This window comes from Pseudomonas sp. FW305-25 (assembly GCF_017351415.1).
GTDB classification, from domain to species: domain Bacteria; phylum Pseudomonadota; class Gammaproteobacteria; order Pseudomonadales; family Pseudomonadaceae; genus Aquipseudomonas; species Aquipseudomonas chlororaphis.
This window is the reverse complement of the sequence record NZ_JACNDE010000001.1, coordinates 399,689-452,407: the sequence shown is the minus strand read 5'-3', so window position 1 is coordinate 452,407 and position 52,719 is coordinate 399,689. Positions and strand designations below refer to the sequence as shown.

General features: G+C 57.0%; 69 protein-coding genes, 5 tRNA genes and 2 pseudogenes (1 of these 76 running past the window's edge). 30 read left to right on the top strand and 46 right to left on the bottom strand.

Features of this window, described 5'->3' with window-relative positions:
* The first annotated feature begins 66 nt into the window (after positions 1-66).
* Together J4E58_RS02195 and J4E58_RS02190 are read left to right on the top strand one after the other, a co-directional pair.
* A complete protein-coding gene (locus J4E58_RS02195) occupies positions 67-1,875 on the top strand; it encodes a calcium-binding protein (RefSeq protein ID WP_087088427.1) in 1,809 nt (602 codons plus the stop codon).
* A gap of 451 nt (positions 1,876-2,326) precedes the next feature.
* Complete coding sequence (locus J4E58_RS02190; protein WP_143481870.1) at positions 2,327-2,707, top strand: hypothetical protein; 381 nt, start codon at positions 2,327-2,329, stop codon at positions 2,705-2,707.
* 274 nt (positions 2,708-2,981) lie between these two features.
* On the opposite strand, the pseudogene J4E58_RS31880 reads toward J4E58_RS02190, so the two are convergent.
* A pseudogene (locus J4E58_RS31880) lies at positions 2,982-3,116 on the bottom strand (glycoside hydrolase family 19 protein); the annotation flags it as partial.
* Between the two features lie 73 nt (positions 3,117-3,189).
* On the opposite strand from J4E58_RS31880, the gene J4E58_RS02185 reads away from it, so the two are divergent.
* Entirely contained in the window at positions 3,190-3,525 is a 336-nt protein-coding gene (locus tag J4E58_RS02185; RefSeq protein WP_087088429.1) for a YceK/YidQ family lipoprotein, read from the top strand.
* A 276-nt stretch (positions 3,526-3,801) separates the two neighbouring features.
* On the opposite strand, the gene J4E58_RS02180 is transcribed toward J4E58_RS02185, so the two are convergent.
* Both J4E58_RS02180 and J4E58_RS02175 read right to left on the bottom strand, forming a co-directional pair.
* Positions 3,802-4,014: a hypothetical protein gene (locus J4E58_RS02180; protein WP_087088431.1), complete on the bottom strand. Its 213-nt coding sequence runs from the start codon at positions 4,012-4,014 to the stop codon at positions 3,802-3,804.
* A 499-nt stretch (positions 4,015-4,513) separates the two neighbouring features.
* Positions 4,514-4,726 (bottom strand): annotated as a pseudogene (locus J4E58_RS02175) (DNA polymerase V subunit UmuC); the annotation flags it as partial.
* A 126-nt stretch (positions 4,727-4,852) separates the two neighbouring features.
* On the opposite strand from J4E58_RS02175, the gene J4E58_RS02170 reads away from it, so the two are divergent.
* Positions 4,853-6,691, top strand: coding sequence for an acyltransferase family protein (locus tag J4E58_RS02170; protein ID WP_087088433.1), 1,839 nt, complete (start codon positions 4,853-4,855; stop codon positions 6,689-6,691).
* A 36-nt stretch (positions 6,692-6,727) separates the two neighbouring features.
* Here the strand turns inward: J4E58_RS02170 and J4E58_RS02165 are convergent, their stop codons facing one another.
* The 3 genes from J4E58_RS02165 to J4E58_RS02155 are packed head-to-tail and all read right to left on the bottom strand — an operon-like array spanning position 6,728 to position 8,090.
* Positions 6,728-7,249, bottom strand: coding sequence for a lysis system i-spanin subunit Rz (locus J4E58_RS02165; protein ID WP_087088435.1), 522 nt, complete (start codon positions 7,247-7,249; stop codon positions 6,728-6,730).
* Entirely contained in the window at positions 7,246-7,671 is a 426-nt protein-coding gene (locus J4E58_RS02160) for a structural protein (protein WP_087088437.1), read from the bottom strand. The genes J4E58_RS02165 and J4E58_RS02160 overlap by 4 nt, the downstream gene beginning before the upstream one ends.
* Positions 7,672-7,730: 59 nt before the next feature.
* Positions 7,731-8,090: a phage tail protein gene (locus J4E58_RS02155; protein WP_087089303.1), complete on the bottom strand. Its 360-nt coding sequence runs from the start codon at positions 8,088-8,090 to the stop codon at positions 7,731-7,733.
* Positions 8,091-8,402: 312 nt separating this feature from the next.
* On the opposite strand from J4E58_RS02155, the gene J4E58_RS02150 reads away from it, so the two are divergent.
* Positions 8,403-8,630 (top strand): hypothetical protein, encoded by a 228-nt coding sequence (locus J4E58_RS02150; RefSeq protein WP_087088439.1) that lies wholly within the window; start codon positions 8,403-8,405, stop codon positions 8,628-8,630.
* A 145-nt stretch (positions 8,631-8,775) separates the two neighbouring features.
* On the opposite strand, the gene J4E58_RS02145 is transcribed toward J4E58_RS02150, so the two are convergent.
* Positions 8,776-9,189, bottom strand: coding sequence for a hypothetical protein (locus J4E58_RS02145; RefSeq protein ID WP_087088441.1), 414 nt, complete (start codon positions 9,187-9,189; stop codon positions 8,776-8,778).
* Between the two features lie 516 nt (positions 9,190-9,705).
* Between J4E58_RS02145 and J4E58_RS02140 the strand changes: the two genes are divergently transcribed.
* From J4E58_RS02140 to J4E58_RS02105, 8 genes are all read left to right on the top strand, one after another.
* Positions 9,706-10,137: a hypothetical protein gene (locus J4E58_RS02140; RefSeq protein ID WP_087088443.1), complete on the top strand. Its 432-nt coding sequence runs from the start codon at positions 9,706-9,708 to the stop codon at positions 10,135-10,137.
* Positions 10,134-10,325, top strand: coding sequence for a hypothetical protein (locus J4E58_RS02135; protein WP_087088445.1), 192 nt, complete (start codon positions 10,134-10,136; stop codon positions 10,323-10,325). Before J4E58_RS02140 ends, J4E58_RS02135 begins: the two co-directional genes overlap by 4 nt.
* Entirely contained in the window at positions 10,322-10,522 is a 201-nt protein-coding gene (locus tag J4E58_RS02130; protein WP_087088447.1) for a hypothetical protein, read from the top strand. The genes J4E58_RS02135 and J4E58_RS02130 overlap by 4 nt, the downstream gene beginning before the upstream one ends.
* On the top strand, positions 10,519-10,692 hold the full coding sequence (locus J4E58_RS02125; protein ID WP_172962979.1) for a hypothetical protein: 174 nt from the start codon (positions 10,519-10,521) through the stop codon (positions 10,690-10,692). The genes J4E58_RS02130 and J4E58_RS02125 overlap by 4 nt, the downstream gene beginning before the upstream one ends.
* Positions 10,693-10,831: 139 nt before the next feature.
* The gene (locus J4E58_RS02120; RefSeq protein ID WP_087088449.1) at positions 10,832-11,581 is read left to right on the top strand and encodes a hypothetical protein; all 750 of its coding nucleotides are present in this window, start codon (positions 10,832-10,834) and stop codon (positions 11,579-11,581) included.
* Positions 11,578-12,141, top strand: a complete 564-nt coding sequence (locus J4E58_RS02115) for a siphovirus Gp157 family protein (RefSeq protein WP_087088451.1) — start codon at positions 11,578-11,580, stop codon at positions 12,139-12,141. The genes J4E58_RS02120 and J4E58_RS02115 overlap by 4 nt, the downstream gene beginning before the upstream one ends.
* Positions 12,142-12,148: 7 nt before the next feature.
* Positions 12,149-12,742: a hypothetical protein gene (locus J4E58_RS02110; protein ID WP_087088453.1), complete on the top strand. Its 594-nt coding sequence runs from the start codon at positions 12,149-12,151 to the stop codon at positions 12,740-12,742.
* Positions 12,743-12,811: 69 nt separating this feature from the next.
* Positions 12,812-13,126: a hypothetical protein gene (locus J4E58_RS02105; RefSeq protein WP_087088455.1), complete on the top strand. Its 315-nt coding sequence runs from the start codon at positions 12,812-12,814 to the stop codon at positions 13,124-13,126.
* A 36-nt stretch (positions 13,127-13,162) separates the two neighbouring features.
* On the opposite strand, the gene J4E58_RS02100 is transcribed toward J4E58_RS02105, so the two are convergent.
* Positions 13,163-13,372, bottom strand: coding sequence for a hypothetical protein (locus J4E58_RS02100; protein ID WP_087088457.1), 210 nt, complete (start codon positions 13,370-13,372; stop codon positions 13,163-13,165).
* Between the two features lie 247 nt (positions 13,373-13,619).
* Positions 13,620-14,123 (bottom strand): hypothetical protein, encoded by a 504-nt coding sequence (locus J4E58_RS02095; RefSeq protein WP_087088459.1) that lies wholly within the window; start codon positions 14,121-14,123, stop codon positions 13,620-13,622.
* Positions 14,124-14,218: 95 nt separating this feature from the next.
* On the opposite strand from J4E58_RS02095, the gene J4E58_RS02090 reads away from it, so the two are divergent.
* A complete protein-coding gene (locus tag J4E58_RS02090) occupies positions 14,219-14,584 on the top strand; it encodes a hypothetical protein (protein ID WP_087088461.1) in 366 nt (121 codons plus the stop codon).
* 32 nt (positions 14,585-14,616) lie between these two features.
* Here the strand turns inward: J4E58_RS02090 and J4E58_RS02085 are convergent, their stop codons facing one another.
* Together J4E58_RS02085 and J4E58_RS02080 are read right to left on the bottom strand one after the other, a co-directional pair.
* Positions 14,617-14,985, bottom strand: coding sequence for a hypothetical protein (locus J4E58_RS02085; protein ID WP_143481871.1), 369 nt, complete (start codon positions 14,983-14,985; stop codon positions 14,617-14,619).
* Between the two features lie 107 nt (positions 14,986-15,092).
* Entirely contained in the window at positions 15,093-15,770 is a 678-nt protein-coding gene (locus J4E58_RS02080; RefSeq protein ID WP_087088465.1) for a DUF2971 domain-containing protein, read from the bottom strand.
* A gap of 53 nt (positions 15,771-15,823) precedes the next feature.
* Here J4E58_RS02080 and J4E58_RS02075 point away from each other — a divergent pair, with 53 nt between their 5' ends.
* Positions 15,824-16,747 (top strand): DNA cytosine methyltransferase, encoded by a 924-nt coding sequence (locus J4E58_RS02075; protein WP_087088468.1) that lies wholly within the window; start codon positions 15,824-15,826, stop codon positions 16,745-16,747.
* Here the strand turns inward: J4E58_RS02075 and J4E58_RS02070 are convergent.
* A complete protein-coding gene (locus J4E58_RS02070; RefSeq protein WP_087088470.1) occupies positions 16,744-16,974 on the bottom strand; it encodes a hypothetical protein in 231 nt (76 codons plus the stop codon). The genes J4E58_RS02075 and J4E58_RS02070 overlap by 4 nt on opposite strands.
* 233 nt (positions 16,975-17,207) lie before the next feature.
* Between J4E58_RS02070 and J4E58_RS02065 the strand changes: the two genes are divergently transcribed.
* Positions 17,208-17,699, top strand: coding sequence for a hypothetical protein (locus J4E58_RS02065; protein ID WP_256583070.1), 492 nt, complete (start codon positions 17,208-17,210; stop codon positions 17,697-17,699).
* A gap of 259 nt (positions 17,700-17,958) precedes the next feature.
* Here J4E58_RS02065 and J4E58_RS02060 read toward each other — a convergent pair whose 3' ends face one another.
* Positions 17,959-18,372 (bottom strand): hypothetical protein, encoded by a 414-nt coding sequence (locus tag J4E58_RS02060; RefSeq protein ID WP_143481872.1) that lies wholly within the window; start codon positions 18,370-18,372, stop codon positions 17,959-17,961.
* 123 nt (positions 18,373-18,495) lie between these two features.
* Here J4E58_RS02060 and J4E58_RS02055 point away from each other — a divergent pair, with 123 nt between their 5' ends.
* The 5 genes from J4E58_RS02055 (at position 18,496) to J4E58_RS02035 (ending at position 21,207) form a co-directional block, all read left to right on the top strand.
* Entirely contained in the window at positions 18,496-18,945 is a 450-nt protein-coding gene (locus J4E58_RS02055) for a hypothetical protein (protein ID WP_087088472.1), read from the top strand.
* Between the two features lie 64 nt (positions 18,946-19,009).
* Positions 19,010-19,378, top strand: coding sequence for a phage protein NinX family protein (locus J4E58_RS02050; RefSeq protein ID WP_087088474.1), 369 nt, complete (start codon positions 19,010-19,012; stop codon positions 19,376-19,378).
* Positions 19,379-19,657: 279 nt separating this feature from the next.
* On the top strand, positions 19,658-19,861 hold the full coding sequence (locus J4E58_RS02045; protein ID WP_087088476.1) for a hypothetical protein: 204 nt from the start codon (positions 19,658-19,660) through the stop codon (positions 19,859-19,861).
* Between the two features lie 21 nt (positions 19,862-19,882).
* On the top strand, positions 19,883-20,095 hold the full coding sequence (locus J4E58_RS02040) for a hypothetical protein (protein WP_087088479.1): 213 nt from the start codon (positions 19,883-19,885) through the stop codon (positions 20,093-20,095).
* The gene (locus J4E58_RS02035; RefSeq protein WP_087088481.1) at positions 20,095-21,207 is read left to right on the top strand and encodes a phage integrase Arm DNA-binding domain-containing protein; all 1,113 of its coding nucleotides are present in this window, start codon (positions 20,095-20,097) and stop codon (positions 21,205-21,207) included. Before J4E58_RS02040 ends, J4E58_RS02035 begins: the two co-directional genes overlap by 1 nt.
* Positions 21,208-21,294: 87 nt before the next feature.
* Here the strand turns inward: J4E58_RS02035 and J4E58_RS02030 are convergent.
* The 9 genes from J4E58_RS02030 to thrS all read right to left on the bottom strand — a co-directional run bounded on the left by J4E58_RS02030 (position 21,295) and on the right by thrS (position 28,762).
* Positions 21,295-21,371 (bottom strand) — tRNA-Pro (locus J4E58_RS02030).
* A 91-nt stretch (positions 21,372-21,462) separates the two neighbouring features.
* A complete protein-coding gene (locus J4E58_RS02025) occupies positions 21,463-21,819 on the bottom strand; it encodes a MerR family transcriptional regulator (RefSeq protein ID WP_007920509.1) in 357 nt (118 codons plus the stop codon).
* Positions 21,800-22,102 (bottom strand): integration host factor subunit alpha, encoded by a 303-nt coding sequence (ihfA, locus tag J4E58_RS02020; RefSeq protein WP_002553164.1) that lies wholly within the window; start codon positions 22,100-22,102, stop codon positions 21,800-21,802. The genes J4E58_RS02025 and ihfA overlap by 20 nt, the downstream gene beginning before the upstream one ends.
* Before the next feature lie 3 nt (positions 22,103-22,105).
* Positions 22,106-24,484 (bottom strand): phenylalanine--tRNA ligase subunit beta, encoded by a 2,379-nt coding sequence (gene pheT / locus J4E58_RS02015; RefSeq protein WP_087088483.1) that lies wholly within the window; start codon positions 24,482-24,484, stop codon positions 22,106-22,108.
* Positions 24,485-24,520: 36 nt separating this feature from the next.
* Complete coding sequence (pheS, locus tag J4E58_RS02010) at positions 24,521-25,537, bottom strand: phenylalanine--tRNA ligase subunit alpha (RefSeq protein ID WP_087088485.1); 1,017 nt, start codon at positions 25,535-25,537, stop codon at positions 24,521-24,523.
* A gap of 109 nt (positions 25,538-25,646) precedes the next feature.
* The gene (gene rplT, locus J4E58_RS02005) at positions 25,647-26,003 is read right to left on the bottom strand and encodes a 50S ribosomal protein L20 (protein WP_007905879.1); all 357 of its coding nucleotides are present in this window, start codon (positions 26,001-26,003) and stop codon (positions 25,647-25,649) included.
* Between the two features lie 30 nt (positions 26,004-26,033).
* The gene (gene rpmI / locus J4E58_RS02000; protein ID WP_002553160.1) at positions 26,034-26,228 is read right to left on the bottom strand and encodes a 50S ribosomal protein L35; all 195 of its coding nucleotides are present in this window, start codon (positions 26,226-26,228) and stop codon (positions 26,034-26,036) included.
* 60 nt (positions 26,229-26,288) lie between these two features.
* Positions 26,289-26,840 carry a translation initiation factor IF-3 gene (infC, locus tag J4E58_RS01995; protein ID WP_169914426.1) on the bottom strand — a complete coding sequence of 184 codons (552 nt, stop codon included), beginning with the start codon at positions 26,838-26,840 and terminating at the stop codon, positions 26,289-26,291.
* Positions 26,840-28,762, bottom strand: a complete 1,923-nt coding sequence (gene thrS / locus J4E58_RS01990; RefSeq protein WP_009043059.1) for a threonine--tRNA ligase — start codon at positions 28,760-28,762, stop codon at positions 26,840-26,842. Before thrS ends, infC begins: the two co-directional genes overlap by 1 nt.
* 384 nt (positions 28,763-29,146) lie before the next feature.
* Between thrS and J4E58_RS01985 the strand changes: the two genes are divergently transcribed.
* Both J4E58_RS01985 and J4E58_RS01980 read left to right on the top strand, forming a co-directional pair.
* Positions 29,147-29,446, top strand: coding sequence for a hypothetical protein (locus J4E58_RS01985; RefSeq protein ID WP_009043058.1), 300 nt, complete (start codon positions 29,147-29,149; stop codon positions 29,444-29,446).
* 293 nt (positions 29,447-29,739) lie between these two features.
* Positions 29,740-29,952, top strand: a complete 213-nt coding sequence (locus J4E58_RS01980) for a cold-shock protein (protein WP_003179963.1) — start codon at positions 29,740-29,742, stop codon at positions 29,950-29,952.
* A 73-nt stretch (positions 29,953-30,025) separates the two neighbouring features.
* On the opposite strand, the gene J4E58_RS01975 is transcribed toward J4E58_RS01980, so the two are convergent.
* Together J4E58_RS01975 and J4E58_RS01970 are read right to left on the bottom strand one after the other, a co-directional pair.
* Positions 30,026-30,337 (bottom strand): I78 family peptidase inhibitor, encoded by a 312-nt coding sequence (locus J4E58_RS01975; protein ID WP_087088489.1) that lies wholly within the window; start codon positions 30,335-30,337, stop codon positions 30,026-30,028.
* A gap of 161 nt (positions 30,338-30,498) precedes the next feature.
* Positions 30,499-30,804, bottom strand: a complete 306-nt coding sequence (locus J4E58_RS01970; protein ID WP_087088491.1) for a hypothetical protein — start codon at positions 30,802-30,804, stop codon at positions 30,499-30,501.
* Positions 30,805-30,967: 163 nt separating this feature from the next.
* Between J4E58_RS01970 and J4E58_RS01965 the strand changes: the two genes are divergently transcribed.
* Positions 30,968-31,180: a hypothetical protein gene (locus tag J4E58_RS01965; protein WP_007920523.1), complete on the top strand. Its 213-nt coding sequence runs from the start codon at positions 30,968-30,970 to the stop codon at positions 31,178-31,180.
* Positions 31,181-31,214: 34 nt separating this feature from the next.
* On the opposite strand, the gene J4E58_RS01960 is transcribed toward J4E58_RS01965, so the two are convergent.
* From J4E58_RS01960 to J4E58_RS01925, 8 genes are all read right to left on the bottom strand, one after another.
* Entirely contained in the window at positions 31,215-32,243 is a 1,029-nt protein-coding gene (locus J4E58_RS01960; protein ID WP_007920524.1) for a nucleoside hydrolase, read from the bottom strand.
* 40 nt (positions 32,244-32,283) lie between these two features.
* Positions 32,284-32,688, bottom strand: coding sequence for a D-ribose pyranase (gene rbsD, locus J4E58_RS01955; RefSeq protein WP_009043056.1), 405 nt, complete (start codon positions 32,686-32,688; stop codon positions 32,284-32,286).
* Positions 32,685-33,602 carry a ribokinase gene (gene rbsK / locus J4E58_RS01950; protein WP_087088493.1) on the bottom strand — a complete coding sequence of 306 codons (918 nt, stop codon included), beginning with the start codon at positions 33,600-33,602 and terminating at the stop codon, positions 32,685-32,687. The genes rbsD and rbsK overlap by 4 nt, the downstream gene beginning before the upstream one ends.
* A 22-nt stretch (positions 33,603-33,624) precedes the next feature.
* Positions 33,625-34,644, bottom strand: a complete 1,020-nt coding sequence (locus J4E58_RS01945; protein ID WP_007920529.1) for a LacI family DNA-binding transcriptional regulator — start codon at positions 34,642-34,644, stop codon at positions 33,625-33,627.
* 3 nt (positions 34,645-34,647) lie between these two features.
* On the bottom strand, positions 34,648-35,625 hold the full coding sequence (locus J4E58_RS01940; RefSeq protein ID WP_053278214.1) for an ABC transporter permease: 978 nt from the start codon (positions 35,623-35,625) through the stop codon (positions 34,648-34,650).
* Positions 35,622-37,175 (bottom strand): sugar ABC transporter ATP-binding protein, encoded by a 1,554-nt coding sequence (locus J4E58_RS01935; RefSeq protein ID WP_087088495.1) that lies wholly within the window; start codon positions 37,173-37,175, stop codon positions 35,622-35,624. Before J4E58_RS01935 ends, J4E58_RS01940 begins: the two co-directional genes overlap by 4 nt.
* Before the next feature lie 57 nt (positions 37,176-37,232).
* The gene (locus J4E58_RS01930; protein WP_087088497.1) at positions 37,233-38,189 is read right to left on the bottom strand and encodes a sugar ABC transporter substrate-binding protein; all 957 of its coding nucleotides are present in this window, start codon (positions 38,187-38,189) and stop codon (positions 37,233-37,235) included.
* A gap of 227 nt (positions 38,190-38,416) precedes the next feature.
* Positions 38,417-38,878 carry a hypothetical protein gene (locus J4E58_RS01925; protein WP_087088499.1) on the bottom strand — a complete coding sequence of 154 codons (462 nt, stop codon included), beginning with the start codon at positions 38,876-38,878 and terminating at the stop codon, positions 38,417-38,419.
* Positions 38,879-39,201: 323 nt separating this feature from the next.
* Here J4E58_RS01925 and J4E58_RS01920 point away from each other — a divergent pair, with 323 nt between their 5' ends.
* The 3 genes from J4E58_RS01920 to J4E58_RS01910 all read left to right on the top strand — a co-directional run bounded on the left by J4E58_RS01920 (position 39,202) and on the right by J4E58_RS01910 (position 41,456).
* The gene (locus tag J4E58_RS01920; protein ID WP_007920539.1) at positions 39,202-40,290 is read left to right on the top strand and encodes an asparaginase; all 1,089 of its coding nucleotides are present in this window, start codon (positions 39,202-39,204) and stop codon (positions 40,288-40,290) included.
* Between the two features lie 235 nt (positions 40,291-40,525).
* Complete coding sequence (locus J4E58_RS01915; protein WP_087088501.1) at positions 40,526-40,762, top strand: DUF1654 domain-containing protein; 237 nt, start codon at positions 40,526-40,528, stop codon at positions 40,760-40,762.
* Between the two features lie 4 nt (positions 40,763-40,766).
* Positions 40,767-41,456, top strand: coding sequence for an endonuclease (locus J4E58_RS01910; protein WP_007920548.1), 690 nt, complete (start codon positions 40,767-40,769; stop codon positions 41,454-41,456).
* A gap of 102 nt (positions 41,457-41,558) precedes the next feature.
* Here J4E58_RS01910 and J4E58_RS01905 read toward each other — a convergent pair whose 3' ends face one another.
* Entirely contained in the window at positions 41,559-41,915 is a 357-nt protein-coding gene (locus J4E58_RS01905) for an SPOR domain-containing protein (RefSeq protein ID WP_087088504.1), read from the bottom strand.
* A gap of 270 nt (positions 41,916-42,185) precedes the next feature.
* On the opposite strand from J4E58_RS01905, the gene csrA reads away from it, so the two are divergent.
* Both csrA and J4E58_RS01895 read left to right on the top strand, forming a co-directional pair.
* Positions 42,186-42,380, top strand: a complete 195-nt coding sequence (csrA, locus tag J4E58_RS01900; RefSeq protein ID WP_007920550.1) for a carbon storage regulator CsrA — start codon at positions 42,186-42,188, stop codon at positions 42,378-42,380.
* A 349-nt stretch (positions 42,381-42,729) separates the two neighbouring features.
* Entirely contained in the window at positions 42,730-42,978 is a 249-nt protein-coding gene (locus J4E58_RS01895; protein ID WP_007920551.1) for a hypothetical protein, read from the top strand.
* Between the two features lie 64 nt (positions 42,979-43,042).
* Here J4E58_RS01895 and J4E58_RS01890 read toward each other — a convergent pair whose 3' ends face one another.
* The 7 genes from J4E58_RS01890 to J4E58_RS01860 all read right to left on the bottom strand — a co-directional run bounded on the left by J4E58_RS01890 (position 43,043) and on the right by J4E58_RS01860 (position 48,133).
* A complete protein-coding gene (locus tag J4E58_RS01890) occupies positions 43,043-43,504 on the bottom strand; it encodes a DUF2214 family protein (protein ID WP_087088506.1) in 462 nt (153 codons plus the stop codon).
* Positions 43,505-43,639: 135 nt separating this feature from the next.
* The gene (locus tag J4E58_RS01885; RefSeq protein ID WP_219734950.1) at positions 43,640-45,046 is read right to left on the bottom strand and encodes a carbohydrate-binding protein; all 1,407 of its coding nucleotides are present in this window, start codon (positions 45,044-45,046) and stop codon (positions 43,640-43,642) included.
* Between the two features lie 117 nt (positions 45,047-45,163).
* The gene (locus tag J4E58_RS01880; RefSeq protein WP_087088510.1) at positions 45,164-45,793 is read right to left on the bottom strand and encodes a lytic polysaccharide monooxygenase auxiliary activity family 9 protein; all 630 of its coding nucleotides are present in this window, start codon (positions 45,791-45,793) and stop codon (positions 45,164-45,166) included.
* Between the two features lie 322 nt (positions 45,794-46,115).
* On the bottom strand, positions 46,116-46,466 hold the full coding sequence (locus J4E58_RS01875; RefSeq protein WP_007920558.1) for a hypothetical protein: 351 nt from the start codon (positions 46,464-46,466) through the stop codon (positions 46,116-46,118).
* Positions 46,467-46,622: 156 nt separating this feature from the next.
* Positions 46,623-46,985, bottom strand: a complete 363-nt coding sequence (locus J4E58_RS01870) for an NUDIX hydrolase (RefSeq protein WP_087088512.1) — start codon at positions 46,983-46,985, stop codon at positions 46,623-46,625.
* A gap of 171 nt (positions 46,986-47,156) precedes the next feature.
* Positions 47,157-47,633 carry a DUF3757 domain-containing protein gene (locus tag J4E58_RS01865; protein ID WP_172962978.1) on the bottom strand — a complete coding sequence of 159 codons (477 nt, stop codon included), beginning with the start codon at positions 47,631-47,633 and terminating at the stop codon, positions 47,157-47,159.
* Between the two features lie 423 nt (positions 47,634-48,056).
* Positions 48,057-48,133, bottom strand: a tRNA-Val gene (locus J4E58_RS01860).
* Between the two features lie 183 nt (positions 48,134-48,316).
* Here J4E58_RS01860 and J4E58_RS01855 point away from each other — a divergent pair.
* Positions 48,317-49,600 (top strand): FAD-binding oxidoreductase, encoded by a 1,284-nt coding sequence (locus tag J4E58_RS01855; RefSeq protein WP_087088517.1) that lies wholly within the window; start codon positions 48,317-48,319, stop codon positions 49,598-49,600.
* 206 nt (positions 49,601-49,806) lie between these two features.
* Here the strand turns inward: J4E58_RS01855 and J4E58_RS01850 are convergent.
* The 6 genes from J4E58_RS01850 to purF all read right to left on the bottom strand — a co-directional run.
* Positions 49,807-49,883: transfer RNA gene (locus J4E58_RS01850), tRNA-Asp, on the bottom strand.
* A gap of 101 nt (positions 49,884-49,984) precedes the next feature.
* A tRNA-Asp gene (locus J4E58_RS01845) sits at positions 49,985-50,061 on the bottom strand.
* Between the two features lie 59 nt (positions 50,062-50,120).
* Positions 50,121-50,196, bottom strand: a tRNA-Val gene (locus J4E58_RS01840).
* 159 nt (positions 50,197-50,355) lie between these two features.
* Complete coding sequence (locus J4E58_RS01835) at positions 50,356-51,123, bottom strand: SDR family oxidoreductase (protein ID WP_219734949.1); 768 nt, start codon at positions 51,121-51,123, stop codon at positions 50,356-50,358.
* A gap of 5 nt (positions 51,124-51,128) precedes the next feature.
* On the bottom strand, positions 51,129-52,340 hold the full coding sequence (locus J4E58_RS01830; protein WP_007921971.1) for an O-succinylhomoserine sulfhydrylase: 1,212 nt from the start codon (positions 52,338-52,340) through the stop codon (positions 51,129-51,131).
* 34 nt (positions 52,341-52,374) lie between these two features.
* Positions 52,375-52,719, bottom strand: partial view of an amidophosphoribosyltransferase gene (purF, locus tag J4E58_RS01825; protein ID WP_007921973.1) — the final stretch only. It continues 1,161 nt past the right edge of the window; only the last 345 of its 1,506 coding nucleotides appear in the window; the start codon falls outside the window, past its right edge; it ends in the stop codon at positions 52,375-52,377.

Sequence of the window (52,719 nt, the reverse complement as noted above, 5' to 3'; positions counted from 1 at the left end):
AAGAACAAGAAGACTTCAGCTCTTGTTTTTGTTCATGACTTTTTAGTTTGTGAGGGAAAACGAACCATGGCGATATTCGACTACAAGGGCCAAGACGGCCGCGTGCTGATTTCAGATGCCTGGAACCTGGCCACCTACACCAGCGGCGTAGCGACAGTAGGCGCGCTCTACCACTTGCCCGGGGCGGTCCTGGGCGAAGGCAACACCTTTGTCCTGCCCAAGGGCTGGCGCGAGATCAGTGCCAGCGACCTGGGCATCGACGGCAGCCACCTCGACCTGACAGGCAGCTTCAAGGGCGAAAACGTATCCGGCTCCCAGGCCAAGGTATTCGGCCAATACGACGAGAGCGGCAAGCTGGTGAAAATGGGCTTTTCGATTGCCGGCACCAACTCGCCGATGGACTTGCTGGGCTATCCGGCAATGATCGACAACTCCTATATCCACGGCTACGACTACCTGCTCGACTCGATCAAGAACTACGCCACCAGCCATAACCTGACGGGCAAGGATGTGCTGGTCACCGGCTACAGCCAGGGCGGCTCCGTGACCAACAGCATGTACCTGGGCAGGGAAAACCTGGCCGACGGCTTTTTCAAGGATTCGGACTACTTCGGCATGGCGTCGCCAAAGGCCAGCAACAGCGACGGCATCTTCAACTTCGGCTTCGAAAACGACATCGTGCACCGGCTCATCGGCGAACAGACCGACCTGAGCGGCGCCATTCTCGCGGCCCTCAAAGGCAGTGACGCCAGCTACACCTCGACCACCGACAACATCGTGCTGTTCGACACGGTCTACGCTTTGCCCACCTGGCCCAACGGCCCCTTCTCCGTGATCAATCCCAACGGTTGGGTGGCGCACCTGGAAGGCGTTTTCATCAACCCCATCCAGCGCATCGGCCAGTCGACGTTCTACGACTACATCGAGCGTGACAGCACCATCGTCATCAGCAACCTCGACCCGGTCAGCCGCAGCTTTACCTGGGTCAGCGACAAATACTCCCCCACCTCCAACCACTTCGGCACACCGGCCTTTCTCCTCGGCACGGACAGCGCGGACAAGCTGCAGGACGGCAGGAACGACGACTTCCTCGACGGCTTCGCCGGCAACGACAGCTTCAGGGTCAGCACCGGCACCGATATCGTCGCGGGAGGGGTGGGCGACGACAAAGTCTTCCTGCAGGGTACGGTCACCAGTTACGAAGCCGTGCGCCTGAGCGATGGCAGCCTGTTTCTCAACGACACCAATGGGCGTTACGGCCTCAAGGAGCTGCACGACGTCGAGCATGTCGAGTTCGAGGGCCTTCTGGGCCAGGCCTTGACCCCGGCCTTTACCGTGACCGGCAGCAAGCTTGATTTCGAAGGCCTGTTCGGGTCGGACAAGAGCTACGCCAAGGCCACCGAAGGCACACAGTTGGCAGACCTGCTGAAGGGTACCGCCTCCCGCGACCTGATCTTCGGCCAGGGCGGCGACGACCTTATCGAAGGTGGCGCGGGCAATGACCTGCTGCACGGTGGAAACGGCAACGACACCCTGCTCGGCGGCAATGGCAACGACGCACTCTACGGCGGCGCGCACAACGACATCCTGGTGGGTGGCCTGGGCAACGACACCCTCAGCGGCGGTGTGGGCAGCGATCTGTTTGTCTTCGACGTGGGCGGCTTCGGCCATGACGTGATCAGCGACTTCAACGTTCACCAGAACGGCTTCGATCAGTTGGTGTTTTCCAAGTCCTTGTTCGCCTCCACGGCCGCCGTCCTCAGCGCCACCAGCCAGCAAGGCAGCGACAGCCTGATCGTGGCGGGAGACAGCAGCATCACCCTGGTAGGGTTCAACCCCGCGCAACTGAGCGCGGACATGATCAGCCTGGTCTGAGGTTCGATGGGCGCACTCTCCGTTCAGATGAGGGTGCTACCCGATCAGCCTTGGCCATTACAGAAACGAACAGGGCCCACCTTACGGTGGGCCCTTCTTTGATCGTCCGTTCTTTATTTAGGCCACTTGAGCCATCGGCAAGCGGCATCGCCACGCGAGAAAGTCCTACCGGCTGCGCCGTGGCGCATCACCCGGCCAGGTACCGTGACGAAGAGATACAGGTCAGACGACTCACCATAATGAAACGCTCAAACCAACTACTTATTTTGATTTTAGAATAAGTGTTATTCAGTTTAATAATTTATGCCCGCACCAGGGATATCTTTGCCGCCCGTCGCCTTGTCCAAAACTTAAAGATATCTATTTGACAGTCGACTTTTCAGACCTATATTAAATAAGCAAAAATGCAACTTGACCACAACATCTCAAAACACTTGAAAAGGAATTCAGCATGACTATTAATTTCGTTCCATCAAAAAGCGACCAAACTCATCTGACCGTCAACTGCTACACTGTAGTTACTTACAACTACAACAAGGACAATCCAACATTCTATGTTACATTCAATTATGGCCGCACTATCCTGTGGGCAGCTGTTCTGACACCTATCTCACCCGTACAGTCATTGGCATCCACAGTCACCTTAGGCCCTGTCACCCTATACATAGGCCTCAAAGTCAACCTGCAGAACCTGGGCAATAGTTATAACGTTCTGTTGACAGGCACCATTGGTGATATCAACGGCAATACCTATTTCAACTCCAGCAATATTGGTAGTTTCCAAACAGCTGCATTTGAGGAAGTGAAATATAACGAGGCTGTTCCTGCTTGATAGCTCTTGAGCAAGCACCATTCAAAACAACTTAGCACTACTCGAAACCCCGCCCCTCTATTGCTGTTTTCTTAGAGGGGGGGGGGAGGGCTGATCTGACAACCACTTAAATTTTTGTGACGGAACTGAACTAGCCAACTACAGCAGGTCTTAATAGCCTCCAACAACTCCCGCTCATGCCAACCCGTTGTCGATACTCAGATAACTAACTGGAGTGAATGCGAATTAATTTTCCCACCAAGCGCAGGAACTGGCCTGACTCATGTTCGACCTATGCCAGGAATGCACCTTGGCGAACACGGCTGTCGATCTTGAATCCGGTCATCGCCCGATTCAGCACTGGAACAAAAACGCCGACAACAGGGCCGGTATTCGGGAGGATCTGCAGCAGTTGCTGGCTCATCGGCATACGTTTCTCAAGGCAATAAAAACGCGATCTCGCGGCTTCGGTTAATCTTCAATTTTTGCCAAGAGCCAATCTGATGAGTCTCAAGTGCGCTCTAGTGATCATCACAGCCGTTTCAGCATCAGGGTGCGGAACAATCAATACCACTTTCCGGGACGATGCAGTCTCAAGCAACAAACTGGCCCGTTGGCACTCCCATTGCGATTCAGTACCAAGAACTTACAGCGGTGTCGTTCTTGACTACTGTGCACTCAACGCTCCCCCCCGCCAGACTACTGGTTTTGATGGACACCCTTCAGCAGCGTTGATTGCTCTAGATATGGGGATCTCCGGGATAGCAGATACCCTACTGCTGCCCTATACGGTTTACTTGCAGAACACTCTCGGGGATATCAAAAGGGCAAATTTTTAATAGGTCTAGGCAATAGAATCGATTGCCAATGATCGGCATGGGTTTCTCCTGCTTCCACTAACGGTGCTCGTGGCGGGCACGGGCTGTTGCAAACAATCGACCAGGCTGCGGATGACGAGAGAGCAGGTCCTGGTTTCCTAGTCGCTGGCCTCCCGAGGGGAGAGTCTGGAAGGTGCGCGGGAAGCGGTGCTGACCGTCGGCAGACGCGATGTCGCCCCATCAGTATCAGCCTGTCGATTCCAGTCCCGGGTCCGAACAGTGCCAGCATGAGCAACGTCAGGAACCGCTTTTCCCTGCTTCTGGATGCTCACTCGACACCGAGTTGTTTACATCTACGTCGATCATCTCTTCATCGACTGGCGCTTCATCGTTCGCAGGCAATGGAATCTTAGGTTCCTTACGCTTTGGGTCATGGCCTGCTTCGCTGTCCGAGGCTCGCTCTACGCCCTGCTGCGACCAGCTACCAGGTGCATTTTCGTCAATGTTCATGCTGGCTCTCCGTTCTAATGCTCGGGAAATCCGTACTTAAACATGAGAAACAACAGAGCCTTGCAAGTGCCGCGAAATGGATAAACGGTGATCAAAAAAACCGGCTCGATGGCTGGTTATTGCGGCGAGCCCACTACTTCGACGGCGGAATTGGATCAGCTCATTGTGGCGGCAAATAAGGTATCCGCACCCGACTCGCGCGCACCAACGCTGACGATTCTGAAAAGGAAGAAGGCATAAAGAAAAAGGCCAAGGTCACTCGAAAAGTCACTATGGCAGAAACAACAAAGCCGCTCGAAAGCGGCTAAGTCATTGAATTATATGGTCGGGACGGAATGATTCGAACACTCGACCCCTAGCACCCCATGCTGGGACCATAAAACACCTAACCTATTGTTTTTAAAAAGATATACCCACTATTTAGTCGAGCAAAACATCCGTACTTTTGTGCTTATACAAACGAGAAACCGTAGCCTCCAGCGGTGGTTTTGCGCACACCCAGCCGCTTGCCGAACATGCGGTTACAGCAAATCTCCTGCTTCGATGGATCGGGTCAGCTCCAGGCACGGGGTGCCTGCCAGTTCTCGGGCAGTCTTCTCGATCACCCCGCTGAACTTCTTGCGCAGCATCCACGATCGGCCTTGGCCAGGTCCTTGGCCAGGTCCATGGCCGTCTTAATACCCAGAGTGTCCAGGTACAGCTTCATCCTGCGAACAGTCATACACGATGACTTACCTTCCAAAGATCACAGATAGCAACCCTGATCAGGGGAGTGGTGTAATATCGCGCACCAAAATCCTAACCCTTTAAAAAACAAAACACCGACCCGAGAGGCGCAATGAGTAACGGCACACAATTAAGAAACGATATTCAAGGCCTGAGAGCCTTGGCTGTGCTCAGTGTTATTCTTTTCCACCTGAACAAAAACTGGTTACCCGGTGGTTTCATCGGTGTTGACATTTTTTTCGTTATTTCCGGATTCTTAATCACCAGCATCATTCTACGCAAAAAACACAACAAAAACTTCTCATTAAGTGGCTTCTACTTAAGCCGCATTCAACGTATTGCCCCCGCCTACTATGCACTACTGGCTATTACAGCCATTATCGCGTCCTTCTTCCTGATCCCTGTTGACTTTGGATCCTTTCTAAAAAGCGCGAAAGCGGCATTGCTATTCGAAAGCAACTCTTTCTTTGCCAGCCAGAATGACTACTTTGCACCAGCCGCCTACGAACAACCGCTACTTCACACTTGGTCCCTCGCCATTGAAATGCAGTTTTATCTACTGCTACCCGTACTTCTGCTGATTGTACCAAGGCGCTACATAGCAGCGACACTGTCTATTATTGCTATCACCTTGACAATTTACTCTGAAGTTCAGTTACACAAAGGATTCCGTCAATCCATCTATTTTTCTCTGGCCAACAGAGTCCCTGAATTTCTAATCGGCGCACTAATCGCCCTGATCCCCTCAGGTATTCTCAAAACAAGAAACAAATCAAATTACGCTGCATTCATCGGACTATTACTACTTTTCTCGAGCATGGCCTTCATTAATGAGCATAGGGGCTTCCCTGGGGCTTGGGCATTACCCGCCTGTATTGGCGTAGCCTTACTGATCCTTAGCAAAGACAGCTTTGTCAACCAAGCCTTGTCCATTAAACCACTGGTATTTGTAGGGGCGTTATCATATTCACTCTATCTGTGGCATTGGCCAACCCTCGCGCTAATTCGGTATCTGTCTGGGGCTTATGAGCTAGGTGTAAATTCGACATTGGCATTTGCAGCATCCACATTTATTATGGCTTATATATCTTACAAGGTTATCGAGACCCCTCTCAGGGGGGCAAACTCCAACAAAATGGCAATTACAAAATGCTTGGGTTTATTCTTCGCAACCATTGGCACCTTATTTCTTGCAAGTAGCTTAAATTCAAAGCTAGTAGCACCTCTGCCTGAGAACCTGACTCGTTACGCACCTGATGCTGAAATATGTCATTCAAAGATTGTAGGTGAATGCCTAAGAGGTGATATTTCTTCGAATAAAACACTCTTAATGGTTGGGGACAGCCATGCTGCTCAACTCAACTACTTTGCTGATGTCGTGGGGAATGCGACCCACACAAAAATTAGCGTCATTTCAGCGAGTAACTGTGTCACCATCCCAGGGTTTGACTCTCAGAGAATCGTTGATTGGGCTCGCGCGGCTTGTAACTCACAAATTGAAGAAGCTAAAAAATACACGCCTAGCGCAGCCGGAATAATCATCGCCGGGATGTGGCAATATCAATCAGCAAGCACTGAATTCATGCAGAAACTTGATGAGTTCATATCAGAAGCAGATAAAAGAAATCAAAAAGTTTTGGTGCTTGCTCAAGTCCCCATGATGACTCTAAACCCACAGAGAATCTATCGAGCCAACACGCTTGGTATGCACCTGCGCCCCTCAATGAATACCGAGTGGGTTAAGGCTAACGAAAAAGTTAGAAACCTGACCGCCACACATCCGAACGCCACTTTCCTTGATCTATCAAAAGACAGTTTCTTTAAAGATATCCCTCTACAAGACGACACACTCATTTACCTAGATAACCACCATTTGAACGAAGTCGGCTCTACCCGGTATGGCAAACTGGCAACCCCTGCGCTTGAACGCTTCATAAAAGATCTGGAGTGACGGTTGCATAGGGCTTGGGCGTTTTCAAACCCCATTTCAAAGCGTTGTGATTTTCTTCACATACGCTTGGCATGCCCGGAGCGCGATTAGTCCTTGGTCTCCGGCATCGGTGATGCTGACAATTCGTTGAGCATGCGCTGGGTCAAGTCGGGCGCGCGCGGCTCCATGAACCACGCCGCCGGTGGTGGGGGTGGCAGGCACGTTGCTACAACTGGCTGTATCCGCGGCGTCGACAAGGACTGACAGCCGCAGGTCAGCAGTAGCAAGGCGATCGTGCAGGCGAGCTTGGTCTTTCTGAGCATTGGTCAGCTCCTGGTGGTGGAATTGGTCGGCGGTGGCCAGACGCTGCTCGAGCGTCAGGCGCTTGGCTTGCTCGGCCTGCTGCTGGGCGCTCGCAGCATTGGTGATCGAACTCAGATCATCCTGGTGCCGCCGTGCAAGGTCTGCGAGCTGCTTGCCGTAGCGCCAGTCCTGCACCCTCCACGCTCTGCCCGCGCCGGCGGCGATCAGAAGACTGGCCAGCACCAGCACGCCGAACAGCTTCTGCACCGGCGTCATGTCAGAGCCCGCCGCACGCCTTCGGCCAGCACCGCATCCGGATAGGCATACCCTGCATTTTCGTGATGGATGATCGCCTTGACGAACCCGGCCATGACCGAGGCCTGGGCCAGGTCAATCTCCGCCCCAGGCCGAGTGCCGGTGTTTGCCTCTACGGCCCGCACGTAGGCAGCCGTGTCGTTCTCTACCGCCGGCGCCCAGCGACTGATAATCGCCTTCACCGTCTTGAGCCCGTGCTTGCGCTGGTAGGTCAGCAGCAGCTTGCCCAGGGCGCGGATTCCGTTCTCTGGCGCATCGAAACAGGCGAACCGCTTCTCAAGCGCTGGGTTTGGTGGGAGCTGGCCCTGCCACTTGTTGGCCGGGTTGTAGTCGATGTTCCCGGGGTTGCGGTTGCGCACCCCGCGGGTTTCGGTGGTCGGCATACTTTTCTCCAGGCAATAAAAAGCCCGCTCAGTGGCGGGCTGTTTTCGTTTGGTTTGGGTCAGGCTGTTTCGTCGGCTACAAGCATCGGATCGGCAACAATCTCTGGAATGGGCGGCTCCACTGGCCACGCTGGCGAGTCATACCAGCCTTCCTTGGTGGTGACCTTGCCCAGGGCGAACTTGTAGGTCTTCCAGGCTTTTAGGTGAATCAGCAGTGCGGCCTGTTCGTCCACATCCTCAGGCGTTGCTTCGCCAGATTCGATGCCATAGCCGAGCGTTTCTATGCGGTCGGTTATGCGATCGATCTGCGATGCCGCTGTTGAGTTGCGGGTCGCGAGCTCTACCTTGGCCAGGGCCAGGCGATCAGCAGCGGCCTGAGCTTCTTTGTCGGCTCGGGTGATTAGCTTCGTCCAGTCGATAACACCTTGGCGGGCGGGCCATGGCTCTTGCTCGACTTCTGGCTTGTCGCTGGGCAGCGGCTGAGGCAACACCACGGGGCCGTCGGGCACATTGAGAAGCGGCAAAGGGAAGGCCTGGGCTTGGAATAGCGGGCGGGCTTGCCTTCTCCATGGCCTGCTTGAGCTGCATCAGCACTGCGAGATTCTTCGGGTCCATGGCATTCGCCTTTGAGTTCGCACTTCCCGAGATTAGCAGCGGCAAAGCGCCACCACCAGAACCTGTAGACGACAGGCATTTGACACACCCCATACATCTAAATCGATGAGGTTTTTATGATTCGTACCAAACAAATTGGCTCTGTAAAAGTTACCGATCCAAGTGGCGGAAAGCACACCGTGCTGCAACTTCAGGATGAAGTGACAACAAATACGTTGTCCGGCCCTCGCACAACTCTCGGACTGAAGTCGTATCGTCTCGAAAACGGCAATCCAGTCAACTATGTGTCTGAGATAGAGTTTTACGATGTTTTTGGAGAGCGAAAACTTTCTGTAGTTGCCTGAAACTGACTCTGTAAACCCGGCCTGTCGCCAGTAGCGGGGCCGGGCACATTCGATTCAAGCCGATGACGGCCACCAGTAGCGGGTCACGGCGGAAAGCATCACTGAAGCCCGTTCACTGAGCGGGCTTTGGGATGTTTACCAGGTGCTACCGATTTTGCCGAGAGCTGATTAGCTGCTGGCATTTATCAGCCACCTCCGGGTGGGATATCGCCACATCGGACAGCACGCGATACATCTCGTGCTCATCCGGAAATGGGTACACATCAAGGTTGAGTGCGATCTGAATTTTACGAAGATTGGTACCTTCGACAAGCCAACGCTCAACGGTGCGAGTTATCGCCGAACCGTTGTCGTCTGTTTGCCAGGCCAGCAGGTTGAAGAGTTTGGCCACCAGTAAAAACGGGATCGACTCTGGGATATCAGCAAACAGCCGATCAGCCAAATTCAGCTCACCGAACTCAGTCACGACTGCCTGGGCAGCCCTGAAAGCCTCTGTGTATTCCGGCCTATCGCTTTCTAATGCGATCACGTCCAGCGCTCTAGCAACAACTTGGCGCATAGCAACTCCATGCTGTGAGGAGAGGTGCTGATGCTACCAGCCTCTGGCGTGACAGGCTGATAAACAAACCCCACGTCAGCCTGGCAAAAACCTCCCGATCCTCCCAATGCGAAGCTACCTATCTCTGTCCGAGACAGGGACTCCAATAATGATGTTCTTGCTGCCGCATTTGCACACGGGAATACGAGCCTCTGACCGCCCTCGAAAATACTCATAGTCACTTGCAGGGACGGTTTCGAAGCCCTGCCAGTGCTCTTCTGTTCTGCCCCGCTCATCCGAACTACTGGTGTAAACACCTTCGTGTCCACAGCTCCTGCAGATGGCTTTACGACTGCTGTCTGAGCAACTCATGTTGACCTCCTTTTCATGTATACCCGCCCTGAAATTTAGCAGGCCCTTTCCCTTTTACCCTTCCCCAACACAAGTACGAATGCACTCCCCTCCACGTCCAACGGCAACCAGTGGGGCAGTCGAGTGCATCCGAGTTTTGTTGGTCCAGCCCCCCTGGAGACGATTATGTCAGCACTACGCAAGGCACAGCTCGAGCACGACAACCGGATGCCACCACCAGTGAGCGAAGAAGACCTCGCTGAAACGGAATGGCTGGAAGCAAACGCCGAGCGTCTGTTGATGGGCTACCGGATCTCTTGGGGCTATCGCCCTTCAGAGCGTGGCGAGGTCACCCAGGCCGACTTTGCAAAGGCGGTTCAGGATCACCTGAACCAGCGCCAGATCAACGGTGAAGACCAGCAAGACGCCTTCGGGCAGTTGGTGATCAACGCCATGGGCTTTCGCAGTTCCGGCCTGCTGATGGACCTGGCGGTCTACCTGCTCGGTAAGAAAACAGCGCTGAAAGACATTGCGCTCGAGCTGCTGAAGTCACATGCCGAGAAGGCCGTCGCCCTTGACCAGGAGCAGGTGCGGGTTGAACAGGAGTGCGGATTTTGAGCCCGCACATTCTCATCGACCAAGCGTTGGAGGGAGTCAGTGATCCCGCCAGCCAGGCCGACATGAGCGTCCTGGTTCAACAGTTGATCACCCGCCTCTACACCGACGAGCTGATCACCACCGAAGAATTCAGCCACTACTGCAAACGCCTGCTGAACATCTGCCAGCAGCGAAAGGAGGCAGCATGACCACTTCCCCAGTCAAAACCTTGGTAGACGAGCAACTGGAAGACATCACCGCTCACAACCTGCGTGATGCATACAGCCTGGCCGAGCGCCGGGGCTTCTACGGGCCGCCGGTTGAGCAGTATGCGGAGCCAGGTTACCGCGGCCGTGTGCTGCAGGTTCTCCGCTATCGCGTGGCCCAGTTGGAGCAGCAGCAATGAGCGGCGCCGGCGCACACAAGCGCGGCCAGCAACTGGCGATCCGCTGCGCGAAACTCCGTCGCGAAGGTCTTTCCCTTTCCGAAGTCGCCCAGGCCACTGGCATCAAGAAGGAGCAGGCCAACGCCAAGATCGTCCTGGGTGAACGACTGCTGTCATTGGTCGAGTCGTGATCACCCTTCTTTACTGGCGTAGCTCCTTCCCTGCCCTTGCCCTCTGCACTGCCGCAATGCTGATCAGCGCCCTCGCCGATCACCTCACCCAATAACCCACATCTTTCAAAGCTGCGCACCTGCGCGACGGGAGATAGTCATGCCTGCACCCAACCTCGCTCTATGGGAAGAAGTCGAAAAGACCGATCCCAAGTTCACCAAGGAATACACCGGCCTTGGTGGATTCACCGGTACCGCGGTGAATGCTCAGTACCTGGCTAAGCGCGCGACCGAGCAGTTCGGCCCCTGCGGCACTGGCTGGGGTTACGACGTGATTGAGGAGCGCTTCGACGTCGGCGGCCCACTGCTCAATAAGGAAGGAAGTGTGCTGGCTCACGCCCAGGTGCACACCCTCAAAGTTGCCCTGTGGTACCTGGGCGGCGATGGTGAGCGCAAGACCATCACCCACTATGGGCACACGCCATTCATCACACAAAACAAATTCGGAAGCATCAGCACCGACTTCGATGCACCGAAGAAGTCTCTCACCGACGCTATCGGCAAATGCCTGAGTCAGCTCGGCTTTTCCGCGGACGTACGCCTGGGCCTCTATGACGACATTCACTACGTCAACGAGCGCCTTGGTGAAGCCGAGATCGAGCGCGCCGAGGACAAGATCGAAACGAAGGAGCGCCAGGCCGCCGAGTACCGCGAATGGCTGGCCGAAACACTCCATCTGATCGCTACCGCGCAGTCTCTCAACGAGCTGCAGCAGCTCTACAAATCGGCCATGCGAAAGCTGGATCTTCGCAAGAATGATCCGGAGTGTGACGGCCACAAACTCAAATTCACCCGCGCCAAAGATGCCCGCAAGGCTGACCTTGAAGATGCCCAGGAGAGTGCCGCATGACCCGACTCTATGCATTGACCGGCCAAATGGCCGAACTCGCCGCCATGGCGGATACCGACGACGAAGGGCTGCGCCAGGCCATCCAGGACACCATGGACGGTATCAAGGGGGAGTTCGAAGTGAAGGCTGACAGCATCGTCATGCTGCGCCGGAACATCGAAGGCGATATCGACGCCATCGACAAGGAAGTCGATCGCCTGAACGAGCTCAAGCGGGTCAAGAAGAACACCGTGGGCCAACTCGGCGACTTCCTGCGCCGGAACATGGAGGCTGCAGATATCAAGTCGATCAAGCGACCACTGTTTACCATCACCCTCGCCTTGTCACCCGAGAAAGTGATCGTCGACGATGAGAAGGCCGTCCCAGACGAATTCGTTTCGGTGGCTACCGTGATCGCGCCGGACAAGAAGAGCATCGCCGCGCGCCTCAAAGAGATTCGCGAGCATAACGCTGCCGTTCGCAAGCGCATGGAAGCCGGTGAAGACGCAAAGCATGAGCTTCTGCCAGAACCATCCTGGGCTCACCTGGAGCGCGGCGAGAGCTCAATCCGGATCAAGTGAGGTCATCATGATCAGCAACCACCTCAGCCTGGTCGAAGCTCTTCGGCCAGCATCCAATGAACTAGCCGCCCAGGTTGAGCAGTACCTGGCGGCCGGCGTGAAGATCGAAGAGGCCGAGCCTATCGGCTACAAGCCCAAGCCGATCACCTACCGCAACCAAATGCCGCCAGCGCCGAAACCGTTCGTGCGGAGACGGGTTGAGCCTGAGCCAAAGCTGCTCACCCCGGCGGACATTCGCCACCAGAAGCGAATGGCCCTGGTCGAAAAGATCAAAGACATGGCGCCCACGCACACCCAGTCTGAGATTGTGGAAACTCTGGGGATCGGCCGTCGGCAGCTCTACAGCACCGCTCAGGACTACGGCCTGACGTTCAAACGCCCAGTCTGCGGCGGCGCGAACGACGCCCATCGAACTGAGCAAATGAAGGCCAGGGACGCGAAGCTCGCCGAGCGTATCAAGGCGTTCAAGGAGCTGGGCATTACTCGGCGCCAGGTGTGCGGGAAGCTTGGTATCGCGAACACGACTCTTGAGCGAATCCTGACCGAACACGGGATCGACTATCCAAAAGCACAGCGCGGCTGCACTTCATGCGTCGCATAGCCCGCACCCAACAACGCAAACGACAGACCTGGCTGGCACTGCCGGCCAGCGGGATTGAAGAGGTAGGCCATGGCCAAGAGTGGAAAAGAACGATCGGCCAAAGCTGCGCTGAAGCGGATCGAGTACGACGAGAAGGAGTTGCGGCACCGGCTCAGGCTCGGCACGCGACAGAAGCTGGATGATTTGATGGCCTGGAACGACATCGAGGAAATCAGCGAGGCAGTGCAGAACTTGATCCGGAACGCTCATGCCCTCGGCCCAACGCTCTCCTATCAAGCGATTGAAAGTCCGCGCCACAAAATACAAGTTAGTGAAAACGTGGCGCGGATGATTCAGGCCGTCGGCCAGCGCCAGGCGGCACGACTCGACGCTGAAGAGTCATAAGACCCTTTCTCTCAGCCGCAAGAGCATGCTGATGATTCAGCTCACATATTTAGCGTTGGCTGAGCAAAAGTTGTACCAGTCATTGGACGCCTGGGTGGACTCAGCATTCAGCTTTTGATAATCCTCGATTGCGCCTGGCGCAGAAAGGCTTGGGTCTGCTTCCCGAAACTTCCTCGCCACTTCAAGGTGCTTGTTGAGTTTCGCCTCTAGCGCAACTGCCCGCCCCCAAAACTCGTCTCGCGTCACAAATGCCTCCTTGACCCGGCCCCATGCCGGTCACTCGTAATACCCCAACCCTAACCAAATTGCCACCATACAAATTGAAGAACAACCAGCAGACTAGTTATTTCTTCTCAGGCTCGGGCTTCAAAGGTTTGACCTTTGGGGTAGGTAGGATGTTATCCACAGGAGGTAGCTTATAACTCTCCGGACTATAAACCCACTCTTTGGGCCGTGGCCTTCCTGGTTTTTCAGTTTCTTTCGCCATAAGTTTTTACTCCCCATAAATCCCAGATAGATAGGTCACAGTTTCATTCTTAGCCTTTGCTAATAATCGTTCACTCTTAGGTAGTGAGACAGTAGAAAAGTTGCTCATAATCTTTGAGCTTCGCTTCCGCAGCGAAAACCTCTTATCATTAACCTCTCCACCTGAGAAGTCGCCATTACTTACCCTATACCATTCCTTTTCCGCCTCATCTGCCAACACTGACATTTCAATAGACGCACTACTCAGCGGCTTAATTCGAGACTTAAATGGCAAAAATTTGTAAGCAACCGACAATAGTTGCGTTAGCGCAATAAATACTGACCAAACAAAGGCGTGATCTTTCCAAATAGCCCATGCGGCTATACTGCTAGATGAAGCGACTGCCAGAGTAATGTTGATCCATCGTTCGAAGGACTCTGACTGTTCTTGATACAAAGCCAAATAATAGGCATGAGTCCTGATTGTCTGCAGTTCAGCCCAGTATTCATCCTGCACATTAGATACGCCCATTCTTGCCTCCTTGCCATGTGGACGACGGAGAATACACCAAATAGCCATCATGCCGCATACGGTCACGAAGGGCGGCGCCATCCTGAGGAAAACCCATGCAAGCAGTCATCTATGCGGGCCTGCGTAATGCCGCTCGCGACCAGCAGATCCACGACGCCCTAACCTACAAGCACGTTGCCGAGGTCGCCCAGGACTTCAAGCTCTCCCCGAATACGATCCGCGCGGCGTCGAAGCGCATCGCCAATGCAACGGTGTACGAGCTGAGTCTACTGGGGGGTAGCCCAATGCCGATTGGCCGGGTCGCTGCCGACTCGTTCAGGAAGGCAGCACTCGGCGCCTATCGCAGCTACCACGGAACCTTCCGAAACCTTGAGCTGCCTTGCTGGGTGATCACTGACGGTACACAGCGCATCGAGGTGATGGAGCTTCGGAAGGTCGATGCCGGTGAAGCATCCTTATAGGCGTCCTCATCTATTGCGCGAAATGGTTAAGATCAACCACCTGATGGCAATAGGTCGCCGAAACCCCATACCGCCGTGCCAAGCAACACGAGCCCCACCGACACCTTTAGGAAGAACGATATTTGGGGAAGGTACTTTGTTCGGGTGGAGCTGAACGAGATCCCAACATAGCCAGAAGGCTTGAACACGGCCGCCATATCGCGCGCCTTCATATCAGCAAGAAAAGAAAGCCCCGCCATTATTGCTCCGCCGCGACCGATCCAGGTACTTGGTTTCTCAAATCCATAACAGAGTGCAACTGCTGTAATCGGGGCCAAGATCGCAAGGATCGCATACAATACGAACCCCCTTCTTGCTCGAAGTACCGCCTGCTCGTAATGACATGGCTTGACGTTTTCCATATGTATCCAATTCAAATGTGATTGAACACCACAAATACCTCACTTCTACGATTCACGCCAGCCGGCGAGGATCCCGCTCGGTCAACAAAATTGCATTGGCCGGTAGTTCAGCGCCAAAGGCTGCCGTCCTTATTTCTTACTATTTTGTAGGACTGAAACGCAGTGCGAACCTTGAAGCACTCGACCGAGTCCTTGCGGGCACCCAACTGTTGGTTTAAATCCTGAGGACCAATGTCTGAGTTACAGCCAACAATTACTTGGCTCAATGTCCCAATACTATCGAAAGATCTAAAATACAAACCCTTTTCATGATCTGCATCAGACAACAGAAATATTCGACGAACCTCTCGTTCATATCGCCATTGGGAGTGTTTAATGCGAAGCTGCTTTTGCATCATCTCAGATCGTTCGCGCTTATCTAAATCTGCGTACTGAGCAACATCAAAGCCAATTCTTCCAAATTTATACTCAACAAAATGCATATTGTGCTTAGGCACATCAAATGCTAAACAGAGCCCCTTATGCTTATTGGCGTAATGAGCCCACTGAACAGGGCTTCGAAATGACTGACTAAAACATAGCAACCCAAATTTACTAGCAATTACTCTTTTAAAATCGTTTAGCTTTTTTCGAACGTCCTTATCGGGAGATGAGTAGCACACCATTTCGAATGGATCATTAAGATCCATAATAGTTGCGACCTTCAATCTGGACTTTTCAATGTTCTGCAAACCGTAAACTTCATCGCAGAAATGGTAAACCCGCATCATTCCCGAATCAGTCATCTTCCCTCACCTGACGAAAATTCAAACGGCCAATATACCGGCGAGGAAACCCCATGCCCACAGCAATCGACCTGTTCGCCGGCCTCGGCGGATGGAGCACCGGCGCGCGCGCCGCAGGCGTCCAGGTTCTCTGGGCGGCAAACCACTGGCCGGTTGCCGTTGAATGGCACAGCGCAAACCACCCTGACACCCAGCACGTTTGCCAGGACTTGCATCAGGCCCACTGGGATCAAGTACCAGCTCATGACCTGCTTCTAGCATCGCCATGTTGCCAGGGCCACAGCCCGGCGCGCGGGAAGGCCAATGGAAACCCACAGCATGACTCGTCAAGGTCTACGGCCTGGGCCGTTGTCTCTGCTCTGGAGTTTCACAGGCCGCAATTCAGCCTCGTTGAAAACGTACCCGAGTTTACGAACTGGGCTCTGTATCCGGCCTGGGTGCAGGCAGTCCAGGCCCTGGGCTATCAGGTCGCGCCGCATGTCGTTGATTGTGCTGATCTGGGTGTGCCGCAACACCGCGTCCGGCTGTTCCTGGTGCTGACGCGAAGCCAAGCGCCACTGATGCTCGAGTTGCATAAGCGACAGCATGTCCCTGCCGCCAACTTCCTCAACTTCGACACCGGGCGCTGGTCGCCGATCGAGAAGCCGGGACGGGCCCAGGCCACACTCGACAGAGTGCGCAATGGCCGGGCCCGCTTCGGTGACCGTTTCATCATGCCGTACTACGGCAAGGGCTCGGGCACCACCGGCCGCGACATCAACCGCCCGATTGGCACCATCACCACCTTGGACCGCTGGGCGCTGGTCGACGGAGACAACATGCGCATGCTCAGCGCCGACGAGGCCCTGGCCGCTCAGTCGTTCCCGGCTAACACCCTGCGCCCGGACAACCACCGACTGACCATGCATATGGCTGGAAACGCAGTGCCGCCTCTGGCGGGCCAGCGCGTTATAGAGGCCTTGTTGAAAGCGGCTTAACCGCGCTCCGCCAGCAACTTAGCCCCAAGCTCTCGGCCGGCGACCTGGGCCAGACCGCGGTCGGGAAAGGTGCGATCACCAGCGACAACCGGCACTACCACTTCCCCGCCCTGCTTCACCTCGACGTTGATCCGCCAGGTCTCCCGACCTTCCTCGTCTTTCTCGCACTCCATGTAGTTCCAGAGCTGAAATCCTTCCAGCTCGTCATGGATATCGTGCTTTGTCATGGGCCTTCCCAGTTCGGTGAAGGCCCATCGTATCACCCCATGCTTATTGCGTTCCGCGCCACAAGCTGATGATCAGGTTGATCAGCTCGAGTATCGCGATAAGTAGATCCAGCCAGTCCAGAACTTGTGCCATATACCGTCCTTCTCTTCAGGGATTAGCCCCTACCTCGAGATGGATAACAGGCACCTATAAGCCAATCAGTCGCCAGGGCATGGCCCGGCAAGGACTCCCCATGCCCACAGAAAACAAGCCGGCCGAGCCGTTGAAGGTTGAACGCTCGACAGTCACAAAGCTGGTAGTCCATGGCGCGCCCCGTCTCGACCCGATCACTGTGTTCCTGGAAGACTTCGGCAGACGCGCTTGCCCGACTGAGTCCAACCCGAACTATCAGACAGCCCAGGGCAAAATCACCATCAACTGCTGGGACAACAGCTGGAACGCATACTGGGGCGGCATGGGACCCTGCACTGTCGCTGAGTTCGTTGCCGACTGTGGCTGGGACTACGTCCTGAACTGTTTGGATCGCGGAATCAGTTCGACGGTTTTCAGCGGTAACGCCCTGCATGCTCTGGCTAAGAAGTGCATCGTCCAACGCCGCCGACAACAGACCGGGCGCCATGATTGGGAACTGGGCGAGCTGAGTAAGGGCGAGGCCCGCGAGCTTTGGCATGACATCGATGTTCTACGCGGCCAAATGAATGCTGGCACCACAGCACGCTGCTGACCGAGCTATTCGGCGAGGAGTGGCATTACCCCATCGACGGCAAGGCTGTCGAAGAAAGCCATAAGTTCACGTACCTGCGCCGGGTTGTCGAGGCGGTACAGCAGGCGCTGCGCCAGGAACATTAGCAGGAGGCAGCTCATCACCAGCAAATTGCGTAATGACTGGAGCTTTCTAGTCAACGGCGTGAAGGTGCCCTAGAGCACCTACTCCAGGACGGATAACTGATCTCTACTGATTTAGAAACTCAATACCGTCTAGATCAACCGCCCAATACAGACTTCGTGACAGCAGAAATAACGGCGGTTATAGCTGCTGGCACCCATGACTTTTGAAGTGCGTCAATTGTGGAACGAATAAGGCTTTTATCTGGACTGCCAGATTTGAGCTGCTGTGAAATCTGACTTAAGGCCTCAGCAAGCCCAGCCATCTGCTCGACCATTGCCGCATCGGCTTTTCCGGTGGCGATTTCTATAGTGCCACTACCCATATGAACACTGTTTCCGACAGTACTTGATCCCGGCCCACCACCAGTGACAGACACGCTCATGCCGATACCGCCATGCGAAACAACACTTTGCCCAATAACTCTAATTTGAATAGTAAATTGGTCGGGATTGGCCTTAATACTGTCGGCCAACGAATCAATAATCGTACTCGCTTGAATTGCATCCATATCAACCACTCCTGACCGAATAAGAGAACGCCCTGGATATCTGCGCGACCTTACGATAGTTCATCCGAACCTAATTACCACTCCCCCCTCAAAGTCAGCCGCTATAGCGGCAAGAACGAAGTCATGCCTGAAGAAATCAAAAAGACAGGTCCAGACCACTACCGCTACATCGACACAATTGGTCCGGATGGTCTTGAAGTGCATTGCATCACTTACACGGTGATCGGTGAAACAGCGCGGTGCTGGTACATCGCCGACAAATACACCGTCAACATGATTAACGGCTACCAGCACAGTTGGACGGCAGACGCCGTGAAGAAGCGCCGCAAGCGCGTGCTCAAGGAGAGCGACGCACATAGCAAGCGCTTTGCCTATCCAGACAAAGCCCACGCCCTTCGCTCCTACAAATTGCGCAAGTCGCGTCAGCTAGGACATGCCGAACTGACCCTGGAGCGCGCCCGCGCGGCACTGGGTTACTTCGGTGACTTGTTGGTGATGAGTGAGGCGCCCGACGCTGAAAAGTTGATCATCCCCAACGAGCACATCCAAAGCTTGGGCTGGGGGGATTACTGATGATCATCTTCCCAACCGCAGCGCCTCTCCTTATGGCCTGGTTGATCTACACGGGGCCGAAGCGATGAACGACATGATCGAAGTGAAGACTGCCGACCTGATCGGGCCGGCGCTGGACTGGGCTGTTGCGAAGGCTGAAGGAATGCGCCAGCACACCCCGGACGGCCTGAAGCATGCCTACTGGTACTCGGGGGATCGCTGCATTGGCACCCACTGGCAGCCATCAACCAGCTGGGGCCAGGGCGGCCCGCTGATCGAGAAGTACATGCCCGAATTTGAGGTAAATCATTTCAACAGCATGGTCTGGGCTTTCGTGCAAGGCAGCGATCTAAAAAGCCGCGGGGAATCTCACCTGATCGCCGCCTGCCGAGCCATCGTCGCCGCAAAACTGGGCAATACGGTCAGCGTTCCCGAGGAGCTGGCCAAGCAATAGGAGTCCGCCACAGCCCACCGGAAAGTCGACGGATAGCCAGGACAACGGGCCGGGCGAACGCTGAAACCATAGCCGCGCGCAACGCCGGCGACCATAAGATCCTTCCGAAAGCTCCGCATCAACAATCTGAACTGGCGCCCGTCCCGGCCAGCACATTCGCCCCTTTACGAACGCGCTGGGCCGGTCGAGCGGCGCAACTTTACAAACTGTCGCGACAACTGTCCCGCACACAATTCTGAATAAACCTGAAGGCCTGCCATGCGCGGGCGAGGATTCCCCATGTCTGCAAAAAAACTCTTCGAGATCCTGGTCGGCATGCTGGCCTACCTGCTGATCACCCTGCTCTGGTTCCTCTATGCCGTCCCCAGCATGTGGGAGAGCGGGACTGAAGCTGCCCTCATTGTCGGGGGCTTCGGCTCGATGCTGTGGATATGCGCCACCGCATGCATCGCTATCTACATCGTCCAGCGGGCCAGGCCCTGAGCCGCAAGGAGATCACCAATAATGAATCGAGAACTGATCAAGATCAGCGAGTTTCAGCGCCGACGCTGGGGGGTGAACGGAACGCCGCCCTGCCCCCAGGCGATCCGCAACTATATCCGCAATGGTCAGCTCCCAGGCGAGCAGATAGGCAAGCTCTGGTACGTTGACTGGACTGCATTCACCAAGTCAGCCGGCAACGACCTCGTCGCGATGGTATTGAAAGGAGCTGCATGATGGCACCAAGGCCGCGCAAAGCTGCGAACAAGAGCCTTCCGCAGAATCTGTACTTCGATGCGCGCCGCGGGACATATCGCTATCGACGGCCAACCGACGGGAAGTTCTTCCCGTTCGGCTCTGATCGCCTGAAAGCCATCGATGCGGCGAAGCAGTTGAACCTGGAGTTCCTGCGCGGCGCCGACTTGGTTGGCACCGTGATGGGGAACTCGATCGAATCATTCGCCGGCTTCCTCGATACCTATGAGCACGACGTTCTACCACCGCGCGAGCTAGCCAAGGGCACCCTGGGTCTGTACGCCGTTCACTTTCGCCGGTTCAGAAAGCAGTTTGAGGGAAAGGCCATCGACCAGATCACGATCCGCATGATCGCTGAGATGCTGGACGCCCTCACCCCACGCACTGCCAATCAGTGCCGGGCCTTGCTGATCGACATATTCAACCACGCGGCAGCCAAGGGGCTGTGCCCGGACAACCCGGCGGCCAGTACCATCAACCGGATCGAGAAGAAGCAGCGCAAGCGGCACACCATCGAAGGCCTGAAAGCCATTCGAGAGAAGTCGCCCGCCTGGCTGCAGAACGCGATCGACTTGGCACTGATCACCGCACAGCGCCGCACCGACATCCTAAATATGCGGTTCGACGGGGTTCGGGAGGGGTTTCTGTACGTAGTGCAGCAGAAGACGGCCAAGGCCAGTGACGCGGCATGGATCCGGTTCAAGGTGACCGATGAACTCCAGGCAGTGATCAGCCGGTGCCGGGATGATATCGCTTCCCCTTATTTGGTTCACCGCCGACCGGATCGCCTGAAACAGAAACAGGCGCAGACGAAAGAGCATTGGACGCAGGTGGAAGAGCGATATTTGACGCGAGCCTTCAAAGAGGCCCGGGAACTGGCAGGCTGCTACAAAGGCTGGAAAGAAGAGGAGATGCCAGGCTTCCACGAAGTGCGAGCGCTATCACTGCACCTGTATCAGAAAGCAGGAAAGGACGGGCAGAAAATCGCCGGTCACGCGAGCGAGGCAATGACCAAAAACTACCAGCGGGACCACGCCGAGATCATCTGGTCAGAGGCGATTCCCGACCTGAATATCAGCGAAATCACTGGCTAGTTTTGCGCGAGTATTGCGCAGGTTTTGCGCTGCCCCTAAACGAAAAAAGAGATCAGGCCGCTAAGTGCTTGATCTCTCTTAGGAATATGGTCGGGACGGAGTGATTCGAACACTCGACCCCTAGCACCCCATGCTAGTGCGCTACCGGACTGCGCTACGCCCCGACTAGGCGTGTTACTGGGTTTGCTTCTTAACGAAGCGTTCAAGAATATATCGCAAGCTTTTGAAATATGGAAGTATTTTAAAGACTGAAAATTATTTCTTGAGTACTACCAGAACGTCCTCCAGTTCGGAGATCATCTGACGGATCAATTGCTTGTACTGGGTGGTGTCGTCTTTGGCTTCATCACCGGAAAGGCGCAGGCGTGCTCCGCCGATGGTGAATCCCTGATCATACAGCAACGCGCGGATCTGCCGGATCATCAGCACATCCTGACGCTGATAATACCGGCGATTTCCGCGGCGCTTGACGGGGTTGAGTTGAGGAAACTCCTGCTCCCAATAACGCAGCACATGCGGCTTGACCGCACAGAGCTCGCTGACTTCACCGATGGTGAAGTAGCGCTTGCCCGGAATGACCGGGAGCTCGTCGTTATGACTTGGTTCCAGCATAAGCCTCAACTCGGGCCTTCAACTTCTGCCCTGGACGAAAGGTGACCACACGGCGTGCCGTGATCGGGATTTCTTCACCCGTCTTCGGGTTGCGGCCAGGTCGCTGGCGTTTATCCCGAAGATCGAAGTTACCGAAACCGGACAATTTGACCTGTTCGTTATCTTCGAGAGCGTGCCTGATTTCCTCAAAAAACAGCTCGACCAATTCCTTGGCCTCACGTTTATTCAGGCCCAGCTCTTCGTAGAGACGTTCGGCCATTTCAGCTTTCGTCAGAGCCCCCATACGTCACTTCCTTAACGTGGCGTTCAACCTTTGTTCGAGCGAGGTGAGGATATTTTGCGTCGTGGAGTTCACCTCATCGTCATTAAGAGTGCGCGATGGATGCTGCCAGGTCAAGCCAACTGCAAGGCTTTTTCTATGAGGATCAATGCCTTTACCTTGGTACACGTCAAACAACCTGAGGTCTGTCAGCCATTCGCCTGCATTCTCACGGATTACATCCAGTACCGCACTGGCAGCGACATCGCGATCAGCCAGCAAGGCCAAATCACGACGCACTTCAGGAAAGCGCGACAACTCACGGAATTCAGGCATTTTTCCCGAGGCTACTTCGGCCAGAACCAGCTCGAAAACGAAGACCGGACGGTCGAGACCGAGGGTTTTCGACAATTCAGGGTGGATAGCGCCAATATAACCAACCAGACGACCTTCACGCTCGATGCGCGCGGTTTGACCCGGGTGCAACGCAGGGTGCTTGCCAGGCGCGAAAGTGAACGCTTCGAGTGCACCGGCAAAACCCAGCACCGCTTCCACATCAGCCTTGACGTCGAAGAAGTCCACGACATCGCGGCCTTGTGCCCAGCCTTCCGGCAGACGAGTGCCGCATACCACACCGGCCAGCATCGGCTCTTGCTTCAAGCCTTCCAGTTGACCAACGAAACGCAGGCCACTTTCAAACAGACGGACACGGTCCTGCTGGCGGTTCAGGTTGTGCTGAAGCGCCTTGACCAGCCCCGGCCACAACGAGGAACGCATGGCAGCCATGTCGTTGGAAATCGGGTTGGCCAGCAACAGCGGCTCGACTCCCGGATTAAACAACTCGAACTGTTTCGGATCGATAAAGCTGTAAGTAATAGCTTCCTGATAACCGCGGGCCACCAGCAAACGACGCAGCTCAGGCAGATCGCTACGAGCTTCGGCTTTGGCCTGTGGAGCCAGGCGTGCTTGCGGGTAGCGAACCGGCAGACGGTTGTAGCCGTACAGGCGAGCCAGTTCTTCGATCAGATCGACTTCCAAGCTGATATCGAAGCGATGGCTTGGCACCTCAACGCGCCACTGCCCTGCTCCATCGGCGGAAATCTTCAGACCCAGAGCACCGAGCAGACGCTCGACTTCTGCCGCTTCGATTTCCATGCCCAGCATCTGGGTGATGCGCTCGGCACGCAGAGTGACCGGAGCGATCGAAGGCAGGTGCTGCTCGCTGACTGCTTCAATGATCGGGCCAGCTTCGCCACCAGTAATCTCCAGCAGCAAGCCGGTGGCGCGCTCCATGGCTTCGCGGGCCAATTGCCAGTCCACACCACGCTCGTAGCGATGCGAGGCGTCGGTGTGCAGGCCATAGGAACGGGCTTTACCAGCGACAGCGATCTGGTCGAAGAAGGCACTTTCCAGGAAAACGTCGCGGGTAGTTGCCGTTACGCCGCTGTGCTCGCCGCCCATGACACCGGCAATCGCCAGGGCACGGGTATGGTCAGCGATAACCAGAGTATCGCTGCGCAAGGCCACTTCCTGGCCGTCGAGCAAGACCAGCTTCTCGCCCTCTTCGGCCATCCGCACACGGATGCCACCGTTAATTTCGGCGAGGTCGAAAGCATGCAGCGGTTGCCCCAGCTCCAGCATCACGTAGTTGGTGATGTCTACGGCCGCATCGATGCTGCGTACATCAGCGCGACGCAGACGCTCGACCATCCACAGCGGGGTCGGCTTGGACAGGTCGACATTGCGGACAACTCGGCCCAGATAACGCGGGCAGGCAGCAGGCGCCAGCACTTCAACCGGACGCACTTCGTCGTGCGCAGGTGCCACGGATAGCACCACCGGACGGGCGACAGGCGCTGCGTAGAGCGCGCCGACTTCACGGGCGAGCCCCGCCAGCGACAGGCAATCACCACGATTCGGGGTCAGGTCGACCTCGATGCTGGCGTCGTCCAGCTCCAGGTACTCACGGAAATCCTTGCCTACCGGCGCATCCACCGGTAGCTCCATCAGACCGTCATTGCCCTCTCCCACCTGCAGTTCTGCCTGGGAGCACAGCATGCCGTTCGACTCGACGCCGCGCAGCTTGGCCTTCTTGATCTTGAAGTCGCCAGGCAGCTCCGCGCCGATCATGGCAAAAGGGATCTTCAGGCCCGGACGCACGTTTGGCGCACCGCACACGACCTGGAAGGTTTCCGCGCCATTGCTGACCTGGCAAACACGCAGCTTGTCGGCATCGGGGTGTTGCTCGGTGCTCAGCACCTCGCCCACCACCACACCACTGAAAACACCGGCGGCCGGCGTTACGCTATCGACCTCAAGACCGGCCATCGACAGACGAGCAACCAGCTCGTCGCGACTTACCTGCGGGCTTACCCAGCCACGCAGCCATTGTTCACTGAATTTCATCCTGCTCTCCTGAAAGATTCGTTACGGGCGTGCGACCTAGCGAAATTGCGCGAGGAACCGCAAGTCGTTGTCGAAGAACAGGCGCAAGTCATTCACGCCGTAACGCAGCATGGCCAGACGTTCGGCGCCCATGCCGAAGGCAAAACCCTGGAACTCTTCCGGATCGATCCCGGACATGCGCAGCACGTTCGGGTGAACCATGCCGCAGCCCATGACTTCCAGCCAACCGGTCTGCTTGCAGACACGGCAGCCCTTGCCGCTGCACATCACACATTCCATGTCGACTTCGGCGGACGGCTCGGTGAACGGGAAGTACGAAGGACGGAAACGCACCGCCAGTTCCTTTTCGAAGAACACCCGCAGAAACTCTTCGATGGTTCCCTTGAGGTCGGCGAAATTGATGTCGCGATCGATCAGCAGGCCTTCGACCTGGTGGAACATCGGCGAGTGGGTGATATCGGAGTCGCTACGGTACACACGGCCTGGGCAGACGATGCGGATAGGCGGCTGCTGCGATTCCATGGTGCGGACCTGTACCGGCGAGGTATGGGTGCGTAACAGCATGTTCGCGTTGAAATAGAAGGTGTCATGCATCGAACGGGCCGGGTGGTGGCCTGGGATGTTGAGCGCCTCGAAGTTGTGATAGTCGTCTTCGACCTCAGGGCCTTCGGCGATGCCGTAGCCGATATGAGTGAAGAACTGTTCAATACGTTCCAGAGTCCGGGTCACAGGATGCAGACCGCCGGAGACCTGGCCACGGCCAGGCAGGGTCACATCGATGGACTCAGCGGACAGTTTGGCAGCCAGCTCGGCTTCTTCAAACAAAGCCTTACGCGTATTGAGAGCCTCTGTAACACGCTCCTTGGCAACGTTGATCAGGGCGCCGACCTGCGGGCGCTCCTCTGCCGGCAAATTCCCCAGGGTCTTCATCACCTGAGTCAACTCACCCTTCTTGCCAAGGTACTGAACCCGGATTTGCTCCAGGACATTGATATCTTCAGCGCTTTGCACAGCCTCTAGTGCTTGAGAGACCAGCGCATCCAGGTTTTCCATGTACAGACTCCAGATACAAAATAGGGGAAGAGCTTGTAGGCTCTTCCCCTATTTATGACGTTTAACACCTGAGCCCACAGAGGTGAGCCCGGGTGACTGTCGGGGGTACTTAAGCCAGAGTGGCTTTAGCTTTCTCGACAATCGCAGCAAACGCCGCTTTTTCGTTCACTGCCAGATCAGCCAGAACCTTACGGTCGATCTCGATGGACGCTTTTTTCAGGCCGGCGATGAAACGGCTGTAGGACAGACCGTTGATACGAGCACCAGCGTTGATACGAGCGATCCACAGAGCGCGGAACTGACGTTTTTTCTGACGACGGTCGCGGTAGGCGTATTGGCCTGCCTTGATTACCGCTTGCTTGGCAACACGGAATACGCGGGAGCGCGCGCCGTAGTAGCCTTTAGCAAGTTTCAGAATTTTTTTGTGACGTTTACGGGCAATGACGCCACGCTTTACACGAGCCATGAGTTACTTCCTCTATTCTTGATCCAAAAATTAACGAAGGCGCAGCATGCGCTCGACTTTTGCCACGTCAGACGGATGCAGCAAGCTGCTACCGCGCAGTTGACGCTTACGCTTAGTCGACATTTTGGTCAGGATGTGGCTCTTGAAAGCGTGCTTGTGCTTGATACCGTTAGCAGTTTTCAGAAACCGCTTAGCAGCACCACTTTTGGTTTTCATCTTTGGCATGTTCGGATACTCCGCATTCAGTTGATAAACATAATCAGAAGGCCTGCCGTGCCCTGTTGATTACTTCTTCTTTTTCGGGGCGATGACCATGATCAGCTGGCGTCCTTCCATCTTAGGATGCTGTTCGACCGAACCGTACTCTTGCAGGTCAGCTTCAACCCGCTTGAGGAGTTCCATCCCCAGCTCCTGGTGGGCCATCTCACGGCCGCGGAATCGCAAGGATACCTTGGCCCTGTCCCCGTCACTCAGGAAACGTACCAGGTTGCGCAGTTTTACCTGGTAATCCCCTTCCTCCGTCCCTGGACGAAACTTGATTTCTTTTACCTGAATCTGCTTCTGGTTCTTCTTCGCCGCGGCAATCTGCTTCTTCTTCTCGAAGATCGACTTGCCGTAGTCCATCACACGGCAAACCGGTGGGACTGCGTCGGCGGAGATTTCCACCAGATCAAGCTTGGCTTCTTCAGCAATACGAAGCGCTTCATCAATCGAGACGATGCCAATCTGCTCGCCGTCAGCGCCAATTAACCGAACCTCGCGTGCCGAGATATTCTCGTTGATCGGGGCTTTCGGTGCAGCTCGTTTATCTTGTCTCATTTCACGCTTAATAATAATTACTCCGAATCTGGGCGACCACGCCGGGAAACCGCTTGTGCAAGGAACTCCGAGAATTGAGCGACGGGCATCGAGCCCAGGTCAGCACCTTCACGGGTACGCACAGCGACAGTCTGCGTCTCGACTTCCCGATCTCCAATAACCAAGAGATAGGGAACCTTGAGCAAAGTATGCTCGCGGATTTTAAAGCCGATCTTTTCATTTCTCAAGTCGGACTTGGCACGAAATCCGCTTTGGTTGAGGGTTTTTTCCACTTCGAGGGCAAAATCTGCCTGTTTATCAGTGATATTCATCACTACGGCCTGGGTCGGAGCCAGCCACGCAGGGAATGCCCCTTCGTAATGCTCGATCAGAATCCCGACGAAACGCTCGAAGGAGCCGAGGATCGCCCGGTGCAACATCACCGGATGTTTACGGCTGTTATCTTCGGAAACGTATTCGGCACCCAGACGGATCGGCAGGTTGAAATCGAGCTGCAAGGTACCACACTGCCAGACACGACCCAGGCAGTCTTTCAGCGAGAACTCGATTTTCGGACCGTAGAACGCCCCTTCGCCCGGTTGCAGGTCATACGGCAGCCCGGCGCTATCAAGCGCGGCAGCCAAGGCATTTTCAGCGCGGTCCCACAGCTCGTCGGAACCCACACGCTTTTCAGGGCGGGTGGAAAGCTTCATTTCGATGTCCTTGAAGCCGAAGTCGGCATAGACATCCATGGTCAGCTTGATGAACGCGGCGGATTCAGCCTGCATCTGCTCTTCGGTGCAGAAGATATGCGCATCGTCCTGGGTGAAGGCACGCACACGCATGATGCCGTGCAATGCACCGGACGGCTCGTTACGGTGGCAGGCACCGAACTCGGCCAGACGCATCGGCAGCTCGCGGTAGCTCTTCAGGCCCTGATTGAATACCTGCACGTGGCACGGGCAGTTCATCGGCTTGATGGCATAGTCGCGGCTTTCTGACTCGGTGGTGAACATGTTTTCGGCGTAGTTGGCCCAGTGCCCAGACTTCTCCCACAGGCTGCGATCGACCACCTGCGGAGTCTTGATCTCCAGGTAGCCATTGTCGCGCTGCACCTTGCGCATGTACTGCTCGAGCACTTGGTACAAGGTCCAGCCGTTCGGATGCCAGAACACCATGCCCGGCGCTTCTTCCTGGGTATGGAACAGGCCCAAACGCTTGCCGATCTTGCGATGGTCGCGCTTCTCGGCTTCTTCAATACGCTGGATATAAGCCGCCAGCTGCTTCTTGTCCGCCCAGGCAGTGCCATAAACGCGCTGCAGTTGCTCGTTCTTGGCATCGCCGCGCCAGTAGGCACCGGACAGCTTGGTCAGTTTGAAGGATTTGAGGAAGCGAGTATTCGGCACGTGAGGACCACGGCACATGTCGACGTATTCTTCGTGGTAGTACAGGCCCATGGCCTGTTCGTTCGGCATGTCCTCGACCAGGCGCAGCTTGTAGTCTTCGCCGCGAGCCTTGAACACTTCGATCACTTCGGCGCGCGGAGTGACCTTCTTGATGACGTCGTAATCCTTCTCGATCAGCTGCTGCATGCGCTGCTCGATGGCCGCCAGGTCGTCCGGAGTGAAAGGACGCTCGTAGGCGATATCGTAATAGAAGCCTTCATCGATCACCGGACCGATAACCATCTTCGCTGTCGGATACAGCTGTTTGACCGCGTGGCCAACCAGATGAGCGCAAGAGTGGCGAATGATCTCCAGCCCCTCTTCATCCTTTGGCGTGATGATTTGCAGGGTCGCGTCGCTGTCGATCAGATCGCAGGCGTCGACCAGTTTGCCATTGACCTTGCCGGCCACGGTGGCCTTGGCCAGACCTGCACCAATGGATGCGGCGACCTCGGCTACGGAAACCGGATGATCGAATGAACGTTGACTGCCGTCGGGAAGAGTAATAGTGGGCATGGCGCCTCCTCTCCTAGTGGTGACCCCTACCAAAGGTCACGTGGGTTGGGATGAGCCAGTACGCGGCTCGGTCCAGGCCGTTCGTGACGAACGCCTGCCTCACAGTGGCAGGAGCCTTGCGGCCAACCGGTAAAACGAACCAGAGTGACTGGAGTTCAAATCAGAAAAATAGAGGCATAGACCGCGGTGGGCTTGAAACTCGCCCAGAGCCTGAAAACACCCAAGCCGGGCATGCTAGCACAGATGAACGGTCATCGCGCCGTACTTCCCACCGGGACCAGCGTATCCGCGCTTTCTTTCGAGAAAGTGAACTTGGTGTGTACGCAAGGCCTCAAATACACCGAGAATCGCCATTCTTGTACCAATCCCAGGAGAGCTCGACTCATGCGCCTCACCCAACTATTCGCCCTTGCCGCCCCTTTCGCCCTGCTGCTGCCACTGAGCGCGCAGGCCGCCTGGCCAGCCGGGGTACGTGCCGAATACATGAAGGATTGCACGGCTGCCGCCAGCCAGAGCGTTGATGTGAAAAGTGCAGAAAAGCACTGCGCCTGTGGTGCGGACAAGCTCAATGAGAAATTCACTACAGACGAAATCAAACAGCTCATGAGCAAGCAGACTCAACCGGATCCGGCGCTGAGAACCAAGGCCCTGGACGCTATTGCCGCTTGCCGGGTGGTGAAATAAGTCTTTAATGCGCGAGAGACGGTCCTGCTTCAGGCTCGATGCGATCTGAAAACCGGCCTTTTTTCACAATTTACGCAGCTTTTACGGCTTTTTTTATCACCGAATATTTTCAGCGAAAGCCCCTTAAACCGGGGCCTTCAGCCGATCGGAGCAACAAAACGGACTCAACCACCTGGGAATCGGCACGTCCGGGGGGCTCCCAAGTCGAACATTTCGACTATGATAGCCCGGTGTGCCCAGTTGGCCTGAGCAGCACAGTACTACTGAAAATATATGTTTCTTGGAGATACACCATGTCTAATCGCCAAACCGGCACCGTAAAATGGTTCAACGATGAAAAAGGCTTCGGCTTCATCACTCCTCAAGGTGGCGGTGACGACCTGTTCGTACACTTCAAAGCTATTGAAAGCGACGGTTTCAAAAGCCTGAAAGAAGGCCAGACCGTTTCCTTCGTGGCTGAGAAAGGCCAAAAGGGTATGCAAGCTGCACAAGTTCGTCCTGAGTAATTTCTCAGCGAGCTAAAAAAACCCCGTCCATGTGACGGGGTTTTTTATGCAAGGTGCAAAAGCGCTGACGCGATCAGCCGCAGTTGACCCGGGTGACCACCAGATTGGTATCGGTGTTTAGGTTCAGCCGATCGGAACGGTATTCCAGGGTGATCATGTCGTTCGGCTTGAGAATACGGGCGTTCTGCGCACCTGCGCGAGTACGCGCCTGTTCCAGCAGCTCAGGCGAAGCTTTTTTGCCGATGGCGAATTCCGCCGCCTTAGCCTCACAGCGGCTATGGCCGCTCTCGGTCGCTACCGGACCCTTATCCGGCGAAGAAGTGCTGCACCCCGTCAAAACGACTGCAGCCAACAAGGTACCGAATGACGCGAGCTTCCAAGGCATGAAGCCTCCTTTTCAAAAATAAGCAGAGATAGTGCGACAACCGCTCTGACTATTGGTTTCACAAACGGACTGGCCAATGGCCTCTTGGCCAGGCAGCGGGCAAGTCTGCATCAGGTACGGCCACGTTTTCATGCAGCAATCGTGACCGGATATGAACAGCCTCAGTAAATATCGATGTAATCGAATGGTGGCTTCGGCCAGTTCTGTTTCAACGCGTTAAAAATCTGCGTCACCCAGACCTCATCGCTGGCCGCTACCCGCCCGACATAACCGGAACCGGCGGCCCAGGTCTCCAGCCTGAACAGCAGGCCGTCGATGTTCGCGCCACCGACCACGCCCGACGAGATATAGGCAATGCCCGCCTTGGTCACTCGCAACTGGGTATGCACATCGTCACTGGCCGACGCCAGCAACTGGCGCACCGCCTCGAAGGTCAAGGCATCAGGGTTGTTCAAATCGATCTGCACACTGGCACCCTTTGAAAACAGACAATGACCAAGTGTCGCACAGCCCTCCCCTCATGCCTAAGTCGGAGTGCGAAAAGCCCGCCAAGGTGTTTAACTCTACAAAACCGGAAGCCCTCGACAAGCGCCTGTCCGGCCCTATCCTTTCCGAGCTTGCGAGACTTCCATGGCCACCGTGACGATCGACGCCGACATCAAAGCCAAATGGCCCGAAGGCCACTGCTCCTACAGCCCCGGCAGCCCCGAAGAGCTGGCGATCATCGGCATCGATTTACTGATCAGGGAGCTGGGCACCGAAGCGGCCCAGACATTCATCGAGCAGATATTCGAGAAGTATCCCGGCGAGCACTCGGGCACGCCGGATACAGAGAAGGCGTAACGCCCGACAGGCTGGCACCTGCCGGGGATATCACTTATTTCAGGCGAGCCAGACGCTCGGTCAGCAGATCGAAGAAACCCTGGGCATCGCCATTCTCCACCCAGAACACGTTCTTCTCCTGCTTCAGGCCGTCGTACCAATCGACGATGGTCTGGCCGAAGGTCGGCCCCTCACGGCTGTCGATCACCATGTTGGCCTGGCGCCCGCTGAACAGTTCGGGCTTGAGCAGGTAGGCAACGACGGTCGCGTCATGTACCGGGCCACCCGGGATGCCGTAGTGCTCCATGTCACCCTTGACGTATTCGTTGAGGATATCGCCCACCACCTTGCTGGCATTGTTGTTCAAGGCCGCGATTTTCTGCAGGCGCGCATCGCTGGTCAGCACCTTGTGGGTGACGTCCAGCGGCAGGTAAGTCAGCTTCACGCCGCTCTTGAGCACCACCTCGGCGGCCTGCGGGTCGGCGAACAGATTGAACTCCGCCACCGGGGTGATATTTCCGCCGTTGAAATGCGCCCCGCCCATGACCACCACTTCCTTGATGCCTTGAGTGATATCCGGTGCCTGGATCAGCGCCAGCGCCAGGTTGGTCTGCGGCCCCAGCATGGCGATGGTGATGCTGTGGGGCTTGGCGGCGCGCAGGGTGTCGATCAGGTAATTGATCGCACTGCCCTCGGCCAGGCCCTTTTTCGGCTCATGCACCGTGACCCCGGAAATGCCTTCCTTGCCGTGAATATTCTCGGCATAGATCGGCGTGCGCAGCAGCGGCTTAGGTGCGCCGGCGTACACCGGCACCTCTTCGCGCCCCGCCCACTCACGGGCCAGGCGCGCATTGCGCGAGGTCTTGTCCAGGCGCACGTTACCGGCCACCGTGGTCAGCGCGCGGATCTGCAGTTCTTCCGGCGACGCCAGGGCGAACAGCAACGCAACCACATCATCGGCACCCGGATCGGTATCGATGATCAGATCGATTTTTTCTGCCGCATGGGCGCTGGTAGCAGTGAACAGGGACACGAGCAGAACACTCCGGATCAGGTGTTTCAGTAGCTGAGCATAGCGGTGCATGGCGCACTCCTTTGCGTGGTTGAACAGAGGGAAGCAACGCTCAGAACGTCACCCCGGCAATCAAAGCGATGTTGCAATAAGGCTGACACTCCCCCGTGCGAACGATTGCCCGCGCCTGGCGGCTGAGCACCTTGAACTCATCGTGGCTCAACAGCTTGCGCGCGCCCAGCGCCCCCTCGGCACTCAACGCCTCGAGCGCTTGCAGGGTCGGGGATTGTCGATCCAGGATCTCCTGCGCCAGCACATGGCCTTCCACCTGCATCTCGCAAAGCACCACCTGCAAGGTGCTGAGAAAATCCGGAATACCCTGGGTCAAGGCCAGGTCGATCAATTCGACGCCCGGCGGTACAGGCAGGCCGGCATCGCCGATAACCACGATATCGCCGTGCCCCAGGGAGGCAATCAGTCGCGACAGGGCGACATTGAGCAAGGGTGTTTTTTTCATGCGGGAGAGAACGCCTGTACGTCGGACAACGTGGGAATGGAAGGTTGCGCACCTGGGCGGGTCACCGACAGCGCTGCCGCGACCTGACCGAAACGAATCGCCTCGGCCTCGCTCTTGCCGGCGGCCAGCGCGGCGGCAAAACCACCGACAAAGGTATCGCCGGCGGCCGTGGTGTCGACCGCCTTGACCTTGGGCGCCGGGAAATGCTCGAAGCTCGTGCCATTGCCGAACAGCGAGCCTTGGGCGCCGAGCGTGATGATGACCTTGCCGGCCCCGGCGGCGATCAAGCGGGCGGCCGCGGCTTCGGCGCTCGCCAGGGAATCCACCGGCAAGCCGCTGAGGGCCGCGGCCTCGCTTTCGTTGGGAATCAGATAGTCGATGGACGCGTACCAGTCCACCGGCAACGGGCCACTGGCCGGTGCAGGGTTGAGGATCACGGTCTTGCCCAGTTCACGGCCGCGCTTGAGGCTATGCCCCACCGTGGGCAGCGGCACTTCGAGCTGGCAGATGATTACATCGGCCGCCTGCAGCACCTTGTCGAAGCCGCTGACCACTTCTGGCGTGAGCCGACCATTGCCACCGGCCACGATCACGATCGCGTTCTGACTGCTGTCGTCCACCACGATCAAGGCCACCCCACTGGAGCCGGCGACAGCGGTGACGGCCTGGCAATCGATCCGTTCGGTGAGCAACGCCGAGCGCAATTGCTCGCCGTAGGCATCATCACCGACGCAACCGATCATCGACACCTGGGCACCCAGGCGGGCCGCCGCCACCGCCTGGTTCGCCCCCTTGCCACCGGAAACCGTGGCGAACGACTGGCCGATCAGGGTTTCACCGGCACGCGGCAGCCGCTCGGCCCGGGTGACCAGGTCCATATTGAGGCTGCCTACTACCACTACTTTTGCTGGCATACATCGATACTCACAATTCGATTCAACGGTACTCGGCGAATGCGCCGGCCACGGGCGCCGTCGACTCGCGCAGGACAATGCTTGGGGTGACGATACGCTGATCGGTCGGCAATCCAGGGGTGGCAATGCGGCGCAGCAACAGCTCCGCCGCCTGCTCGCCCAGTTGCAGGATCGACTGGCCAACTGTAGTCAGCGCCGGATACACATAACGACTCATCTGGATATCGTCGAAGCCGATCACCGACAGTTCGCTCGGCACCCGGATATTGCGCTCCGCCGCCGCACGCAGCACACCGATGCCCATCATGTCGTTGCCGGCGAAGATCGCGCTGGGCCGGTTGCGCTCCAACAGCTGGGCCGCCGCGTGATAACCGCCGGTACTGGTGAAGTCGCTCTGCAGGATGCGCTGCGCAGGCACCTCCACGCCGGCTTCGCGCAACGCCCGCTGAAACCCCGCCAGACGCAATTGCGCCACGCTGGTGTAGTCCGGGCCGCCGATGCAGGCGATATCGCGATGGCCCAACTCGAGCAGATGACGGGTCGCCAGATACGCACCGTATTCGTGGTCGATACGCACCAGGTCCGCATCCACCCCTTCCAGCCCGCGGTCGACGATCACCATCGGCGTGCGCACGGCGGCCAGGCCCTTGGCCAGCCCGCCGTCGCCACCGGCCGAGGTCACGATCAGGCCGTCGATGCGTTTTTCCAATAGCACCCGTAGGTAGCTGCGCTGTTTTTCCGGGTCGTCGTCGGAGTTACAGAGAATCACGCAGTAGCCGTTGCGCTCGCAATAATCCTCGATCCCTCGGGCCAGCTCGGCGAAATACGGGTTGAGGCTGTTGGGCACCAACAGGCCGATGGTCGCCGTGGTCTTGGCCTTCAGCGAGCGCGCCACGGCGCTGGGCACGTAGTCGAGCTGCTGGATCGCCGCCTCAACCTTGATCCGCACTTCCTCGCTGACCGGACGCGTCTTGTTCAGCACGTGGGAAACCGTGGTGTAGGAAATCCCTGCGAGCGCCGCCACATCTTTGATCGTTGCCATGACTCAGCTCCGCCGGCTTGCGCGTTGGCTGCGATAAGTATCCAGTACCACCGCAATCACGATGACCGCGCCGGTGATGATGCGTTTGGTCGGCTCGGTCGCGCCGATCTGCGCCAGCCCCGCGGCCAGCACCGAGATAATCAATACGCCGAAAAAGGTGCTGATCACCGACCCGCGCCCGCCCATCAGGCTGGTGCCGCCGATCACCACGGCCGCGATCACTTGTAGCTCCAGGCCGGAACCGGCATTCGGGTCCGCGGCCTCCAGGCGGGAAATCTGGAACAGCGCGGCGATGCCCGCCAGCAGCCCCATCAGGCTGAACACCAGGATCTTGTAGGGTTTTGGGTTGATGCCCGCCAGCCGCACCGCCTCCTCGTTGGTGCCGATGCCGATCAGGTAACGGCCGAACACCGTGCGCGTCAGCACTGCCTGGGCGATGAAGATGATCAGCAAGGCAATGATGAACGATGGCGAGATGCCGAAGGCGATCGGGTTCGACAACCAGGCGAAGGCATCACCGATATAGGCGGTGCGCGAGCCGGTCATCTGGTAAGCCACGCCACGGGCCATTTCCAGCACACCGAGGGAGACGATGAACGAAGGAATACGCCAGGCGACAGTGATCGAACCGGTGATGGTCCCGGCCAATGCCGCGCAGCCCATGCCCAGCAATGCCGCCGGAACCACGCTCCAGCCCCAGCCGAGAATCGCCACGCTGACGGTGGAGGCCGCCAGGGCCAGCACCGAGCCGACAGACAAATCGATGCCGCCGATGATCAGGACAAAAGTCATGCCTACCGCCAGCACCATCAGGTCCGGGATCTGGTTGGCCAGGGTGCTGAAGGTGTCGTAGGAAAGAAAGTGGCTGCTCAGTGTCGAGAACAGCGCAATCATTGCCAGCAAGGCACCGGCCAGCCCCAGGTAGGTGCCGAGGCCGTAATAGTTGCCGCCACGTTTGCCGGCCGAAGATGCAGTTGTCATGGAAGGTCCCTAGGCGCCGCTTCGTTGAGCAACGCATCACGTTTTTGATAGCCGGCGAAAGCGGCGGCAAGCAGTTCATCCTGGGTCCAGCTATCGCGCTCGAAGGTATCGATCAGGCGCCCGGCGGACAGCACGCCAATGCGATCGCAGATCAGCATCAGCTCCCGCAGGTCGCTGGAGACCACCACCAGCGCCTTGCCCTGGCGGGTCAGTTCGCCAAACAGGCCATAGATATCGAACTTGGCGCCGACATCGATGCCCCGGGTCGGCTCGTCGAACAGCAGCACCGCGCAATCGCGCTCCAGCCAGCGGCCGATGACTACCTTCTGCTGATTGCCCCCGGACAGTTCGGACACCAGCTGCGCTGGCCCCGAACTGCGAATGCGCATGGCATCGATCTGCCGCTGCGCCAATGCCGATTCGTCACGACCATTGACCAGGCCGCCACTGGAGATCTCCGGCATGTTGCCCAGGGCGATATTGGCGCTGATGGATTGCGTCAGCAGCAGACCTTCACCCTTGCGGTCCTCGGTGATCAGGGCAATGCCGTGGGCCACTGCATCGACCGGCGAACGGATATTCGCCACCTGCGCCGGATAACCCAGGGCCACCGTGCCGCTGTCAGCCTTGTCGGCGCCGAAGATCAGTCGCAACAGTTCGGTGCGCCCCGCCCCGATCAACCCGGAAATACCGAAGATCTCACCGCTGCGCACCTCGAAAGACACGTCCAGAACCTTGTCGGAACGACTCAGGCTGCTGACCGTCAGGGCCGGCGCGCCAATCTTGCGCGGGCCGAGATCGATGTGTTCGCCCAGCTCGCGCCCTACCATCAGGTTGACCAGTTGCTCGCTGTTGTAATTGGCCATCGGCTCGACACAGACCAGGCAACCGTCGCGCAGCACCGCAATGCGCTGCGCGACCCGGGCCAGCTCTTCCAGGCGATGGGAGATATAGATGATGGCCACGCCACGAGCCTGTAGACGAGTGATCTGTTCGAAGAGCAACTCGACTTCACGAGCCGTGAGCATCGCGGTCGGCTCGTCGAGGATCAGCACATGGCAGTCGCCGATCAGGTTGCGCGCGATCTCCACCATCTGCTGGTGGCCAATCCCCAGTTCGCCGACCAGGGTATCGGGGTCGATGGCCTCCAGGCCGACCTGGGCCATGGCTTCGATCGCCGCCTTGCGCAACTGCTTGCGACTGATCCAGCCGCCGAGGCTGGGCAGGTTATCGAGGAACAGGTTCTCGGCCACCGACAGCGTCGGCAACAGGTTGAGTTCCTGCATGACCATACGGATGCCCAGCTCTTCGGCCTGGGTGCGACTGCCAGGACGGTAAGCCTGGCCGTTGAAGCGCATCTCGCCGGTGGTCGGGGTCACCAGGCCACCAATGATTTTCGACAGGGTGCTTTTGCCCGCGCCGTTTTCCCCGGTCAGCGCCAGCACTTCCCCACGCATCAGCGTCAGGTCGATGCCGGTCAATACCGGTTGCGCATAGGTCTTGCCGATACCGCTGACCGAAAGGACAGCGTTCACAGCGGAAACTGACATAAGAAACTCTCCATGCGCCCGCCTGTTTAGGCGGGCGCCGTTGCGCCGCCAGAAAGATTACTGGGTGACCAGCTCAACCGGAGTTTCGATCACGCCATTGGCGCCACCGTCCACCTTCTCGCCCTTGAGGATCTTCAGCGCCGTCTCGATACCGAAGACCGCCTGCTTGGCAGCGAACTGATCGGCGGTCGCCAGCACGCGACCGTCCTTGAGCATCGGCTTGATGGCATTGATGTTGTCGTAGCCGACCACCTTGACCTTGCCGGCCTTGCCCGCCGCGCGCACCGCCGAAACGGCACCGACGGCCATGCTGTCGTTGCCGGCCAGCAGCGCCTTGAGGTTCGGGTATTCGCTGAGCATGGCGGCGGCGACGCGGTTGCCGGCATCGATTTCCCAGTCGCCGGATTGCAGCGAGACCACCTTGATCTGCGCGGCCTCCATCGCATCCTTGAAGCCTGCGGTGCGCTGCTGGGCGTTGGTGGTGGTCGACACGCCTTCGATGATGCCGACTTCGTCCCCGGCCTTCAGGTCCTTGGCCAGGTACTCACCCACCAGGCGCGCGCCCTTGCGGTTGTCGGGGCCGACAAAAGGCACGCTGATGTTTTTGCTTTTGAGTACGGCCGGATCCAGCTGGTTGTCGATGTTGATCACGGTGATACCGGCGTCCACCGCCTTCTTGATCACCGGCACCATGGCCTTGGAGTCCGCCGGGGCGATCACCAGCGCGTTGACCTTGGAAACGATCATCTGCTCGACGATACGGATCTGGTTGGCGGTGTCGGTTTCATCCTTGATGCCGTTGGAAACCAGGTCGAAATCGGCGGCATGGTCTTTTTGATAAGCCTTGGCGCCGTCTTCCATGGTGAGGAAAAATTCGTTGGCCAGGGATTTCATGACCAGGGCGACCTTGGGTTTTTCCGGGGCCTCGGCGAATGCCGAAGAGAGGGGAAGCGTAGCGGATGCGGCAGCCAGAACAGCGACAGCGAGAAGACGTCCAGCGAATGGCAGCTTCATGGGTTCACTCCGATCTTATGATTATTGTGAGCAACGCTTGCGCCGGAGTACGCTCGACAATCTTCAGACCCCGATTAACGCGGCTTGAAGCGAACCTGAGAGGTGTATGACCTTTATCGCCCAGGGCCTGCGCAAACGTTTGCGTAAAACGAACTATGCGAACCCTGCCGCTATTTGTCAACGGGGAAGCCAAGCCCCATGAGCCGCCCCGTCACAACATCACACAATCATGCGGTGGTACTGACCAGTGCGCCTGACGAAGCGTCCTTGCTCAGCTCCTTACTCAGTTCCTTGACCAGCTTCCCCGCCACTTCCTGCAGCGCACCGTTGGTACCGGCGATCTGGCCTTGAATCGCCATCACCATGGTCGCCTTGGCTTCAGGGGTCGGATAACTCGCCGCCTGGGCAGCGGCCAACTGCTGCTGTTGCTCCTGCAATTGGGCCTGCAGTTCTTTCATGCGCTTGAGCAGCATTTTCACCACCAGGCTTTGATTGTCCCCTTCGGAGTCTTGAGTCTCGGCCTTCTCGGCCTCGGAACCGGACGCCACTCGCAGCTTGCCCTCTTCATCGATCCCCAGGACTTGCGCAGCGCTATCGGCGGCGCCCTGGCTCAGAGCCTCGATAGTGGCCGGTGATTTACCGTTGATAGTGATGGCCCCGGCAGCGGGAAAACCGACAGAAATAGACATGTGAGCTCCATAAAGAAACGATCCTTGAAGGGCATCGGCTGCAAGGACCATCTCTTTAATTCAGCTTTTTCCTCATGAAAATCAGAACTGTCGGACAACCGAACGTAAATCTTCCGAGCATTCGGAAAACCGGACAACGAAACGGCCATCGAATCCGATAACTAAAAATAAGTTGATATAAATCATTAAGTTAAAAGAGTTTTGCGACCACAGTCCGGCTGGTACAGATCCTGCTGTTCCCTTTCGCCCGCGGCATTCAGATCTGTCTCGGGTGTATCTAGATGAACCTGCACCAGCACCGTCTCACTACTAGAGAGAAAATAATGAAATCTGCTTTCAACACCCTTGTTCCGGGCGCTTTGGCCCTCCTCTTGCTCCTTCCGACTGCATTGCAGGCCAAGGAAGTCGAAACCAAACAGAAGCTGGCCAACGTGGTCGTGCTCGCTACCGGCGGCACCATTGCCGGCGCTGGCGCCAGTGCCGCCAACAGCGCCACCTACCAGGCCGCCAAAGTCGGCATCGAGCAGTTGATCGCCGGGATCCCCGAGCTGAGCCAGGTCGCCAATGTGCGTGGCGAACAGGTCATGCAGATCGCCTCTGAAAGCATCACCAACGAAAACCTGCTGCAACTGGGCCGTCGCGTCGCCGAACTGGCCGACAGCAAAGACGTCGATGGCATCGTCATCACCCACGGCACCGACACCCTGGAAGAAACCGCTTACTTCCTGAACCTGGTGGAAAAGACCGACAAGCCCATCGTAGTGGTCGGATCCATGCGTCCGGGCACCGCCATGTCCGCCGACGGCATGCTCAACCTGTACAACGCCGTCGCCGTCGCCGGCAGCAAGGAAGCCCATGGCAAGGGCGTGCTGGTCACCATGAACGACGAGATCCAGTCGGGTCGCGACGTCAGCAAAATGATCAATATCAAGACCGAAGCCTTCAAGAGCCCATGGGGCCCACTGGGCATGGTGGTGGAAGGTAAATCCTACTGGTTCCGCCTACCGGCCAAGCGTCACACCCTGGATTCGGAATTCGACATCAAGACCATCAAGAGCCTGCCTGACGTCGAAATCGCCTATGGCTATGGCAACGTCAGCGACACCGCCTACAAGGCCCTGGCCCAGTCCGGCGCCAAAGCCATCATCCACGCCGGTACCGGCAATGGCTCGGTGTCTTCCCGCGTAGTGCCGGCCCTACAGGAGCTGCGCAAGAATGGCGTACAGATCATTCGTTCGTCCCACGTCAATGCCGGCGGCTTCGTACTGCGCAACGCGGAACAGCCTGACGACAAATACGACTGGGTCGTGGCCAACGACCTGAACCCGCAGAAAGCCCGCATCCTGGCCATGGTCGCTCTGACCAAGACCCAGGACAGCAAGGAACTGCAGCGGATGTTCTGGGAATACTGATTGGCCCGCCCGACCTGTTCTGGTCGGGCACCGCTCTACCCCACACTCGCCCGCCCTGGGCGAGTGCTCCGCCCCGGTTGGCCTGCCCTCTTCTTTATCCCGCAGATAAAAAACTCAATCGTTTTGCAGCAATCCGCGGATATCGCTGTCAGAAGAACCTCTTGAATTTTAAGCGGTTGCGAAATTTCCTACAGTAAAATACTGTACGCGCATACAGCTTAATAAGGAATGTTCCGTGCCCACCACAGCACCACCAAGCTCTTATGAACGCCTCGGTTTGCGCGTTCAGAAAATCATCAATTCGCCCAATGCACAAAAAGCCAAGGCCGCCCTGATCTTCCGTCAGCCCGACGAAGCGGTCGACGAGTGGGAGCGCCTGCTCGAAGAAATCGCCGAAAACGACAACGTCACCCTCGCCTATCGCGATGACGGCGGTGTGCAGATTTTCTGGGTTGTGCCGAAGGAAGACTGAGTCGATGATTGCCCGCTGTTTTGCTGTACTGCTGTTTTGCGTTGCCCTGAATGCCCACGCCGATGCGCCCCGTACCTTCAACGAAGCGAAGAAAATCGCCTGGAAGCTATACGCCCCGCAATCCACCGAGTTCTACTGTGGCTGCAAGTACAGCGGCAATCGGGTCAACCTCGCCGCCTGCGGCTATGTCCCCCGCAAGAACGCCAATCGCGCCGCGCGCATCGAATGGGAGCACATCGTTCCCGCCTGGCAGATCGGCCATCAGCGTCAATGCTGGCAGCAAGGCGGACGCAAGAACTGCACGCGCCACGACCCGATTTATCAACGCGCCGAAGCCGACCTGCACAACCTGGTACCGAGCATCGGCGAGGTCAATGGCGACCGTAACAACTTCAGCTTCGGCTGGCTGCCGGCGCGGTCCGGCCAGTACGGTTCGTGCCTGACGCAGGTCGACTTCAAGGCCAAGAAGGTCATGCCGCGCCCATCCATTCGCGGCATGATCGCCCGGACCTACTTCTATATGAGCAAGCAGTACAACCTGCGCCTGTCGAAACAGGATCGCCAGTTGTACGAAGCCTGGAACAAGACCTATCCGGTACAACCCTGGGAGCGCCAGCGCAATCAGAGCGTGGCTTGCGTGATGGGGCGTGGCAATGAGTTCGTCGGCCCGGTCAACCTGAAGGCCTGCGGCTGATATCCGTCCGGGTTGCCGATAAACGTCCGGGGCATGGACAGCCCCCTCAAGATGATTGAGCGCCGGCAAGACTGGCCTTGACCCGGCACCCAAAAGAACGGCTTATTGCGCGACGCGGTGCTCAATCACCTGCGGCTCGATATTGCGCTTCTTGGCCTTGGTCAGCTTCTCGACCAGCTCGGCTTTCTTGGCTTCGGCTTCGGCCTGGGAATCGAACGGGCCGATCAGCACCCGATCCTTGCCATCTTCGACGACGACATAGGAAATGATCCCGTGTTCGATCAGCCAGCCGGCCAGATCGCTCGTCGCCTGAGGCAGGGTGCCGGCGACCAGCACATCCCATTGCGGCGTCGTGGCGGCCTGCGGCGGCTGCGTCTGGACAACCGGTGCCACCTTCTTGTCCACCTCGGCATGCTTGCCTTCACCGCATCCCGCCAATGCCAGGACCGCCATCATCATCGCTACTGTGCGCACAACCTACCCCTTGAAAGTCTGAGGCGGCGATTTTAGCACCCCAATCCCCTGCACAAACGCCACAAAATCAGCGCAAAACAAGGAGAATGATATTTATCGCCTCTGTATAGTTGCACCTCGGGAATTAATACAGCGTCTGCGCGTCAGAAAGAGGCACCCACACAGTGGTACTTCGCAGTAATCTATACGCACTACTACCGACATCTGCACTGTCTGAATCAGGTGCCCTACTACTAAGCAATCAAGGAGAAGATCATGCTGATACTCACCCGCAAGGTCGGTGAAAGCATAAATATCGGTGACGACATCACGATCACCATTCTGGGCGTTAGCGGCCAGCAAGTCCGGATCGGCATCAATGCCCCGAAAGACGTCGCAGTCCATCGCGAAGAAATCTACCAACGGATCCAAGCCGGCCTCACCGCCCCGGACAAACGCGAAACACCTTGAGCGCCATGAGCGGCCAGCCCTTTGTCTCATCACAATGGCTGGCGCAGCGTCATCGTTGATTGATTCCCCGCAGCATCCTCCCCCCTCTTCATATGGCAGCGGCGCAGTTCAGGCCGCCAGCGCCAGCCCTGGCAAAAGTGCACTACCCAAGCCCTTCACTGATAGCGCTCCATCCCGGCAATCTGTCGATACGACTCGGCCGGGAGAAAGCCCTTCCTCGTTTTTGTATAAATACTCAGTAGCGTGGCAATGAGCAGGAGGAGTAATTTCAAGACCTACCGCCTCCGCGAACCCGCCGAGGCTCCCCCCCTTGCCATCGGCAGATGCTTTACGAACAAGGAGCGGTCATATGCAAGAGTTCGCTTACCTTCTGATCACCAACGACCTGAATGCGATGCGGACCATTGCCGCCTGCTCGACGGAGGGGCTCTACGAAGTCAAACGCGGAATATTCACCTTCCGCTCCGAGGCCAACGTCGACTACCTGCACCGCGTGCTGGCTATCGTCAGCGACGAGTTCGGCATCATTCCCGTGCAGCAGGCCGAGTTCAAAACCAACCGGGCCACCATCAGCAAGGCTTTCAGCCAACTCTGCTAGAGCGCGCGGTGCTCGATGACGCGCAACAGCCCGCAGCGAGCCCGAGGACACGCGACTCCTCACCTCATGACTGGCCGAGCATGACCCCACGCGCCATGCCACTGGCCGCCACTACTATCAGCACAATCAGCAGCGCCTGCAGGTGGCTGATGCGCGCAAACAGCGTGGCGCGACCGGTATCGATCGACGCCCCGCGCCCCAGGGCGATTCGCCATTTGATCAGCGCAACCATTGGCCATATTTCGAGCAACAGGATGATGACGAACAAGGTCATCTTGATGTGAAACAGCGGCTGGTGCAGGTAGTAGTCCGTGCCTTTTTCGTAGCCAGCGAAGGCGCGCAGCAAGCCGGTGATCAACAACACCGCGGCGGCCAGCCCCCAGCCATTGTCGGCCAGCAGAGCCCGGCGCACATCCGCCCCTTCGGTGACCACGCGGCGCAACGCTGTACCGCGATTGAGCACCGCCGCAAAGGCGACAGCAAAGGCCAACAGGTGTACGGCTGCGAGAAACCAGTGCATGAGCATCGCTCCACTCTCCATTGACGGATGACAAAAAACGGCCTGTGAGTATTAGCCCATAACCCGCAGCTTTGCCTTGCCCGACACCCAATAAAAAAGGCGCCCGTCATCGGGGCGCCTCTGTACTGCTCCTAGCCGCGCTCACGCACGACGCTGAACCGCCACCTTGGCCCAAAGGGTGAAGGCGACATCCGGAGTCCAGCCGGCATTCGAGGTGTGCTCTTGAAAGCACAGATACAGATTGCCCTGATAAGTCACACCATCATCTTTGCGATAGTGATGATTCAACTGCCATTCCGGGTATTGCGGGTCAGGCACCCCGCCAGCGGTCTTGATGTTCAGACTGGTACTGGGCAGCGACTGATTACCCTGGGCGTCCGTGGCGCTGACAAAGTAGCTGTACAGCGTATCGGTTTTCAGCCCCTCGTCCTTCAAGGTCAGCGAGGCCGTCTGGGCCACCGGCTTGCCATCGCGAAACAGGGTGTAGAACTCGATCGGACGAACACCGTGGGCAGCACTCCAGCTCAAGGTCACGCTGTTCTCTGTCTGCGCGGGAGAAAACAGGTTGCCCGGCGCCGAAGGTCGCTCCTCGCCGCTGCCGCCATGGATCAGCGGCGCATAACGATCACGGAACTCCCAGTTGTAACGGACGCCGTACTTGTTGAGGCCGTCATCCCAATTGACCGACCAGGTCATCAGGCCCTTGATCGACAATCCGGCACGATCCAGACGCTTGAAGGCATTGCTCACCGCCGCAGGATCGATGACATACCCGGTCGCTGCCGCGTCGACGTTGGCCGGCAGACCGATCACGAACTTGTCGGCAGGGATGGCGATATAGCCACGCGTACCGGTGACCAGGCTCTCGGTCAGATAAAACAGAAAGTCTTCCTTCAGCGCGTCGTTGTTCTGGGCAATCCAGGCACCCTGTCCGCCGTTGGCTTCCTGGACCCACAGACCGTCGCCGCCCTGGTTGTAGTATTGCGGCGCGATGAAATCGTAGTAGCCATCCAGCGCCTGGATATAACCGACGTATTTGCCGCCGGTGGCGAGGTAGGGAAACTCCGGCGCCATGCTGATGATGAAGTGCTTGCCCTCGCCTGCGTAGTGATCCTTCACCAGTTTGAGCGCCGCCGGCAGCACGATCTTGTTGTCGGCAAAATCGATGGCGCTTTGCTCGAGGTCGATGTCCAGCCCGTCGAAACCATAGGTTTCCACCAGACGGATGATTTCGTGGGCCAGCGCTTGCTCGTTGCCCTTGTGCAACTCGATATGAGCGTCCGCACCGCCAAGGGAAATCAACACCGCCCGCCCCTGGCTGTTGAGCACGCCAACCTGACGCCGGAACTCCTCGTCCGACAGGTTGTAGGGCTTGAAGGTGGGAATGCCATTGCCCTTCATAAAGGCTACCGCCACCACGTTGTATTCCCTGGGCACATCCACCAGGTCGAGGTTGGCGAACTGCCCCTGCTGGTAGCCGTCACTGGGGCCTGCCGGCCAGTTGTGCCAGAAGCCCATGAGGATCTTCTTACCTGCGATCGACGGCATCAACGATGCCGAATCATTCGCCTGAGTCTTTACCGCTGCAAAGTTGATCTTGTTCACGTTCTAATCCTTCAGAACCATTTAAAGAAAATGACAACTTCTGCTGTTATTCAAAGTCGACTATTTGAAGTCGACGTCGAACGCCTGATAGAACGCATTGCCAGTGTTGGCGACAATCCACGCCAGAACAATCACATGGTGGCCTTTCTTGTTCTTGGGCAGTGTCACTTGATGTTCGACCTTGGCCTTCATTTCATCGCCGTGCTGGTCATACGGAACTTGTGTGTAGAAGTCCTTGAAGAAAGCCTGCGGCTCCAGTTGCGCACGGCTGATACGCTGTCTCGTGTCCCAGCCATCTTTGGTGATGAACCAGCTGTAACCGCGGGTCACATGAGGAGCGGTGTACTCCCACTTGACCTGAAACACCTGCCCCGGATTGACGTTGAGCAACGGCCAGGAGAACGAACGCCCAAGCTTCCTCGACATTTCTTCATTGGTGAAGTTGAGACAGTCACGCTCGTCGGTCTTGCCGCCGCTGAGGATATACCCATCAGCCGGTGGCACAACGCTGGCGACGTCGCTCTCGTATGGTTTCTGAAAAGGTCCGCCCACCAGGGCCGGGAAATTTTTACCGCCTTCCATCTCATTGACCTGCCAGGTGCCGAGCAGCCCCAGCTCGACGGCGACAGCACCACGGCTGGAGGGGGATACGACACGCCCGTGTTTCGGTTGAACTAATGGCTTATTCATTATTTTTCACTCCTTTGATTAAATGAATCTCCTTCTTGAGGAGAACTTTAAACTAGTCCAAATCAGTGTTTTGTCTACTGATCTCCGCATACAAAGTGCCGAGCAAATTGTTGCACCTCAACAAAGCCGGGACATCAACGAATAATTACAGCGCAAACCTACAGAAAGAAAGGCAAATAACTTACACAAGCCAATAAATGAGTATTCAACTAGCCTCTTGTTAACCAACCCTTCAATAAAAACAATGGAAATCTTCAATAAACCATAAACCCGGCAAGAGCCGGGTTCATGATCTGTTTACTGGATAACGTTTAAAAAGGAATTACAGGCAAGTCGCCAATGCGGCCAGTCTACGCTTGGCGACCCAGTTGTCCTGGACCGCGTAATAATTGACGGTGGTACCCGAAGCCTGCCCCCGAATATCGGCAAAGGACTCCGCCGAACGGGTATAGACCGTGTATCCACCCACCTTGGCAGACTCCAGATAGGCCGACGCATCCACACCGAACACAGCTTCGTCCTGCCAGGCAAACTGCACACACTGCGCCACGATTTGCTCCGCCTTGGCCGACGAGAGCACCTTGTAGGGGCTCTTCGAACGCGCCTCATTCATCGCCGAGCCGGCACATCCCGCCAGCAACGCCACGACCATTACCGCCATCAACACCCGCATCACGCTACCTCGCCGTAAAAACGCGACTGTATCACTCACATGCCAAGCCATTGGCACTCGGCTGCGAGAAAACCGCTCGCAGACCATTTCGCGCACTGGCCGGAAAAACAAAAACCCGCGCAAGGCGGGCTTCTTCATGAATCGATAACACCTCGGTTAAAGGCGGCGTAAAAACGAGCTCACAATACTCTTGGTGGCGGCCGTTGCATCCAGCTCACGGGCAGCCCCATAGGCATGCCAAGCGATGGCCGCAATTTCATTCAAGGGCCGGGCATCCTCGGCATTGGTCACGGCAACCTCGAATACGTGATGCCGTACATTGCCGGCGTCGAACTCCAGGATGTAAAGAGGCTCACTGGCATCCAGCCCTGTCTCCTCACGCAGCTCACGTATCGCGGCAGCAGCGAGAGACTCCCCAGGCTCGACCTTGCCGCCCGGTAAAGACCATTTTGCACGATCCTTGCGGACAAAAAGAATTTGCCCTCCATGCGCACAAATCACCGTCGCTCTACTCTTCATACCTGCACCCTACCCGACCACATCCTGCCCGTATTGCGCAGGGAACGTGCATACAGACCGAAAACCGACTTAAAAGTGTCACAAAAATGTCATGAAATGCATAAGCATTAAGGATGCCAAAAAGACAACGGCATAGCCTGGAAGAAAACCCATCCATACAGACGGACACATTCACTTCAAATAAAAACTGCATGCATCTCTATAGGTATCCGTGCATTCCAGGATTGTTGATGAGGAGAAGTCTCGAGACTCTTTCCATGACAATGAGTTTCCAATCCACATGACCTGTTTGTAATGACCGCCGAGATCAAGATGCATATTCAAATATCGGCCACCGGAGGTTACATAGATACAGCTATTTATAAAACCAACTTTATCGACACCTTGGTGAGTCAATACAAAATAGCTTTTCTCGAAGTTGGTAACAGCTTCCATGGCACCGTCAACCAGCACACCCACCCATTCAGCACCCTCACTTTTAGCTGGCGCGCTAAAAATGCCCATCATGCCCTTGATATCTCGCGGCGAAGGACATGATTCCTGATCACCCGGCCAGTCAGGGATATTGAGGTAATTACTAACAGGCGCGGCATGCACGAATGTAAATAGCTGCGAACACAGCAACATCCAACCCAACAATCTAGACACGTTCCATTCCTTCGTGAATATCAGAAGGAAGGTTCTATCAACTAGAACAACTTTAGAATGTAGGACGATTCCTAAAATATTAGATTTTTCTCTTAAGACCAGCAGTCTCTACATCGAAGCGCCCGCTCTTGGTGGTCAGTTACAAAGTGCAGTCGCAACGACCCCCCAGACTAAAGCGTGCTATCCACCTGGACCAGGCCAGCCTCCAACGCCGCGAAGATCGCCAGCTTGAAGTCATCGGTGGACCTTGAAAGAACACTATCAGGAAGGGCACGCCGAAAAAGGAGATCGTGTACCTGGAGGCAGGTGCCGACTTGGCCTTTTGAGTGGCGGCTTTGCAAAGGTTTTGAAAACCGCGGACAACAAAAAAGGGCCCACCTTTCGGTGGGCCCTTCCAGACCGCCCAGCAGAGCGGATTTTGTTTGGTAGGCGCGATTGGACTCGAACCAACGACCCCCACCATGTCAAGGTGGTGCTCTAACCAACTGAGCTACGTGCCTGCTGTGAGGCGGCATTCTACGGAATTCCGGAGGGGTGTCAACACCTTTTTTGCAGCTAACCCTCTGAATATGCGAATTTTTATTTTTTGAGCCTGCCAAGAAGATTTTTCGATGGCTGGTAGGCGTTTTTCAACTCAGGTAGGATCCACGCAATCGTCAAGAATATTAAACAGAGGTTGCAGGATGGCGAACACACCTTACCCACAGTCGTATTACGCGGCGTCAGCCAACGCTGCTCCAGCCCGCCCGCTGCTGCAAGATGATGTGGAAACCGATGTCTGCGTGATCGGTGCCGGCTACACCGGCCTTTCCAGCGCCCTGTTCCTGCTTGAGAATGGCTTTAAAGTCACCGTCCTGGAAGCGGCCAAGGTTGGCTTCGGCGCTTCCGGGCGTAACGGTGGACAGATCGTCAATAGCTATAGCCGCGACATTGATGTGATTGAACGCAGTGTTGGCCCCAAGCAAGCTCAACTGCTTGGCCAGATGGCCTTCGAAGGCGGCAGGATCATCCGTGAGCGGGTCGCCAAGTATCAAATCCAGTGCGACCTGAAAGATGGCGGAGTGTTCGCCGCCATCACCAGCAAGCAGATGGGTCACCTGGAGTCGCAGAAGCGCCTATGGGAGCGCTACGGCCACACCCAGCTGGAATTGCTGGATCAGCGCCGCATTCGCGAAGTCGTCGCTTGTGACCTGTACCAGGGCGGCATGCTCGACATGAGCGGCGGGCATATCCACCCACTCAATCTGGCACTGGGTGAAGCGGCAGCCGTGGAATCCCTGGGCGGTGTTATCTACGAGCAATCCCCAGCAGTGCGCATCGAACGCGGTGCCAATCCGGTGATACATACCCCACAAGGCAAGGTCAGGGCCAAGTTTGTCATAGTCGCGGGCAACGCCTACCTGGGCAACCTGGTGCCGGAACTGGCCGCCAAATCGATGCCGTGCGGCACCCAGGTCATCACCACCGAGCCGCTGGACGATAAGCTGGCAAAAAGTCTTCTCCCTCAGAACTACTGCGTCGAGGACTGCAACTATCTGCTGGATTACTACCGTCTTTCCGCCGACAAGCGCCTTATCTTCGGCGGCGGCGTGGTGTATGGCGCTCGCGACCCGGCGAATATCGAAGCCATCATCCGACCGAAGATGCTCAAGGCCTTCCCGCAACTCAAGGATGTGAAGATCGACTACGCCTGGACCGGCAACTTTCTGCTGACCCTGTCGCGCCTGCCGCAAGTCGGACGCCTGGGGGACAACATCTATTACTCCCAGGGCTGCAGCGGCCATGGCGTCACCTATACCCACCTGGCCGGCAAGGTACTGGCAGAGGCCCTGCGCGGCCAGGCAGAGCGTTTTGACGCCTTTGCCGAGCTGCCGCACTACCCCTTCCCTGGCGGCCAGCTGTTGCGCACCCCATTTACTGCAATGGGCGCCTGGTATTACAGCCTGCGGGACAAGCTGGGGTTCTGATAACCTGCTCCTCTGCAAATAAAAAACCGCCCATAAGGCGGTTTTTTATTTACAGAAAGGCAATATCGACTGCCTGAGCAGCATCGAAAAAGCCGGATTCCGAAAACAAAAAACCCCGGTCTTTCGACCAGGGTCTTTGCTATCGATCCGAAGAGCTTGCAGCGTCTTCGTCACTTGAAGGCGTTCAGTGTTCCTTCAAGTAGATATGGCGCAGCGGACGGGACTCGAACCCGCGACCCCCGGCGTGACAGGCCGGTATTCTAACCGACTGAACTACCGCTGCGTATCGCTTGGACTTTCGCCCATGTGAACCGTTTAAATCGTCTGATTGAAAAACTTCTAGGCTTTTCAATCTCAGAGCAGGAACACCTGATCTGGAAAATATGGCGCAGCGGACGGGACTCGAACCCGCGACCCCCGGCGTGACAGGCCGGTATTCTAACCGACTGAACTACCGCTGCGCGTCGGTTGGATGCTTCCGTGGAAGCCTCCGCCTTTCTTTCGAAAGGCACTCAAGAAGTGGTGGGTGATGACGGGATCGAACCGCCGACCCTCTGCTTGTAAGGCAGATGCTCTCCCAGCTGAGCTAATCACCCTTTGCTTCGTTGAGGCCGCGAAATTTACGCAGATACCGATGCTAAGTCAATACCCTGCTTGAAGTTTTTCTGAAAAAGACAAAATCACGACAACGCCTGAAAAAGGAATCAACAACATCGACGACCTAAAGCCGTGCTCGTTGCGCCCTCCACACGCCATCAATCGCGATAAATCATTTTTTTGCTCATACCACCGTCGACCACGAACTCCTGACCAGTGACAAAACCGGAGTTCTTCGACAACAGCCACGCCACCATCGCCGCCACATCCTCGACCGTCCCTACCCTGCCCGCCGGATGCTGGGCATGATCGGCATCGCTCAGAGGCTCGGCCCGACGCGCCGCCGGGTCCCGAGCGTCGATCCAGCCGGGGCTGACCGCATTGACCCGGATCTCCGGCCCCAGGCTCATGGCCAATGCATGGGTCAAGGCCAGCAGACCGCCCTTGCTCGCCGCATAGGCTTCAGTGTCCGGTTCCGATTGCCGGGCACGGGTAGATGCCAGGTTGACGATGGCTCCGCCATGAGCGCGCAGATATGGCGCACAGTGCTTGGCCAGGAGCATCGGACCGCTGAGGTTCACCGCCAGCACCCGATTCCAGTAAGCCAGATCGAGGCTTTCCAGGGTGATGTTGCGCGGGTCAGCGACTGCTGCGTTACACACCAGCGCATCGAGGCGCCCGAACTGCCCCAGCACTTCGGCGACCCCCAGGGCGACCTGCGCTTCATCCGCCACATCCATGCCAATGAACCATGCACTATCACCCAGGACCTTGGCCACCTGGGAGCCGCGTACACGATCCAGATCGGTCAGCACCACCTGCCAGCCTTCGCTGATCAGCCAGGCAGCGATGCCCAGGCCGATACCGCGTGCCGCGCCAGTCACCAGCGCGACGCGGCCGTTGGCAACGCTCTGCTGTTCGGACAACTCGATCACAAGGCTGCCAACCCGCGCGCCAGGTCGGCTTGCAGGTCCACCACATCCTCAAGGCCGACAGCGATACGAATCAGGCTGTCACGAATGCCCGCCGCTTCACGTTCTTGCGGTGCCAGACGGCCGTGAGAGGTGGTGCTCGGATGAGTGATGGTGGTCTTGCTATCGCCCAGGTTGGCGGTAATGGAAATCAGGCGAGTAGCGTCGATAAAACGCCAGGCCCCGTCCTTGCCGCCCTTGACCTCAAAGCTCACCACCGCGCCGAAACCACGTTGCTGACGCTTGGCCAGTTCGTATTGCGGATGGCTTGGCAGACCGGCGTAGTGCACCTTCTCGATACCGTCCTGCTGCTCCAGCCATTCGGCCAGGGCCTGGGCATTGGCACAATGGGCGCGCATCCGCAGGTTGAGGGTTTCGAGGCCCTTGAGGAAGATCCAGGCGTTGAACGGACTCAGGGTCGGTCCCGCGGTACGCAGGAAACCCACCACTTCTTTCATCTGTTCGCTGCGGCCAGCCACCACACCGCCCATGCAACGACCCTGGCCATCGATGAACTTGGTCGCCGAGTGCACCACCACGTCCGCGCCCAGCTTCAGCGGCTGCTGCAACGCCGGAGTACAGAAACAGTTGTCGACCACCAGCATTGCGCCCTTGGCGTGAGCGATTTCGGACAATGCAGCGATATCCACCAGCTCGGCGAGCGGGTTGGACGGCGATTCAACGAACAGCAACTTGGTATTGGCCTTGATCGCCGCATCCCAGCCGGACAGGTCCGCCAGGGGCACGTAATCGACCTCGATACCGAAGCGCTTGAAATACTTTTCGAACAGACTGATGGTCGAGCCAAACACACTGCGCGAAACCAATACATGGTCGCCCGCGCTGCACAAACTCATGACCACCGAGAGAATCGCCGCCATGCCGGTGGCCGTGGCCACAGCCTGCTCGGCGCCTTCCAGGGCGGCGATACGCTCTTCGAACGCCCGCACGGTCGGGTTGGTGTAGCGGGAATAGACATTGCCCGGCACCTCGCCGGCGAACCGCGCGGCCGCATCGGCGGCCGTGCGGAACACGTAGCTGGAGGTGAAGAACATCGGATCACCGTGCTCCCCTTCCGGGGTACGGTGTTGGCCGGCGCGCACGGCCAGGGTGTCGAAAGCTACGCCATCAAGGTCGCTGTCCAGCCGACCGGCATCCCAATCCTGACTCATGCCGCCTACTCCTTATGTCTTCTAATGCTCTAGATCAGTTGTTGTACAGATCGATGATCGCACTGACCGCCTGGGTCTTGGCCTTGGAGGCATCGTTACGTGCGTTTTCGATCTTGTTCAGGTAGGCCTCGTCGACGTCACCAGTGACATACTTGCCGTCGAACACCGCGCAGTCGAAGTTCTCGATCTTGATCTTGCCGCCACCGACCGCCTCGATCAGATCAGGCAGATCCTGGTAGATCAGCCAGTCGGCGCCGATCAGATCAGCCACATCCTGAGTCGAACGATTGTGTGCGATCAGCTCATGCGCGCTCGGCATATCGATGCCGTACACGTTCGGGAAACGCACGGCAGGCGCCGCGGAGCAGAAGTAGACGTT

Coding starts and splice junctions, on each gene's coding strand:
- J4E58_RS02195 (WP_087088427.1), top strand. CDS start 67: ATGGCGATATTCGACTACAAGGGCCAAGACGGCCGCGTGCTGATTTCA.
- J4E58_RS02190 (WP_143481870.1), top strand. CDS start 2,327: ATGACTATTAATTTCGTTCCATCAAAAAGCGACCAAACTCATCTGACC.
- J4E58_RS02185 (WP_087088429.1), top strand. CDS start 3,190: ATGAGTCTCAAGTGCGCTCTAGTGATCATCACAGCCGTTTCAGCATCA.
- J4E58_RS02180 (WP_087088431.1), bottom strand. CDS start 4,014: ATGAACATTGACGAAAATGCACCTGGTAGCTGGTCGCAGCAGGGCGTA.
- J4E58_RS02170 (WP_087088433.1), top strand. CDS start 4,853: ATGAGTAACGGCACACAATTAAGAAACGATATTCAAGGCCTGAGAGCC.
- J4E58_RS02165 (WP_087088435.1), bottom strand. CDS start 7,249: ATGACGCCGGTGCAGAAGCTGTTCGGCGTGCTGGTGCTGGCCAGTCTT.
- J4E58_RS02160 (WP_087088437.1), bottom strand. CDS start 7,671: ATGCCGACCACCGAAACCCGCGGGGTGCGCAACCGCAACCCCGGGAAC.
- J4E58_RS02150 (WP_087088439.1), top strand. CDS start 8,403: ATGATTCGTACCAAACAAATTGGCTCTGTAAAAGTTACCGATCCAAGT.
- J4E58_RS02145 (WP_087088441.1), bottom strand. CDS start 9,189: ATGCGCCAAGTTGTTGCTAGAGCGCTGGACGTGATCGCATTAGAAAGC.
- J4E58_RS02140 (WP_087088443.1), top strand. CDS start 9,706: ATGTCAGCACTACGCAAGGCACAGCTCGAGCACGACAACCGGATGCCA.
- J4E58_RS02130 (WP_087088447.1), top strand. CDS start 10,322: ATGACCACTTCCCCAGTCAAAACCTTGGTAGACGAGCAACTGGAAGAC.
- J4E58_RS02125 (WP_172962979.1), top strand. CDS start 10,519: ATGAGCGGCGCCGGCGCACACAAGCGCGGCCAGCAACTGGCGATCCGC.
- J4E58_RS02120 (WP_087088449.1), top strand. CDS start 10,832: ATGCCTGCACCCAACCTCGCTCTATGGGAAGAAGTCGAAAAGACCGAT.
- J4E58_RS02115 (WP_087088451.1), top strand. CDS start 11,578: ATGACCCGACTCTATGCATTGACCGGCCAAATGGCCGAACTCGCCGCC.
- J4E58_RS02110 (WP_087088453.1), top strand. CDS start 12,149: ATGATCAGCAACCACCTCAGCCTGGTCGAAGCTCTTCGGCCAGCATCC.
- J4E58_RS02105 (WP_087088455.1), top strand. CDS start 12,812: ATGGCCAAGAGTGGAAAAGAACGATCGGCCAAAGCTGCGCTGAAGCGG.
- J4E58_RS02095 (WP_087088459.1), bottom strand. CDS start 14,123: ATGGGCGTATCTAATGTGCAGGATGAATACTGGGCTGAACTGCAGACA.
- J4E58_RS02090 (WP_087088461.1), top strand. CDS start 14,219: ATGCAAGCAGTCATCTATGCGGGCCTGCGTAATGCCGCTCGCGACCAG.
- J4E58_RS02085 (WP_143481871.1), bottom strand. CDS start 14,985: ATGGAAAACGTCAAGCCATGTCATTACGAGCAGGCGGTACTTCGAGCA.
- J4E58_RS02080 (WP_087088465.1), bottom strand. CDS start 15,770: ATGACTGATTCGGGAATGATGCGGGTTTACCATTTCTGCGATGAAGTT.
- J4E58_RS02075 (WP_087088468.1), top strand. CDS start 15,824: ATGCCCACAGCAATCGACCTGTTCGCCGGCCTCGGCGGATGGAGCACC.
- J4E58_RS02070 (WP_087088470.1), bottom strand. CDS start 16,974: ATGACAAAGCACGATATCCATGACGAGCTGGAAGGATTTCAGCTCTGG.
- J4E58_RS02065 (WP_256583070.1), top strand. CDS start 17,208: ATGCCCACAGAAAACAAGCCGGCCGAGCCGTTGAAGGTTGAACGCTCG.
- J4E58_RS02060 (WP_143481872.1), bottom strand. CDS start 18,372: ATGGATGCAATTCAAGCGAGTACGATTATTGATTCGTTGGCCGACAGT.
- J4E58_RS02055 (WP_087088472.1), top strand. CDS start 18,496: ATGCCTGAAGAAATCAAAAAGACAGGTCCAGACCACTACCGCTACATC.
- J4E58_RS02050 (WP_087088474.1), top strand. CDS start 19,010: ATGAACGACATGATCGAAGTGAAGACTGCCGACCTGATCGGGCCGGCG.
- J4E58_RS02045 (WP_087088476.1), top strand. CDS start 19,658: ATGTCTGCAAAAAAACTCTTCGAGATCCTGGTCGGCATGCTGGCCTAC.
- J4E58_RS02040 (WP_087088479.1), top strand. CDS start 19,883: ATGAATCGAGAACTGATCAAGATCAGCGAGTTTCAGCGCCGACGCTGG.
- J4E58_RS02035 (WP_087088481.1), top strand. CDS start 20,095: ATGGCACCAAGGCCGCGCAAAGCTGCGAACAAGAGCCTTCCGCAGAAT.
- J4E58_RS02025 (WP_007920509.1), bottom strand. CDS start 21,819: ATGCTGGAACCAAGTCATAACGACGAGCTCCCGGTCATTCCGGGCAAG.
- ihfA (WP_002553164.1), bottom strand. CDS start 22,102: ATGGGGGCTCTGACGAAAGCTGAAATGGCCGAACGTCTCTACGAAGAG.
- pheT (WP_087088483.1), bottom strand. CDS start 24,484: ATGAAATTCAGTGAACAATGGCTGCGTGGCTGGGTAAGCCCGCAGGTA.
- pheS (WP_087088485.1), bottom strand. CDS start 25,537: ATGGAAAACCTGGATGCGCTGGTCTCTCAAGCACTAGAGGCTGTGCAA.
- rplT (WP_007905879.1), bottom strand. CDS start 26,003: ATGGCTCGTGTAAAGCGTGGCGTCATTGCCCGTAAACGTCACAAAAAA.
- rpmI (WP_002553160.1), bottom strand. CDS start 26,228: ATGCCAAAGATGAAAACCAAAAGTGGTGCTGCTAAGCGGTTTCTGAAA.
- thrS (WP_009043059.1), bottom strand. CDS start 28,762: ATGCCCACTATTACTCTTCCCGACGGCAGTCAACGTTCATTCGATCAT.
- J4E58_RS01985 (WP_009043058.1), top strand. CDS start 29,147: ATGCGCCTCACCCAACTATTCGCCCTTGCCGCCCCTTTCGCCCTGCTG.
- J4E58_RS01980 (WP_003179963.1), top strand. CDS start 29,740: ATGTCTAATCGCCAAACCGGCACCGTAAAATGGTTCAACGATGAAAAA.
- J4E58_RS01975 (WP_087088489.1), bottom strand. CDS start 30,337: ATGCCTTGGAAGCTCGCGTCATTCGGTACCTTGTTGGCTGCAGTCGTT.
- J4E58_RS01965 (WP_007920523.1), top strand. CDS start 30,968: ATGGCCACCGTGACGATCGACGCCGACATCAAAGCCAAATGGCCCGAA.
- J4E58_RS01960 (WP_007920524.1), bottom strand. CDS start 32,243: ATGCACCGCTATGCTCAGCTACTGAAACACCTGATCCGGAGTGTTCTG.
- rbsD (WP_009043056.1), bottom strand. CDS start 32,688: ATGAAAAAAACACCCTTGCTCAATGTCGCCCTGTCGCGACTGATTGCC.
- rbsK (WP_087088493.1), bottom strand. CDS start 33,602: ATGCCAGCAAAAGTAGTGGTAGTAGGCAGCCTCAATATGGACCTGGTC.
- J4E58_RS01945 (WP_007920529.1), bottom strand. CDS start 34,644: ATGGCAACGATCAAAGATGTGGCGGCGCTCGCAGGGATTTCCTACACC.
- J4E58_RS01940 (WP_053278214.1), bottom strand. CDS start 35,625: ATGACAACTGCATCTTCGGCCGGCAAACGTGGCGGCAACTATTACGGC.
- J4E58_RS01935 (WP_087088495.1), bottom strand. CDS start 37,175: ATGTCAGTTTCCGCTGTGAACGCTGTCCTTTCGGTCAGCGGTATCGGC.
- J4E58_RS01930 (WP_087088497.1), bottom strand. CDS start 38,189: ATGAAGCTGCCATTCGCTGGACGTCTTCTCGCTGTCGCTGTTCTGGCT.
- J4E58_RS01925 (WP_087088499.1), bottom strand. CDS start 38,878: ATGTCTATTTCTGTCGGTTTTCCCGCTGCCGGGGCCATCACTATCAAC.
- J4E58_RS01920 (WP_007920539.1), top strand. CDS start 39,202: ATGAAATCTGCTTTCAACACCCTTGTTCCGGGCGCTTTGGCCCTCCTC.
- J4E58_RS01910 (WP_007920548.1), top strand. CDS start 40,767: ATGATTGCCCGCTGTTTTGCTGTACTGCTGTTTTGCGTTGCCCTGAAT.
- J4E58_RS01905 (WP_087088504.1), bottom strand. CDS start 41,915: ATGATGATGGCGGTCCTGGCATTGGCGGGATGCGGTGAAGGCAAGCAT.
- csrA (WP_007920550.1), top strand. CDS start 42,186: ATGCTGATACTCACCCGCAAGGTCGGTGAAAGCATAAATATCGGTGAC.
- J4E58_RS01895 (WP_007920551.1), top strand. CDS start 42,730: ATGCAAGAGTTCGCTTACCTTCTGATCACCAACGACCTGAATGCGATG.
- J4E58_RS01890 (WP_087088506.1), bottom strand. CDS start 43,504: ATGCTCATGCACTGGTTTCTCGCAGCCGTACACCTGTTGGCCTTTGCT.
- J4E58_RS01885 (WP_219734950.1), bottom strand. CDS start 45,046: ATGCCGTCGATCGCAGGTAAGAAGATCCTCATGGGCTTCTGGCACAAC.
- J4E58_RS01880 (WP_087088510.1), bottom strand. CDS start 45,793: ATGAATAAGCCATTAGTTCAACCGAAACACGGGCGTGTCGTATCCCCC.
- J4E58_RS01875 (WP_007920558.1), bottom strand. CDS start 46,466: ATGCGGGTGTTGATGGCGGTAATGGTCGTGGCGTTGCTGGCGGGATGT.
- J4E58_RS01870 (WP_087088512.1), bottom strand. CDS start 46,985: ATGAAGAGTAGAGCGACGGTGATTTGTGCGCATGGAGGGCAAATTCTT.
- J4E58_RS01855 (WP_087088517.1), top strand. CDS start 48,317: ATGGCGAACACACCTTACCCACAGTCGTATTACGCGGCGTCAGCCAAC.
- J4E58_RS01830 (WP_007921971.1), bottom strand. CDS start 52,340: ATGAGTCAGGATTGGGATGCCGGTCGGCTGGACAGCGACCTTGATGGC.